The 42,641-nt window shown below is 43.6% G+C and carries 33 protein-coding genes and 2 pseudogenes; 21 read left to right on the top strand and 14 right to left on the bottom strand.

Going from position 1 to position 42,641, the window contains the following annotated elements:
• A partial coding sequence (locus MED222_RS22835; protein ID WP_009847101.1) for a transposase occupies positions 1 to 537 on the top strand: 537 nt, incomplete at its 5' end.
• Positions 538 to 820: 283 nt separating this feature from the next.
• The gene (locus MED222_RS21675) at positions 821 to 1,930 is read left to right on the top strand and encodes a toll/interleukin-1 receptor domain-containing protein (protein WP_009847100.1); all 1,110 of its coding nucleotides are present in this window, start codon (positions 821 to 823) and stop codon (positions 1,928 to 1,930) included.
• Positions 1,931 to 2,266: 336 nt separating this feature from the next.
• On the opposite strand, the gene MED222_RS10765 is transcribed toward MED222_RS21675, so the two are convergent.
• A complete protein-coding gene (locus MED222_RS10765; RefSeq protein ID WP_009847099.1) occupies positions 2,267 to 3,289 on the bottom strand; it encodes an IS110 family transposase in 1,023 nt (340 codons plus the stop codon).
• 593 nt (positions 3,290 to 3,882) lie between these two features.
• Between MED222_RS10765 and MED222_RS10770 the strand changes: the two genes are divergently transcribed.
• The gene (locus MED222_RS10770) at positions 3,883 to 4,593 is read left to right on the top strand and encodes a hypothetical protein (protein WP_009847098.1); all 711 of its coding nucleotides are present in this window, start codon (positions 3,883 to 3,885) and stop codon (positions 4,591 to 4,593) included.
• Between the two features lie 265 nt (positions 4,594 to 4,858).
• Here MED222_RS10770 and MED222_RS22665 read toward each other — a convergent pair.
• From MED222_RS22665 to MED222_RS10780, 4 genes and pseudogenes are all read right to left on the bottom strand, one after another.
• Positions 4,859 to 5,089 (bottom strand): annotated as a pseudogene (locus MED222_RS22665) (transposase); the annotation flags it as partial.
• Between the two features lie 248 nt (positions 5,090 to 5,337).
• Positions 5,338 to 5,433: pseudogene (locus tag MED222_RS22660) on the bottom strand (integrase); the annotation flags it as partial.
• Positions 5,434 to 5,536: 103 nt separating this feature from the next.
• Complete coding sequence (locus tag MED222_RS10775; RefSeq protein ID WP_009847097.1) at positions 5,537 to 5,827, bottom strand: type II toxin-antitoxin system RelE/ParE family toxin; 291 nt, start codon at positions 5,825 to 5,827, stop codon at positions 5,537 to 5,539.
• On the bottom strand, positions 5,820 to 6,041 hold the full coding sequence (locus MED222_RS10780; RefSeq protein ID WP_009847096.1) for a TA system antitoxin ParD family protein: 222 nt from the start codon (positions 6,039 to 6,041) through the stop codon (positions 5,820 to 5,822). The genes MED222_RS10775 and MED222_RS10780 overlap by 8 nt, the downstream gene beginning before the upstream one ends.
• Before the next feature lie 186 nt (positions 6,042 to 6,227).
• On the opposite strand from MED222_RS10780, the gene MED222_RS10785 reads away from it, so the two are divergent.
• Both MED222_RS10785 and MED222_RS10790 read left to right on the top strand, forming a co-directional pair.
• Positions 6,228 to 6,548 (top strand): hypothetical protein, encoded by a 321-nt coding sequence (locus MED222_RS10785; RefSeq protein ID WP_032555221.1) that lies wholly within the window; start codon positions 6,228 to 6,230, stop codon positions 6,546 to 6,548.
• 273 nt (positions 6,549 to 6,821) lie between these two features.
• A complete protein-coding gene (locus MED222_RS10790; protein WP_009847094.1) occupies positions 6,822 to 7,148 on the top strand; it encodes a hypothetical protein in 327 nt (108 codons plus the stop codon).
• Positions 7,149 to 7,611: 463 nt separating this feature from the next.
• Here the strand turns inward: MED222_RS10790 and rplY are convergent, their stop codons facing one another.
• Positions 7,612 to 7,890 (bottom strand): 50S ribosomal protein L25, encoded by a 279-nt coding sequence (gene rplY / locus MED222_RS10795; RefSeq protein WP_009847093.1) that lies wholly within the window; start codon positions 7,888 to 7,890, stop codon positions 7,612 to 7,614.
• 369 nt (positions 7,891 to 8,259) lie between these two features.
• On the opposite strand from rplY, the gene MED222_RS10800 reads away from it, so the two are divergent.
• From MED222_RS10800 to MED222_RS10810, 3 genes are all read left to right on the top strand, one after another.
• Positions 8,260 to 8,988, top strand: coding sequence for a glycosyltransferase family 2 protein (locus MED222_RS10800; protein WP_009847092.1), 729 nt, complete (start codon positions 8,260 to 8,262; stop codon positions 8,986 to 8,988).
• A 14-nt stretch (positions 8,989 to 9,002) separates the two neighbouring features.
• On the top strand, positions 9,003 to 10,322 hold the full coding sequence (locus MED222_RS10805; protein ID WP_009847091.1) for an LssY C-terminal domain-containing protein: 1,320 nt from the start codon (positions 9,003 to 9,005) through the stop codon (positions 10,320 to 10,322).
• Between the two features lie 173 nt (positions 10,323 to 10,495).
• Positions 10,496 to 10,876, top strand: a complete 381-nt coding sequence (locus MED222_RS10810; RefSeq protein WP_029224509.1) for a VOC family protein — start codon at positions 10,496 to 10,498, stop codon at positions 10,874 to 10,876.
• Between the two features lie 115 nt (positions 10,877 to 10,991).
• On the opposite strand, the gene MED222_RS10815 is transcribed toward MED222_RS10810, so the two are convergent.
• The 3 genes from MED222_RS10815 to MED222_RS10825 form a co-directional block, all read right to left on the bottom strand.
• Entirely contained in the window at positions 10,992 to 12,338 is a 1,347-nt protein-coding gene (locus MED222_RS10815) for an ATP-binding protein (RefSeq protein WP_009847089.1), read from the bottom strand.
• 102 nt (positions 12,339 to 12,440) lie between these two features.
• Positions 12,441 to 13,100, bottom strand: a complete 660-nt coding sequence (locus tag MED222_RS10820; protein ID WP_004734666.1) for a response regulator transcription factor — start codon at positions 13,098 to 13,100, stop codon at positions 12,441 to 12,443.
• Between the two features lie 25 nt (positions 13,101 to 13,125).
• Positions 13,126 to 13,524, bottom strand: a complete 399-nt coding sequence (locus MED222_RS10825; RefSeq protein WP_009847088.1) for a PepSY domain-containing protein — start codon at positions 13,522 to 13,524, stop codon at positions 13,126 to 13,128.
• A gap of 287 nt (positions 13,525 to 13,811) precedes the next feature.
• Here MED222_RS10825 and MED222_RS10830 point away from each other — a divergent pair, with 287 nt between their 5' ends.
• A complete protein-coding gene (locus MED222_RS10830) occupies positions 13,812 to 16,193 on the top strand; it encodes a bifunctional diguanylate cyclase/phosphodiesterase (RefSeq protein ID WP_009847087.1) in 2,382 nt (793 codons plus the stop codon).
• Between the two features lie 76 nt (positions 16,194 to 16,269).
• Here the strand turns inward: MED222_RS10830 and MED222_RS10835 are convergent, their stop codons facing one another.
• Positions 16,270 to 18,009 carry a DEAD/DEAH box helicase gene (locus MED222_RS10835; RefSeq protein ID WP_009847086.1) on the bottom strand — a complete coding sequence of 580 codons (1,740 nt, stop codon included), beginning with the start codon at positions 18,007 to 18,009 and terminating at the stop codon, positions 16,270 to 16,272.
• Positions 18,010 to 18,106: 97 nt separating this feature from the next.
• On the opposite strand from MED222_RS10835, the gene rsuA reads away from it, so the two are divergent.
• From rsuA to MED222_RS10850, 3 genes are all read left to right on the top strand, one after another.
• Entirely contained in the window at positions 18,107 to 18,802 is a 696-nt protein-coding gene (gene rsuA, locus MED222_RS10840; RefSeq protein ID WP_009847085.1) for a 16S rRNA pseudouridine(516) synthase RsuA, read from the top strand.
• 214 nt (positions 18,803 to 19,016) lie between these two features.
• The gene (locus MED222_RS10845; RefSeq protein ID WP_009847084.1) at positions 19,017 to 20,234 is read left to right on the top strand and encodes a Bcr/CflA family multidrug efflux MFS transporter; all 1,218 of its coding nucleotides are present in this window, start codon (positions 19,017 to 19,019) and stop codon (positions 20,232 to 20,234) included.
• A complete protein-coding gene (locus MED222_RS10850) occupies positions 20,234 to 20,893 on the top strand; it encodes a DUF2913 family protein (protein WP_009847083.1) in 660 nt (219 codons plus the stop codon). Before MED222_RS10845 ends, MED222_RS10850 begins: the two co-directional genes overlap by 1 nt.
• Before the next feature lie 126 nt (positions 20,894 to 21,019).
• On the opposite strand, the gene MED222_RS10855 is transcribed toward MED222_RS10850, so the two are convergent.
• Entirely contained in the window at positions 21,020 to 22,456 is a 1,437-nt protein-coding gene (locus MED222_RS10855) for a DUF2867 domain-containing protein (protein ID WP_009847082.1), read from the bottom strand.
• A 96-nt stretch (positions 22,457 to 22,552) separates the two neighbouring features.
• On the opposite strand from MED222_RS10855, the gene MED222_RS10860 reads away from it, so the two are divergent.
• The 5 genes from MED222_RS10860 to nhaA all read left to right on the top strand — a co-directional run bounded on the left by MED222_RS10860 (position 22,553) and on the right by nhaA (position 29,731).
• Complete coding sequence (locus MED222_RS10860; RefSeq protein WP_009847081.1) at positions 22,553 to 23,926, top strand: MATE family efflux transporter; 1,374 nt, start codon at positions 22,553 to 22,555, stop codon at positions 23,924 to 23,926.
• 122 nt (positions 23,927 to 24,048) lie between these two features.
• Positions 24,049 to 24,720, top strand: coding sequence for an ABC transporter ATP-binding protein (locus MED222_RS10865; protein WP_009847080.1), 672 nt, complete (start codon positions 24,049 to 24,051; stop codon positions 24,718 to 24,720).
• Positions 24,701 to 27,154, top strand: a complete 2,454-nt coding sequence (locus tag MED222_RS10870) for an ABC transporter permease (RefSeq protein ID WP_009847079.1) — start codon at positions 24,701 to 24,703, stop codon at positions 27,152 to 27,154. Before MED222_RS10865 ends, MED222_RS10870 begins: the two co-directional genes overlap by 20 nt.
• Positions 27,144 to 28,292, top strand: a complete 1,149-nt coding sequence (locus tag MED222_RS10875; RefSeq protein ID WP_012604245.1) for a lipocalin-like domain-containing protein — start codon at positions 27,144 to 27,146, stop codon at positions 28,290 to 28,292. The genes MED222_RS10870 and MED222_RS10875 overlap by 11 nt, the downstream gene beginning before the upstream one ends.
• A 275-nt stretch (positions 28,293 to 28,567) precedes the next feature.
• The gene (nhaA, locus tag MED222_RS10880) at positions 28,568 to 29,731 is read left to right on the top strand and encodes a Na+/H+ antiporter NhaA (RefSeq protein WP_009847077.1); all 1,164 of its coding nucleotides are present in this window, start codon (positions 28,568 to 28,570) and stop codon (positions 29,729 to 29,731) included.
• Between the two features lie 274 nt (positions 29,732 to 30,005).
• On the opposite strand, the gene MED222_RS10885 is transcribed toward nhaA, so the two are convergent.
• Both MED222_RS10885 and MED222_RS10890 read right to left on the bottom strand, forming a co-directional pair.
• On the bottom strand, positions 30,006 to 30,617 hold the full coding sequence (locus MED222_RS10885) for an OmpA family protein (RefSeq protein WP_009847076.1): 612 nt from the start codon (positions 30,615 to 30,617) through the stop codon (positions 30,006 to 30,008).
• The gene (locus tag MED222_RS10890) at positions 30,617 to 31,924 is read right to left on the bottom strand and encodes a TolC family outer membrane protein (RefSeq protein WP_017096715.1); all 1,308 of its coding nucleotides are present in this window, start codon (positions 31,922 to 31,924) and stop codon (positions 30,617 to 30,619) included. The genes MED222_RS10885 and MED222_RS10890 overlap by 1 nt, the downstream gene beginning before the upstream one ends.
• Before the next feature lie 301 nt (positions 31,925 to 32,225).
• Here MED222_RS10890 and MED222_RS10895 point away from each other — a divergent pair, with 301 nt between their 5' ends.
• From MED222_RS10895 to fabV, 4 genes are all read left to right on the top strand, one after another.
• Positions 32,226 to 36,035: a VCBS domain-containing protein gene (locus MED222_RS10895; protein WP_009847074.1), complete on the top strand. Its 3,810-nt coding sequence runs from the start codon at positions 32,226 to 32,228 to the stop codon at positions 36,033 to 36,035.
• 440 nt (positions 36,036 to 36,475) lie between these two features.
• A complete protein-coding gene (locus tag MED222_RS10900; RefSeq protein ID WP_009847073.1) occupies positions 36,476 to 37,105 on the top strand; it encodes a TetR/AcrR family transcriptional regulator in 630 nt (209 codons plus the stop codon).
• Between the two features lie 63 nt (positions 37,106 to 37,168).
• On the top strand, positions 37,169 to 39,451 hold the full coding sequence (locus MED222_RS10905; RefSeq protein WP_009847072.1) for an acyl-CoA dehydrogenase: 2,283 nt from the start codon (positions 37,169 to 37,171) through the stop codon (positions 39,449 to 39,451).
• Positions 39,452 to 39,660: 209 nt separating this feature from the next.
• Entirely contained in the window at positions 39,661 to 40,863 is a 1,203-nt protein-coding gene (gene fabV, locus MED222_RS10910) for an enoyl-ACP reductase FabV (RefSeq protein WP_009847071.1), read from the top strand.
• Positions 40,864 to 41,047: 184 nt separating this feature from the next.
• On the opposite strand, the gene MED222_RS10915 is transcribed toward fabV, so the two are convergent.
• Positions 41,048 to 42,641: aspartate:alanine antiporter (locus MED222_RS10915; RefSeq protein ID WP_009847070.1), on the bottom strand; the 1,594-nt coding region annotated here is incomplete at its 5' end.

Here is a 42,641-nt window from a genome sequence, read left to right as displayed (position 1 = left end):
AAAGCCCTATCCGTTCGCTTTAAGAAAGAGATGTTATGCCGAGTAAGCGAGTTGATAGCAACGCACAGTAATTTATTAGAGGAAGCCGCTAGTAAGAGGTGGGTTGTGTACAGTAAACCTGTACTCCACGAGCCTACAGCGGTAGTGGGTTATCTATCTCGGTATTGCAATCGTATCGGGTTAAATCCCAACCAATTAAGTTATAACGTGGATGGCCGTATCACGATGAGTTACAAAGACTATCGAACCAATGGGACGCAAAGAATGTGTTGTAATGCGGGCGAGTTACTTCGACGCTTACTTTTACATGTGTTGCCTAAAGGGCTAATGCGAATACGCTATTATGGCTTTTTAGCTAATGCGGTACGGGTAAAAGCGATAGCGGAAATTAGGCAAAGCTTACGAAAGCGACCCGCAGAGAAGTCGGAAGTGTCGAAAGAGAAACCGTGTTGTCCGAACTGCCATAGCAACAGCATGGTACTCGTGTGCATCAATATTAGACCTAGGATAGTCGTTTCAGAGCATCGACTGACCTAGTTGTCTGATTGTAATGAATAAAATTATCGTTGTGTTATGGCGAGAGAGGGGCATTGTTCGCTTTTAAAAAGATTATGCAACGGGTATGGTCGCAGTAGATAAATTGGTGGCTAGAAGTGGAAAATGGACGGCTGATGGGGTACCAGTCTTAATGATAAGAGTGGAACGTAAGTCAGTCCTAAAAAGCAAACTCCATAGATAGAAGCGGCCAAGTCCAACAGGTATTTATCCATTGTGCTACGACAACGGATAAATACTTAAGCGTTAAATTTTTTGGTGAAGTATGGCGATAAAAATCACAGAAGAAGAACTGAAATTAAAGTTTGGTGAACACCGAATTTGGCTACAAAGCCAAGGGAAGCAAGGTGTTCAGCTTGATCTAAAGAATAGGTTGCTTACTCAGATGACTTTCAATGGCTGCTCTTTTCGAGGTGCTATTCTTGAGAGGACAGTATTTAGTGGTTGTATGATATCAAATGCGGATTTTTGCTACAGCAAATTGGCTGGAGCCTATTTTATAGGCGCAGATATCTTATTTTCTGATTTCTCTTATGTTGAGGCTTGTTATTCAAATTTTGCTTATGCAAAGGTGAATGGTAGTAAGTTTTATAAATCAAACCTTATGAATGTTAATTTCCAAGTGGCAACATTTGAGAGGTGTGGCTTCATCGAGGCAGATATTCGAAACTCCATCTTTACTCAAGCTAAGTTGATCAATGTTGATTTAAATAATGCTACTTTGGGAAGTACTGATTTCGCAGATACAGATTTGACGACTGCTATAAACCTAGAGTCGATGAATCATATGTCCACATCAATTTTTTCTATAAAGACTATCTCGGACTTTGGCGATAATATGCCGATTAAATTTTTAACAAAAGCAGGTGTAAGTGAAAGCCTGATCGAACGATTTTACGGATTAGAAATGACTAAAGAAGATTATTACTCATGTTTCATTAGCTATGCGACAGCGGATGAGGATAAAGTAAAATCAATATATGACGCACTTTGGTGTGCTGGCGTTAGTTGCTGGTTTGCTCCAGAGAATTTAAGAGCGGGCAAAAAAGTGCATGAACAACTATTTGAAGGAATAGAGGGACATGAGAAACTTGTTATTGTTTTATCCGAAAGTAGTATGAAGTCAGAGTGGGTCAAAACTGAACTGCGTAAAGCTTTCAAACTAGAACAGAAAACAGGTGAAAGAAAACTATTTCCTATTAGTTTAGTGTCTTTTGATACTCTCAGAGACTGGGAATGTTTTGATTCTGATTTTGGCAAAGATTTAGCCGTTGAATTGAGGGAATATTTTATTCCTAGTTTTCATGACGTCAAATCCAATGCTGATTTCTCAAAGGTGATTGAGCGTTTAGTCCTCGACCTAAAAAAAATTTAACAAAGCATTTAAGAGTGATTCCCAACGCATGGCATTTTTCATGTCATCGTTGGGTTTTGTGTTTACGGTGGTCAGGTTGAGTTTCGCGGTCGCGTTGCTCACATATATGGTCTCCCCCAGTTTTGCAAGTCAGCAGTATGATTAAAAGCGCAGGTTAACTTCCATATATACGGCCTGTTGAGCGGCTATTGCCTTGGCCAAGATGAGGAAGTCGAACACGAAGTCCTAATCACCTTATCGACTTTATAAGACAGTGTGAGTATAAGGTTTTCAACGTGTAGGATTTATCCTGTTATTCATCTTACTACGTACTTTGCAAAGGGTTGGTGATCATCATTAGCTTTGTTTTGGTTGATACTCTTCATTTTTAGTTATAACGGCCCACGCTATGCGCATGAGTTTGTTTGCTAAAGCGACAGCGGCTCTGTTTGGTCCTCGTCGCTCTTGGAGTTCAAGCATCCACTTACTGAGATTATCGGATTTAAATTTGGCGCGCCTCAACGCTGCTCTTGCTCCATGAACGAGAAGGGAGCGGATATACGTGTTGCCTCTTTTGGTTATTCCTAGAAGAATGACTTTGTCGCCGCTGGTATCTTGCTTTGGTACAAGCCCCATTGCGGCGGAGGCATCTCTACCGGTTTTGAACTGTTGTCCAGAGCCAAGCCATACTGCAACGGCTTGGCTAGTGAGTGGTCCAAAGCCTGGAATAGACATGAGTCGCTTTGCGTTTTCGAACTGCTTGATGGTTTGGTTAAGTTTCTCGTCGAACCATTTTACTTGTTCGTCGATGTATAAATATCGTTCGTACTGATGGGATAGCAGTTCTCTTAATATACAAGACAGTTGGTTTTCATCGTTCTCGAGTATTTCGGGTATGGCCTTTCTGAAAGCAGCGGCTCCTTTGGGCATAATGATGCCGTATTCAGAGATAAGGCCACGCACTTGATTAACGATACGAGTTCTTTCAGTGACGAGCAGACGTCTCATTCGAATAAGAGATTGGATGTCTTGTTGCTCGACGGATTTATGAGGCACAGGGTGAGGTCTTTTGTAGAGCGCGACTTCGGCAATGGCTTCGGCGTCGTTATAGTCGTTTTTCTGTTTACGCCTTTGAGTTTTCACATGCTGGGGTGCATAGAGTATGACTTCGTGACCGAACTGAGAGAATTCACGAGCCCAGTAGTGTGCGCCGGAACAAGCTTCCATGGCGATAGTACAGGGTGCTTTATTGGCGATGTAACTAAGTAGTTTACTTCGTTGAAGTTTTTTACGGCAAAGGTTCTTCCCTTTATGATTGATTTCAAAAAGAAAGAAGATATTTTTTGCTAAATCGATGCCGATGATTTTATGCTGAGTCATGGTCTTCTCCTTTTACTTCGGACCTGAACACTCCAAGCATGGCTTACAGTCATGTGAAGTAGTAGGGGGAGACCATCTCATCACCTTAACAGGGCGTTAGGTACCAAATTGTAGATTTCTTCAACACTATTGATATTCAACAATACACTGAGGCTTTTGATGCTTATACTCTCTAGCGATGGGTATATGCTGTCTATATGTAATCTAAAAGCCTAAGGAGAATCCAATGGTAAAAACTTGGTCAAGTGAGTCCTCTTCAGATAAGTCTTGTAGCAAATGCGGTTCTATTTACTCTGTAACTATGCATCGCTTTCCAACTCGTGATAATGACACATTCAACTGTCAAGTTTGTGGCAACTTAATGGATTCATGGAATAGTACTACCTGCCCAATGTACGAGTTAAAACTAAGAAAAGAACTTACAGAATAACGCACATCTAGCTAAGTATTTTTGATGGGTTCAAACGCCTTGTATTAGTCGTTTGAATCCACTTTTGCGGTTACGGTGATCACTCTGAATTAAGGTAGGCGTTTTGTCCTCCCCTTACCACGCTGCATGGTTAGTTGATATAAATAGAAAATGTAGGCTTAGAATGAGATTAGATAATAGGGAACTTCACGAGTTACTCACTGAAAAAGGAGTTACTCATTTTCATCACGCAAATACAGTGGCTACCTCAATTACGTTTATTGAGAATGATGGTTTGTTGTCTCGGGGAGATGTTGCGAGTAATGGACTTTTCCAAACTCCTCAAGCTTCTGACGAAGAAGATATCAGATTTGACGTTTGGGGTGATGTGTTCATTGATACTGTGGATCTCCATGGTTTATTTCCAAGACAAAACCTATATGGTCCAGTTTTGTTTAAATTTAACCTTGAGTTTTTGTTAAATGAAGATTTGCATATTTGGGTTACCAAGAATAACCCAATGTTTTGGAATGATAACTTAACGCAAGAGGATAAATATTTTCAAAGTGTGGATGAACTCAGAGAACGATGGGATGAGTTTGATACCCAGAGAAAAATGGTCACAATTAGAAAGCCTCAAAGACCAGTTTTGTTTCAATGTTTAGACGAGATTGTAATTGACAACCCTCAAGTTACAATAAGTGACGATATCAGCCTTAGAAGAGAGTCACAGAATGCGTTGTATCTTGCTACAGAGCAGCACCCTCAGCTAAGAAATTTAATTCGAGTGCGAGAATGCGGGCATTGTTTTTGTACTCAAAATTACCTGAAAGACATACCTGTACCTGAGTTGGCTAGGCTGTTCTTACCTAGAAATCATTCGTACTTTGGCTAAAAGCACCTAACTAATAAGGATTAAGGTGTTGCGTAGCCAACACTAAATCCCAAGTGTTGAACAAGCCCGAAGCCACTTTATTAAGTAAATTGTACGATTGAACTTGAAGGGCACATCGCTTTGAGGCTTTTCTCAAGGCGAGCGAAGTCAAGATAAGGTTGCGATAGCAATCTTATCAACCAGTTAGCTGTTTTTCGTTTCTTTTGTCGTCACATCTCCTCTGATTTCGTCAATGCCATTCTCCTTATTATCCAATGCCTTTCGGCTAGGTGGGTCGGCTTACTCCAACACATGCCATTTCATGTGCACAGCAAGGGCATATTCGTATCGCTTTGCTCCCTATCGGTGCTGTCACTGGCGGCATCATATAGAGTAGGTTCAACAGCAACAGCTGAATACGAACTCTTAAGGCGTGTGCTTGACCACGTAAAAATCCGTAGTCTCTTACTCGCTGTAACCCTTTGGGGAGCACGTGCTGCAAAATGAGCAGCAAGAACTAAGGATTAAGGTGTTGCGCAGCCAACACTAAATCCCAAGTGTTGAATAAGCCCGAAGCCACTTTATTAAGTAAATTGTGTAATTTAGTTTGAAGGGCACATCGCTTTGAGGTTTTTCTCAAGGCGAGCGAGGCCAAGATAAGGTTGCGATAGCAATCTTATTAGCCAGTTAGCTATTTTTCGTTTCTTTCGTCGTCACACCTCCTCTATTTTGGTTGATGCCATTCTCCTTATTATCAAATGCCTTTCGACGAACCGCACGAGAATAGGCATCAATAGTTGGAGGTCGTTTACCTTGCAGTTTAAGGTTAGTAAGGTGTTATTCATAAGGAGAGTTATAGCGTTACAAGAGTATGGATGGTAGCTGTTTTACTCTGCCGCGTAGCGGCTTCGTTCAACAAACGAGTATGGCTCAGACGGGCAAGGATATTTTCGATTACATTGAATCAATATATTTTCTTCATATCTCGATAAAAATTTTCGTGCGAGCCGAGAGCTATTAGTTCGAGAGTTACAGTACCATCTTCATAGCTATAACCGAGCAATGTTAATTGCTTAACCATCTTAAATTTATGCACTCTCAAGAAAAACAGGTCACCTTTCTTCTGCTCACCAAGATGCGGATCTTCCATAAGGGCTCGAATAGCATTATCTAAATCCGTTTTTTGGTTCTTGTGTAATTTCTTGACCGCCTTCTTAAAAGTAGGTGTCTGAAGAATGTTGGTAATCTTAGTCAAAAGAGTAAGCCTCTAATTTACCTGCTTCCTTCTCAGCTTTTGCTATGACTGCTTGCTTTACGAACTCATAAGGTAGATCAGGGTTGTCTTCCATCATTTTCCCGATTTTAGCCCAGTGCTCAATTTGTTTTGGTGTAGTGCGGTTTAGTGCTTTAGCCATTATCGCTGCCTTATCAAAAAGATCTTGGTCAATACGTACACTTGCAGTAGCCATAATATGTCTCCTAATTTAGTTTGTATTTATATTGTAGTAAATCGCCACAGGTGTTGCAAGTTGCGCCATGACAAGCATTTAAGCAGACTGTTACGCTTGTAATTTTATACTTGGATTAGTTTCAGTGATTTCGGTCGTAGGTTTGAGTGTATAGGTAGTGTTGTCAGCGACTCAATTAGGCATTATGTGCTTCAGGCAAATTATCTTATGGAGGCAATAGTGAAAGATCCTGATATCGAGTTTTCAAAATGGAAGCTAGAGAGGAAAAAAGGAAGTCTCAAATTTACTGCTCGTACATCATTTCCAGCAATCTTAGGCGTGATGGTCGGTCGAAGTATTGAGCCGTTGTTTATGTCAGAAACAGCTTGGGGGTGGATACAAACTACCGATGTATTAATGAGTGGTTTCTGGAGCTCGATTGGTGCTATCCCCTTAAGTTATGCAATATGGTTTTGGCGTGAGAAGAAGTATAAGCATCATGTCGCTAATCTTCAGCAACGCAGATAACAAGCATTTAAGGCGGATTCTTATATGTACCTCTGGCCAAATTTTATGCCTGTATTTCTTAGCATCAAGTGAAATCGAAATTACCAGAACAAGGGTATTGGAAGTCGGCTACTAGTTACAGCTATTGAACACTCAGAGCTAACCTTTGCACTCAAATGAAAGAATAGATTTCGTGTTAACAGCGCTCTATTTACTATTGGGTAATCGTGTCGCTTACGTCGTTTATAAGCAGTAATGTTCTACCCTAAGAAGTAACACTTTGTGGAGGTCTGTATGAATATCAAAGAGTCTGATTGGAAAATCTTTTGCGAGATAAAGAGTGAAGCTGCGCAACTGTTTTGTACTCGTCAGCTAGATGAAGCCATCAAAGCGATTACTGATGAATCAGAATCTGTAGGGGAAAGGTTTCACTTTATGTGCGAGTACTCCAAAGAATCTCAAAAGCAAATGAAGCTTATTTTTGATGGCCATTCTCGAAGCCGAGCATTTATCCAACTCATGCAAATGTGCGAGGAAGGTTTGATTGTACCAAAACAATTCGAACGCCTTTCAGAGGAACTCAAAAAAGACATTACGAACGCTCTAGAAAGAAGAGCCTAAGGAAAGTCGGGCAATCAGGCCGCTTGACCCTGTAAATGTACGATAACCTTCCAAGGTAAACTGCTACAACCATCCTAATATTACTCCTCTTTATTCGCTAATTCGGTATCCGAATCCATAATTTTTGGCCAGGGAGGCTGAGTGTTATGTTTTGAAAAGTGAGTGTGTGGAGGCTAGCGAAAAAGCGGTCTAGTCTTTGTGTTAGAAAAACTACTGTATAAGTCCACCTTTCGTCCACCCTTAATTCACCCAAGCAAGACCGGGATAAAGTGGGGAAGAGGAAAGTTGATTATTTTCAGTGTATTGCGCGAGATTTACGATGTTTTTGAGGGCTCAAAAACGGTGAAACCCCGATGTTGGTAGCATCGGGGTTTCGAATTTCTAGATTTCTCGACTGGTAAGATCGATTATCTTTTCTATGCAGAAGGCTTGGAATTATCCAATCTTATTCCTTGGTAGGGAATTAGATACGGATGAAGTCCATGTGCTCAACTTTAGGCTTGAACGCGTGACGTTGAACGTCTTGCGGCTTAACCTTAACTTCTGCGCCGTCAATCACTAGAGTGATTGTTTCGTAGAATTCAGGCTTATCCATTTGGTTGATCACGTCAGCGTGAACAAGTTCGATAGCTACAGCTGCTGCTTCGCCACCGTAGATTACAGCTGGGAATTTACCAGCGTGACGTAGGCGGCGGCTCGCACCTTTACCTAGTTCAGTACGTACTACTGCTTCAAATTTCATAGTTTTACTCTCAAATTAGTAAAAATTAACTTCACACCTCAATGCGACCTTGAGTATGTGGTAAAGCTTAGGCATAAACGAGTTCATGCTTAAGCGAGCGCGGATACTAACATCACATTCAAATCTGAGCAAGTCAGAAGCCCATCTCAAAGTGAATTTCCTTCGATAAATGATTCGTTTGGAGATAAAACGTTCACTAGTGCTTATTTACCCCATTTTATCGTCTTTTACATTGCCTATCTTATCTATTGATAGCGTTGCTAAATCATCAAGTTAATGAACGGAAAATGAATGTTTGCCTAAGACTTGGTTAAGGCTTGGTTGGTTAATCTTAGTGGTAATTAAACAGCAGAATGAATAGGTGAAAATATGGAACCGGTAAGCATTGTCGTAATTACGCTAAACGAAGAGAAACGCATCAGCCGCTTAATGGAAGAGTTGAGTGTGCAAACCCATCAAGAATTTGAGGTGATTGTTGTCGACTCGAACAGTGAAGACAATACAAGAGGGGTGGCACAAGCTTATGAAAGCGCGTTGCCAAAGTTAACGGTTCATCATATGGAAAATCGCGGTGTGAGCCTTGGCAGAAACACAGGCGCTTCATTAGCGCAGTACAACCGAATCCTTTTCTTAGATGCCGACGTGAGTTTGCCCCGAAACTTCCTTGCGAAAGCGCTTTATGAACTAGAGGAGAAGAAGCTTGAAGTGGCGGGTGTGTACATGAGTTCCAAAGGTCTGCCGCTTGTACACAAGTTTGGTTACGGGCTATTTAACGCAGGCTTATTTACTACCCAGTTCTTTTTCCCGACGGCGATTGGCGCCTGTATTTTCTCGACTAAACGAGCGCATGATGAAATCGGCGGTTTCGATGAAGAGATCGTACTGTGTGAAGACTGTGACTATGTAAAACGTGCGAGCAAAACATGGCGATTTAGATTCCTTAATATGACCTTTGGTTTTGACCCACGTCGTTTAGACCAAGATGGTGTTGTAAAGACAGGATCTACTTACCTTAAAGCCAATGTAAGACGCTTTTTTAAAGGCGAAATGCGTAACAACGAGATGAACTACAAGTTCGGTCATTATAAAGAACAGTAAGCACTGAGGTTGTTATGTTTGATGGACTAGGGCTGTTTCTGGGGGCGTTGGGTGATGCTCTCATTGGCCCAAACCTATTTGTACCGGGAGAGCCCTTCTTTATCGCAGCGGGCTTTCAACTGTATTCAGGAGCATGGATGGCGTTGGTTTTGGTGATGCTAGGCGGTTTGCTTGGTGACCAACTCAGTTATTTTATTGGCTATAAATACGGTGCGAAAGCGCAGCGAAGGCTCATTAAGTTTCGTCCTAAAACCAAACGATTAATTGCGCGCTGCCGTTACCTAATTGCTCGCAAAGGCACATACATCATTCTTTTTGCTCGCTTATTAGGGCCTATCGCTTGGGTTGTGCCATTTATAGCGGGCTCACATCGTGTACCGTGGCGTAATTTTAGTGTGTTGGCGTTTATCGGCTTGGCTCTTGGTGGTGGACAGTTCATTGCTTGGGGCATGTTACTGGCGCACGGCGTTGAAAACTTCCCGTGGCTTAATAGCCTTAAGATATTTATCTCTGAGCATAATAGTTTGATCGCCGGTGTGTTCACGGTATTGGTTTTCACCATTATTGGTTATCGAATGAAGTGGCGACGCTTAGTACTTAAGTCGAGTGCGCTGTTGTTGGCGTGGGTATTGTTTGCGAACTACGCCCACTTTTTTTGGAAAGCCGATGACTTTCAGAATCAACCAGAGACGGCTCAAATTGACAAAGTCGACTGGAATTCGGTTACCTATAAAGCGTTTCCTGGCAAATCTTCGTTCTACTCGGCACAAGCGATCAACGTAATTTATGTTGGATCAACCCCAAGAGATTTAATGAAGCAATTAGGCTGGATAGAGAATCAAACGTTCTCTCGAAATGAGATTGAATGGGCTGGTTATCTCGCATTGCTCAGAGACAAAACGCCGCCAGTGTCCGATTTATATTGGAGAGGCAAGCCGCAAGATATGGCGTTTCAATTGCCGGGTAACTTGATGAAGCGTAGCCATATTCGCTGGTGGCGTGCTGGTGTTGATATTAAAACTAACCAGCCTCAGTGGTTAGGCGCAATTAGTTATGATGATGGCCTTAAAGTCACGCCTTACTCAGGCATTGTGACCGTACTTCATAACATTGACCCTAATGTTGATGAAGAGCGAGATAGGCTCGCTAATCAGATACGAACGTCACTGCCAGATATTGATCTAGACAAGTATCCATTGGCTACGGTGGAAGTGATCGATGACGATCATGATTATTATACTGATGGCAGGATCTTGATGATCGGAGTAGCAACTTATCGCGATGATTCACAAGCTTTGGATGTTGCTGTGAACGATATACAGAGTGATATATAAGAGCGACCAACTCGAGCCTTGTTTGAACCCTCCGTCAAACAAGGCTTTGCAATTTCTACTGGACTATATCTATACAAACATAACCCCTCTCATGTAATTCCTCGGCTATAAATTTTTCAACTTTGACTATGCTGATTAAGGGCGAACAAGCAGCGAAAACTGAGGATAACGTTATGCAAATGAATCCGATTGGTTGGTTTGAAATATATGTTGATGACATGTCGAGAGCAAAAACTTTTTATGAATCAGTGTTTAAAGTGACGCTGGATAAGTTAGACAATGAAACCGGAATCGAAGTTGAGATGTGGGTATTTCCTTGCGATATGGGGAACTATGGCGCCACAGGAGCTTTATGTAAGATGTCCGGTGTAAAAGCGGGAGGCAACAGCACCATGGTTTACTTCTCTTGTGAGGATTGTGCCACAGAAGCCAGTTTGGCAGCGGCCAATGGTGGCGCGCTACAAGTACCCAAAATGGACATTGGTGAGCATGGTTTTATCAGTGTAGTGAGTGACACGGAAGGCAATATGATTGGGCTTCACTCGATGAGCTAATCATATTGAAGCGAGAAAAGCTTTGTTAAACCAGAATAAAGTTAAGCCCTAGCGTTGCGCTAGGGCTTATCGTGTTTACCTAGTTTACTTAGTTTATTTAGCGCGTTTAGCTTACTTAACCTTTGCTTAGTTTTAGCACCAGAGAGGCTTTCAATCCGCCCATAGAGCTCTTGCTGAGCGTTAGGCTGCCTCGGTAGCTGTGCGCCATTTCATTCACGATGTTAAGCCCCAAGCCTGTTCCTGGTGTGGTTTCATCAAGTCGAACACCTCGTTTGGTCACTTGCTCAAGCTTCTCTTCAGGAATGCCTTGGCCATCATCTTCAATCACCAATTCAATGTTGCCATCATCGAGTTCATTCGAATGGACTCGGATAATGCTGCTCGCCCATTTGTAACTGTTCTCGAGTAGGTTGCCGACCATTTCATCAAGGTCGGTTTTTTCTACCGCCACTTCAATCTCAGAGTCTAGCTCGTTAATCATGGTGACTTCGTTGGCGGAGTAGACTTTATCAAACGCCATTGAGATAGCTTCAACACGCTCACAAGGTGAAGACTTCACCGAAAGAATGTTCATTGCACCGGCCATGCGTGCTCGGCCAAGGTGATAATCGATTTGGCTTTGAATCTGATTAATGGGTTGTTGCAGCAGTGCCTTGTCATCCTCTGGAAGTCGCTCTATCTCATTTTTCAGAACCGACAGCGGAGTTTTCAACGCATGAGATAAGTTACCCGCGTGGTTACGCGCTCGCTCCAATAACTCTTGATAGTGGAAGAGTAGGGCATTGAGATCAGAAACTAATGGAGAAACCTCTTTCGGGTAGTTGTCGCTTAACCCTTGTTGCTCGCCGTTTCTCAACATCACCAGTTCACGTTGCATCTTACTGAGTGGCAATAGCGACCAACTGACTTGAATACCAATCAACATCAGCACGCCCACAAACAGTAGCATCAGAATCAACCAGACCTGACCTGTAAGTTCGGTCAGTGTGGATTCTAATGGATCTTCATCAATACCTATGGTGATCGTGACAGGATCGTTCAGTTCAGGCAGATAGATATCCTGCTCGATGTAAATAAGCTTTTCTTTCTCAGGCCCTTTGATTGAAGTATGAATCGGCGAACGCTTGATAGTGAGGTCTTTGTCCCATAGCGAGCGAGATCGAATAATCTGGTCTTGAGTAGCGGCTCGCCAATAAATACCACTGTAGGGTTGGTTAAACCTAGGGTCAGACAGACGCTCTGCCATGATGAGGTTACCACTGTCGTTGGTTTCTATGTTGGCGGTTAACTCGTCCATGGTTAGGCTGAGCTGTTGCTTGACGTCATCGACCAAGTAATCGTTAACCAACTTAGGTATTCCGACGCCTGCCGCTAATATCATCGCACCTAGCCAAAAAGCCGCGGCGAGGAGCAAGCGGCTTTTTAGACTGACGTTTTTAAGTGTTCGTTTTTTTAGATTCATACGTTACCAGCCTGTTTTTGCTCATCTTGCTATGAGAACAACAACGATCAGCACAGGCTGTCCACTAATTGGAGATTGCTCTTAGCTTAATTAAATACAGCGTTATTCAGCATTCAGTTGGTAGCCAAGGCCACGAACGGTTTTGATGATCTTTGGTGCGATTTTCTTACGAATACGACCAATGAACACTTCAACCGTGTTTGAATCGCGGTCAAAATCTTGCTTGTAGATGTGTTCAACCAACTCAGTGCGCGAGATAACTTTGTTTTGGTTATGCATGAAATAAGCGACCACTTTATATTCAAGCGCTGTGAGGCTAACCGCTTGGCCTTGCCACAACACTTTAGAGCTGCGTGTGTCTAGGCTTAGATCACCAATTTGAAGTATAGGAGCAGCACTGCCTGACGCTCGGCGCAGTTGAGCACGAATGCGGGCTATCAGCTCGACCATTTCGAATGGTTTAGTTAGGTAGTCATCAGCACCTGCATTCAAGCCTTCTACACGCTGAGTAAGCGTGTCGCGCGCACTTAGGATAATCACTGGCGTGTTAATGTTTTCGTCTCGAATACCTTTTAATACGGTTAGGCCATCCAGCTTAGGTAGACCTAAATCGAGAACGATGGCATCCCACTCTTCCGATGTTGCACGGTAGAGTGCGTCGATACCGTCTTGAGAAAGCTCTGGAACCCAGTCGGCTCCCTCAAGGGTTTCTAGAATTTGTTGGCCCAAGCGAGGTTCGTCTTCAACGACTAAAATTTTCATGTATCACTCTTTTTATTGTTATTTATTATTCGTGGGAGTTTTTGATCGCTTCTTTAAAGTTGCGACCTTTAATCATCAGCATTTCTAACGTTTCAGCGTTGTATTCCACTTTAATGATATTGTTTTGGAAATTTATTTTTAGCTCATACACCCAAATATCATCGTCTTCTTCTAGTTCTACTTTAATGATTCGGCCATGAAGGTCGTTTTCAACCGCAGCATACATTTCTGAGAAAGGGCGAATGTAGCCCTCTTGCACCGCTTCATAGACTTCGTCTTGATCTTCTTCAAATTCGATACGGGTTCCCGCTTTATGAACATCTTGTACAAGATCATGACCGTTATGGTGATCATCTTGTGCAAAGCTTGATGTCGAGCCTATAGCTACAGCGATACAGATGAGTATAGCGCTTGGTTTTTGCATGCAGTGGCCTTAGTAAAAGAAGCAAGTAACGACAGTTTAATACAATAAAAATGAATGGAGTATGAATGTGAATACGAGAGACGCTTTATCATTTTAGCAATGTAAAGTGTTGTATCAACGTGCAATTAACCAACCTGATATTCATGTTGACTCATTTGCTCAATAGTAATGCGTTGACGTTATTACATTCCCTTACAAATTACAAATAATTAACATGGTAAACTCGCAAGTATATGGACTTATGGGGCTCTTTGCCGCGCGATATTTGATTTAATAAGGATTTTAGAGTGCCATTTACAGTGCTAGTTATGTTGTTTTTTTCAGTGCTGATAACGTTCACTAGCCATGCTAATGAGTTAGATTTCAAGCAAATCAGTGATTTCGAATATGGCATGGTAGTTAGTGATTCTTCGGTTGATGCCATCCTATATAAGGAAGAAGGGTGGAGCTCAATTGTTACTTGTATTCCTGAACCTAATCAGTCGTGTTGGCTTAAACTTGCACTACCTTCAGACAACCAATCATATGAACATCTAGTTTGGAAATCTCTTTCATCCCGGACAGGAGAGCTGTTTTTTGTTGATCAAGACGGCAAAGTTGTTGGCAAATTTTTGTTTGAGTATTATCGCTCGCTACGGCTGAACAAAAATTTTGAATACAGTCATGTTTTAGTGAAATTTCCTAGAGGTAAGACTGTAAATGCCAGTGCGTTATTTTCGAAAGAGCATCAATTAAAGCAATCACTTGTCATGAAATATGGCGTGATTCTCTCGCTATTTATATTGGCGAGCGCAATATCGTTAGTTTATGTTTATTATGTTTGGCCGATAAAGCGATCTAAAACACTATTTATGACGTGCTATATAGTGCTGTTTTCTATGTTTTATATTTACAAGTTTGGGTTTTTATGGGATGGGTATGATGATAAAGGAACCTACGTTATAAATTTTTTTAGAAGCGACTACTGGTTCGTTTCTTATTCTTTATCTTTAGTTTGTGTGTATTTAATGCTTGTTTTTTCAAGTTGCGATAGAATAAATACAAAGCACTTACTGATTTGTTCTTCATTTGTGTTTCTACAGTTCTTTTCAGTTTATATAAACTTTGACGTCATTGTTGGGTTTTTAATTAGCACTATCCTTGCAGCCGTTGTTATAGCATTTTGTTTGATATCAAAAGAAGTTAATAATAAAGTTCAAATAATAATTAGCTATCTTTCGTGTTTTATTATGTCTGTGGTGGTTCTTGAATCATCAATGACTATTTCATTCATACCTGAGTATTATTATTTAATACAGGCGCTATTCTACTTGTCTCATGCTTCTTTTGTATTAGCATGTGTTTATGATCTTGGGGAATTAAGAGTTATTAATTTGGGCGATTATAAGAAATTGTTGTCTAATTCTGATAAAGATTTCATGACAGGGTTGTATAATCGAAAATCCATAGAATATAAAAAGGTCATTGAGAGTTCTCGGTGTTATTATTACATTGATGCAAATCAATTGAAGTTTCTCAATGATAGTCAAGGTCACCATGTAGGTGATCGAATGATAATAAATTTAGCTATGCGCTTCAAAAAAATAGCCGCACAAGGCATAGGGAAGGCGTATAGAGTCGGTGGCGATGAATTTGTATTAATTTGCCAAACGTCGGTTTCCAAGGAGTTACTTGAATATTTGTTGGAACAGAACCTCACCCAAGAAACAGAAAACGCTCTAAGCTTTAGTTTTGGCCGTTATCGAAGTGGTCCTAATGAATCTGTCGAAGATTGTATTTACAAAGCTGAATACTGTTGCCGTAAAGCAAAGTCCAACAATGAATCTTACCAAGACTGGCAGCAACAAGACGGGGTCATGCTCTATAGCTTACCGAACCTTAGAGTAGAAGCAGTTGAATTACTTAACTCGGATAGGTTGCTTTGCTTTGCTCAAAAAATTCATTCTTTAAAGGGTGTTGCTTCGAGCTATGAGTTACTGTGTCGTTTAAAAATGGAGGACGAAGAGGGACGTGAAAAAATCGTTTCTGCTGGTGAATTGCTCGATGTTGTAGCCTCTCATGGGCTTGAGAAGGAGCTCGATTCTCGTATGCTTACTTACGCAATTAGCTTACTTGAGCACTATTCAACTATTCAATTGTCATTAAATTTCTCAGTTAAAACCATTTTCGATATGAGTGTTATCGATCGTTTATGTCATCTACCCCCTTATATCCGTTCCCGTTTATGTGTTGAAGTGACTGAGCTTGTTTTTTATCGTGCAGATGAGAAGTTTCGAAAAATAGTAGAACGACTACAACACCACCAGATCATAGTTGCCTTAGATGATTTTGGTTCAGGTTATTCATCGTATTCAATTTTATCTGAAGGTTGTTTTGATACGATCAAGCTTGATGGTTCGCTCGTTGAAAATATTAACGGTTCTGATTTTAAGAAAAAAATGGTGCACTCATTAGTTGAGTTGGCAGAAATGAGCCAAACTAAAGTGGTTGCGGAACGTGTTGAAACAATTGAAGAATTAAGAATGTTAGAAGCGTTAGGCATTGACTTCATTCAAGGCTTTTATATTCATAAGCCAACTTTAGCCATTGAGATTTTTGATAATATGGCTAAAGAGGCGCGGGAATCAGAAAAAGCTGAGCGCAATCTAATTTGTGGTTTAACAAGTTAACTCATGTATGGTCATTAGAATGTTAATAAAAGGAGTATAAATACTCTTTTTATTAATTCTGTTGATTATTGGGAGCCTATTGCTTGAGTTCATCTTCGAATATCTTGTCTCTCATTTTCCAAAAGCGCCCAACTTTACGTGCAATCACGAATTGAGGTGGGCGGAATCTATGTTGGTGAGCGACCACCTTCGTCGGTGAAGCTTCCTCAAACGGTCTGTGTCTGTCGGCAAGGTGAGGGCGAACAAACTGATCCTTAAAGTTCTGCTTCTGTTTCTTAGTGGTTAATGACCAAAACTCATGCACTTGTGCTTGGTTTTCACCTCGGTAGGTAACCTTAAGTTGTGATTTGCCTTTGTCGTCCTTGAGAACGTTAAGGTCCATTTCTAAACACTCAAACACCAACGCATCTTTGAGGTTTAACGCCTCCTTAAGCTTTTTATCTGGGTCGACCAAGGTGGCATCACACTCATGACAAATGCGCGCGGCAATGTCGTTGTCAGCGCCGCATTCACCACAATACTTAGCACGAAAACGATAGTTACAGTGCTCGCGTTCGCCCGTGTCTTCATCGGTAAAGTAGCCTTGGCATTTACGACCAAAGTGTTCGAGTAAGAAGCCGTTGCTGTCTAGCTTGCCCCAGAAGTTATTATTGAAGCCGCAAGCAGGGCAGGGAATAGTGATGATTTCACTGTCTGAGTCAGGCTTTGGGTCTCCGACCTCTGGTTGGTAAAGGTCGTAACTGTTGCCCGCATAGTCGAGCACTAAACACTCTTTTTTACCCGGAGATAGGCGTAAGCCACGGCCAACGATTTGTTGGTACAAGCTAATAGATTCTGTTGGGCGCAAAATCGCGATTAAATCCACATGGGGCGCATCAAAACCTGTGGTTAATACTGACACGTTAACCAAGAACTTGATTTTACGTTCCTTGAAATCATTGATGATTTGATCGCGCTCTAACGTAGGCGTGTCACCAATCACGATGGATGATTGACCTTCGGGTAGTAAGCTCAGGATCTCTTGTGCGTGTCGAACGGTGGCTGCAAATACCATGATGCCAAGCTTGTCTTTGGCCAGTTCAATGATTTGATCGACAATTTGTGGGGTAGCACGCTTCGATTGCTCAATCACCATATCGAGTTCTGATTCTTTATAGCGCCCCGTACTTGCCGGCCTTAGTTGCGAAAAGTCATAGCTCAAAACGGGCGCATCGATCATGCGTGCTGGTGTTAGAAAGCCTTCGTCCAACAAGTAACGAATCGGCAGTTCGAAAATACAGTCTCTGAAAAATCTCTGCTCTTCAGAACGCACTTGGCCACGGGTGTGATATTGGTAAAGCCACCCCATACCAAGACGATAAGGCGTCGCGGTCAATCCAAGCACTTTTATACCCGCATTATTTTCACGTAAGTGAGTGATCACTTTTTGATAGCTGCTGGTCTTTTCATCTGGTACGCGGTGGCATTCGTCGATAACCAATAATGAGAACTGATTGGAGAATGAGTCAAGGTTTCGAACTACAGATTGAACCGATGCGAACACCACTTGTTGGTCTGTCTCTTTACGCCCTAAACCGGCAGAGAAAATTGAACCTTTTAGCCCATAACCTTCATACTTTTCATGGTTTTGCTCAACGAGCTCTTTTACGTGCGCGAGCACTAGAACACGACCTTTAGCGAGCCTTGCTAGCTCTGCAATCACCAGGCTTTTTCCTGCGCCTGTAGGCAATACAAGAACAGCCGGTGTTTGGTGTTTTCTGAAGTAATGAATCACTGATTTTACTGAGTCAGCTTGGTACGGGCGGAGTGTATACATATCGTGTCTTGTAAAATGAAAAACAAATAGTGTGAAATAGCTCAACTAATTGAGCAAAGGTGACTATAATACCCGACTTAGATTAGTTGAGGTATTCATGCGTTTAGATAAATTTCTGTGCGATGCGTTAGGCGTCACTCGAAGAGAAGCAACACACTTATTAAAATCAAAAGCAGTGACAGTAAATGATGTCATTCAAAAAAGCGGCTCACTTAAGGTAACTGAAGAGTGCGTTGTGGAATGGCAAGGCAATGAGCTGAATGTTCACGGCCCGCGTTACATCATGCTTTACAAGCCAGAAGGTTTTGTTTGTTCGCATGAAGATGGCTCAAATCGCACTGCGTTTGAATTACTCGATGAAATCAAAATGGACAAGCTGCACTTTGCAGGTCGTTTAGATGTTGATACAACGGGTCTTGTCTTAATGACAGACGACGGTAAGTGGTCTCACCGCATCACATCGCCAAAGCACAAGTGCGAGAAGATGTACCGAGTGTGGTTGGTTGAACCTGTTGAAGACGATTACGTTGAAAAGTTCAAAGAGGGCATCCAGCTTAAGAGCGAAGACGGCCTAACACTTCCAGCACACCTTGAAGTACGTGCAGAGCGTGAAGTGTTGCTAACGATTCACGAAGGAAAATACCACCAAGTAAAACGCATGTTTGCAGCACTTGGTAACAAGGTCGAAGCACTGCACCGTGAACGTATTGGTGAAATCGAGATGGACGAGTCTTTAGAGTTGGGTGAATACCGTTACCTAACACAAGAAGAAGTAGACTCTATCTGGAAGTAATCTTTTCTACCGTAGATGTGGCCGACCAAGGATAGCGTCGGCTGATTATTTTGACTGGTACTAGGACAGTTTCAGCCATTATTACTATATGTTCATGTATGTGTGCACATATTCGTGTATCACTGTGCGTATTCGTGTATTGCTATGTGTATATTCGTATATTGCTGCGTGCATGCTCGTGCTTACATAGAACCTAGTACTTAGTCGGAGAGTTATGCAAACGTCTACCCAACAGACCCCAAGCTCACAACCACAAACTCCTCAGTTAGGTTGGATGCTATTTTTGGTTCTGGGCGCGATTGGTGCACTGACACCACTCGCCATCGATATGTACCTGCCTGCAATGCCAACGATCGCCAAAGATCTTGGTGTGACAGCAGGGGAAGTGCAAATCACACTTACCGCGTACACCGCAGGTTTCGCTTTAGGTCAGTTGTTACATGGTCCGTTAGCCGACAGTTATGGTCGCAAGCCAGTTCTACTGATTGGTGTGCTCTTCTTTGCGATAGCGTCTGTCGTGAGTGCAACCACTCATGGCATTGAAGCGTTAACGTTAGTTCGTACCGCTCAAGGTTTTGCAGGTGCGGCGGCGGCGGTCATTATCCAAGCGGTTGTGCGTGATATGTTCGACCGTGAAGATTTTGCAAGAACCATGTCGTTCGTTACCTTAGTGATGACGGTTGCGCCATTAATTGCCCCTATGATTGGTGGTTATTTGGCATTGTGGTTCGGCTGGCGTTCAATCTTTTGGGTGTTGGCTATTTTTGCGGTTATCGTGATTCTTGCGGTTATCATTAAGATCCCTGAAACACTGCCTGTTGAAAATCGTCAGCCATTGCGCTTTAAAACGACGATTCGCAATTACGCTCGTTTATGTAAAAACTCGACCGCTATGGGCCTAATTTTCTCGGGTGCGTTCTCGTTCTCTGGGATGTTTGCATTCTTAACCGCAGGCTCTTTTGTCTACATTGATGTCTATGGAGTACGTCCTGACCTGTTTGGTTACCTGTTTGGTCTGAACATCGTTGCGATGATTCTGATGACGACAATTAATGGTCGAATTGTTAAGAAGGTTGGCTCTCATACCATGCTGAGAGCCGCGCTGGTCATTCAATTATTAGCTGGCGTCGGTTTACTGGTTGGTTGGTTATTGGATCTCGGGCTTTGGGGTATTGTGCCGTTTGTGATGCTATTTATTGGCACCATTTCTACTATCGGCAGTAACTCTATGGGTCTATTGCTCAGTGGTTATCCAAACATGGCCGGTACGGCTTCATCGCTTGCGGGAACATTAAGATTTGGTACTGGTTCTGTCGTTGGAGCTATCGTTGCGATGCTGCCAAGTGACAGTGCTGGGTCTATGGCTATGGTAATGGCTGCGTGTGCAGTAATGTCAGCGTTACTATATTGGACATTAGGAAAGAAGGCATAATGTCAAAATACTATATTGAAATTCAGAAGTTAGTGAATGATGCATTAGGCGAGCTTTACGCTCTGCACAAAGCAGGCAAAGCGATTGATGCGCCTATTGCGAACAACCTTTATTTAGTTCGTTGGGTAACGAAGGCGATTAAGGCTCAGTCTTATGATCGTGTGATTGTGCCTGACTTGGTTCGCTGGCAGAAACAGGGCCGTTCAAAGGGCAATAACTCTGATTTAACTTTTACCTTTAAACGTATTTCTGCGTTTTACGGACGTTTTTTCCCTGAAGGCGAAGAGCCTAAAGCGCTAAAAGACAGTGATGTTGAAGCGTTCATGGACAAAATGTACGAGATGGGTTGGAGTGTATCAAGTGAAGACGAGCTAACGACTGGCGGCAAAATTCAGTTCTTCACTGATGGTGAGCACTCTTTTGCACTTTGTGGCAAACAGTGTGACGACTCGTTCGACGGTGAGCTAATGGTAAAACCAATGAACTGGTTTGTTCGTGGTAACCACGCTGAGTTTATTCAAGCAGCGATGGAAGCAGGTTTCATGCTTCACAAAGTCACTGACTACAAGTCAGCGGTGAAGTATCACGGTGAATACATCGTGTATCCAGCTAACCAAGGCAACCAACTGGCTGAGATCCCAATTAGCGTTATTGGCTAATCTAGTGACAGTTAAAAATATAAAGACCGCCTAAATGGCGGTCTTTTTCTAGCAAGAAGGTGTGGATGCAGTCTCATCCATAGCTCTTAATTTCTTCGTATCTCGTTGCCGGATCTCGAATCTGCTTTAATCCTTCATTTGCTCTTTAGCTTGCTTCTCAATCGCCTTCACCATGCCTTTAAAGATAAACAGGTGAGCAGGCATCATTGCGAACCAATAAAGTAAGCCTAAAAAGCCTTTTGGATGCCACCAAGCTGAAATGTTCAGTTCACGAGAATCACCGAGGTCAGATACGGTAATTTCGAGTCGCCCTAAACCGGGGCCTTTCATACCGAAAAGCAGAGATAGAAACTGATTCTCTTCACAGCGAATAACCTTCCAAGAGTCAATCTTGTCACCGACTTTTAGGTTAGGACCTTCTGGCATTTGTCGAACAGGTACACCACCGCCAAAGAGAAGGTCTAACCATTCGCGTGTGCGCCATAAAGCGTTAGCGAAGAAGTAACCTTGTTTCGGGCTTCCTATTTGCTGAGCAACGTGCCAGAGGGAATCTAAGGATGCGCTTGAGGTGATACTTGCCCCTGTTTTCTTCGGGTAATAGCCATACCCAGCTTGCCAGCGCTTGAAGGCGGTTTTGTCAAAGCCCCAAACATTACTTTTCACGAAGTTTCCTTCAGCGTGAATCGCTTGCTCAACCATATTTTCGAACGAGATAAGCTTCTGAGGGTACTTTTCTCTAATGATGGTCGAACTGGCAATAAAGTCATGCTTTAAGCCCGCGAGAAGCGCTCTGCCTATGTTGGACGGAACAGAAGTCACCACGCCCAACCAATATGACGCAATTGAGGGCGTGAGGAGTGACGTCGCCCAAAGCCTGAGTGGGCGATCGGCAGTTTTTGCAATGTGAGCAAATTGATTTCGATAAGAGACAATGTCTGGCCCGCCAACTTCGAAGGTTTGGCTTTCGCTAGGCGTGTCTTGTGCGAGTTTGAGCAAGTAGTGGTTCAGGTTCTGCAAGGCAATAGGGTTGGCTTTAGAGTCGACCCATTTTGGCGCAATCATAATAGGCAAGTTGTAGACGAAGTCTCGCATGATCTCGAACGCTGCAGAGCCAGGGCCAATGATGACGCCTGCTTGAAGCTCGGTTACCGGTACTGGTCCTTTACGAAGCAGTTGTCCGGTTTGTTTTCTCGCTTGAAGATGCTCTGAATCACCCGTTTGCGGTTGAAGCGAACTGAGGTAGATGACGTGTTGGTTTTTTGGCCCAAGAGCCGAAACAAAGTTACGAGCCAAGTTGAGTTCGTAATCAATGAAATCATGGCCTTCAGCCATTCCATGTACAAGAAAGAAAATAAGGTCAAAGTCAGGGACGAGCGCTTGTGTCGCAGCTTGATCTGCGAGATCAAGGTATTCAAGTGACAAGTTGTCGTGAGGCTCGGTTCGTGCTTTTAAATAGTCGATATGCCTTGCTGCAGCTGTGACTTGATAGCCTTGCTCAAGCAAGAGAGGGAGGAGCTGCGAGCCAACGTATCCAGAAGCGCCTAATACCAGTACTTTCTTCATTGTTATTCCATTTATATCTGTGGTTAAAAACCGAACATTGATATAATAGCGTGATATTTATCTTTATTCATCAATACGTTCCGTTTAGGTGTCTCTATGTTGCTCTCTTCAATTATTCATCACACTCGAGGTGATTTTGTTCGTAGGCTTATTGCGATTGCTTTGCCTATTACTCTGCAGAGCATTATGTTTTCAAGCAGAGGCTTAGTGGATGTGTTGATGTTAGGTCAGCTTGGAGAAGCAGACATTGCGGCTGTGGGGGTTGCTAGCCGTGCTATGTTTGTAACGACCATTATGCTGGTGGGTGTCACCACGGGGGGCGCTCTGCTAACGGCTCAATATTGGGGAGCAGGTAACAAACAAGGTGTCAGAGAAAGTACCGCATTGACATGGTTAGTATCGACACTATTTGCGTTACTTACCATTGTTTTCTTCGTTTCATTTCCCGCGCAAATCATGGGTGTGACGACTGACTCCCAAGAAGTGATCAACCTTGGTGTTGAATACATTGTTATCACCTCGTTCAGCATGTTAGCGGTGTCGTGTGTCAGCAGTATGGCAGTAGGCCTAAGAGCGATGCACAAGCCGGGTTTAAGCACTTTCTTTAGTGGTATTGGCATTTTATCGAATGTGTTTTTAAACTGGGTTTTGATTTTTGGTAATTTGGGCTTTCCCGCCTTAGGAATAAAAGGCGCAGCGATTGCGACAGTGTTGAGTGGTGCAATCGAAGTGGCGACCTTGTTTGGTTATCTTTATTGTTCAAAGCATCTCTTGGCTTTCAAGTTATGCGATATAAAAGCAGCCGCTTCGATTGAAAAAGTGGTTCGCTTCTTAAAGTTATCGCTTCCTACGACGTTTAATTTCTTGGCGTGGGCCGGTGGCTTGTTTACTTACCACGCGATTATGGGGCAATCGGGCGTTCAGGGACTGGCAGCACTTTCAGTGATGACGCCGGTTGAATCTATTTCATTGAGTTTATTGATTGGGATGTCGAATGCGGCAGCGGTTCTGGTGGGTAACCAACTTGGCGCGAAGAACAATGAAGCGGTTTATTATCAAGCGTTAGGCTTAACGATTTTGTGTTTCTTGACCAGTATTGTTGTGGCCGTTTTTCTTTACTTTGTACAAACGCCAATACTGAATGCTTTTAGTGCACTGACGGAAGAAACCAGAGCTCTTTCTGAGAAATTCATTCTGATTTTAAGCGTGGGTATTGTAATCCGCTCGGTACCGATGACTGTGATCGTTGGTGTGTTGAGAGCGGGCGGTGATGTGAAGTTCTGCCTTTATCAAGATCTGATTGCCCAGTGGGTGATTGGTATTCCGTTAGCTGCAATCGCCGCTATCTATCTTAAGTTTCCACCTGAGTGGATATATCTACTTTTCCTCACTGAAGAGGTGCTTAAGTGGGGTGGGTCGCTCTATCGCATGAAAACAAGAAAATGGATTAAAAACTTGATAGGAAATTGAAGTAGAGCGCATCAACCCCATCACTTTATCGTTGGTGTGTGATCTATCTTTCAAAATACTTCCTCCTAACAGGGAATTAGTGTAGATTCTCATTCCAAATTCTAACTAATGTGAGCTGTTTAATGTTAAAGCTGTCAGACCTATGTAAAGGCTATGTCGATGGGGGGGAGTTTCACCCTGTTTTGCAAGGTGCTGAATTAACATTAAACCAAGGTGATCAGCTGGCATTAATGGGAGAAAGTGGCTCTGGTAAGAGTACTTTGCTGAATCTTATCGCGGGTTTAGACCTCGCCGATTCAGGTGAAATCGCTTTCCCTCACTTCGATATGCACGACTCGACCGAGCGTGACCGCACCGCTTATCGTAGAAACAACATCGGTCATATCTTCCAGCAATTCAACTTGCTACCAACGCTTAACATTGCCGACAACATCCGTTTTTGCCGCCAGTTAAAAGGTTTACCTGAAGATAAGGGGCTCTGGAGACAGATTCTTTCTGCTTTAGACCTGATGCCTTTGCTTGGTCGTTACCCTGAAGAAGCGTCTGGTGGCCAGCAACAACGTGCTGCGATTGCTCGTGCCTTGTATATGGAACCGAAAATTTTGTTGGCCGATGAACCAACGGGAAGCCTTGATGAGCGCAATGCGGAAGCTGTGATGCGTTTGCTGACCTCTTTGGCCCGCCAATTAGAATGTACCTTATTGCTGGTGACACACAGTGAGAAAGTTGCATTGCATATGGATGGCAGAATTCGCCTACAAGGAGGGCAACTGCATGTTATGGCCCGTAGTTAAAGCGCTACTTGGTCACTATCGACGTTACCCACTTCAGATTATCTTGGTATGGCTTGGTTTAACCCTTGGCGTATCACTTTTGGTTGGTGTTACCGCTATCAACCAACACGCCAAGCAAAGTTATACGCATGGCGAAAAACTCTTTTCGAATCCTCTTCCTTACCGTATTCGACCAAAGCATAACGCGAATAAAATCCCGCAAGGTTTTTACATTCAGCTTCGTCGTGAAGGCTTTCAGCAGTGTTCTCCTTTTGACCACCATAGTATCACTGATGAAAATGGTGCAAACTTTATGCTTATTGGCATAGACCCGGTTTCTATGCTTCAGCTTCAGCCTGGTGCTGCCCTAAAAGAACTCACCACGTTAGATCTCATGAAACCACCATATCCGATCCTAGTGAGTGATGATCTTGCTGAACATATGGAATGGAAGGATGGGGACTACATTCCACTGATGGATGGTTCAGAGCTAGGTCCAGTGGTAGTGGACCAAAATAACCTGATTAATGGTACAAGGTTGATTGCGGATATCTCTTTGCTCCGAATGCTTAAACGCAGTGCAGGGCTTTCCGTGATTGCGTGTTCAGACATGTCTCCCGAGAAGTTTGAACGTCTTAAAAACATGTTGCCCAATGGTTTGACAATCTCTCGCAGCTCTAAAGCTGAGCTTGAGTCATTGACTAGCGCTTTCCACTTAAATCTAAAAGCGATGGGCATGCTGTCGTTTGTCGTTGGCTTGTTTATTTTCTACCAAGCGATGTCGCTGTCTTTCATTCAGCGCCAACCACTCGTCGGAATCTTGAGACAAACAGGTGTGTCTGGTTGGCAACTGACTAAAGCGCTTTGCTTAGAGTTATTGTTATTGGTTCTACTGAGCTGGATCTGCGGCAATGTATTCGGTGTCATGTTGGCAAACCAACTGTTACCTGCCGTTTCTTCGAGTTTAGGTGATCTTTACGATGCGAATGTGGGCTTAACCCTTAGCTGGAGTTGGCGTTGGAGTGGCTATAGCTTATTAATGGCGTTGCTTGGTGCATTCCTAGCGTGTGCATGGCCATTGGTTCGTTTGCTGAGGTCGCAACCGATTCGTTTGTCATCTCGTTTATCTTTGATGCGTTTTGCTGGCACTGAGTTTACTTGGCAAGCATTGATTGGTTGTGGTTTCTTGGTTGCAGCTGTCGCTGTGTATCAAGCCCCACAAACGCAAGAATCTGGTTTTGCGATTATTGCCCTGATGCTCGTCAGTGTGGCTTTGTTTACGCCTTTCTTGATGTGGAAGCTGTTCAACAGTTTGTCTTATTCACTGCGTTGGGTTCGTGCTCGCTGGTTCTTTGCGGATGCCGCTTCAAGCATGAGTTATCGTGGTGTGGCGACAATGGCGTTCATGCTAGCGTTAACAGCGAATATTGGTGTAGAAACCATGGTGGGTAGCTTTAGGGATACCACCGATAAATGGCTAACACAGCGTTTGGCTGCAGACCTGTACATTTACCCAACCAACAACGCCGCTGCACGTATGAGTAATTGGCTGTCAGAACAGCCTGAAGTCGATTCAGTTTGGTGGCGTTGGGAGAAAGATGTCGCTTCCCCTGTCGGAAGTACCCAGGTGGTCAGTACTGGTCCTTCTGAAGGCGAATTAGAAGCGCTGACGATCAAGTTAGGTATTCCGAATTACTGGTACCACCTGCATCATTCGAAAGGTGTGTTGATCAGTGAATCGATGTCTCTCAAGTTAGGGATTCGCCCAGGCGACTATATAGACCTTTATGACAGTCTTGGCTCTGGTTGGCAGGTTGTCGGTGTTTATTACGATTATGGCAACCCTTACCATCAAGTCATGATGTCACATCGAAACTGGCTATCTGGGTTTGCTGGACGCGGAAATGTCGGTTTAGGCGTCATACTCAAAGATGATGTCAATTCCGTAGGACTTCGAAGTCGATTGGAAAGCGTATTCAGGCTTGGATCTGAGCGTATTTTTGATAATAACAATATTCACAGTCAGGCGATGAGAGTGTTTGATAGAACATTCGCGATAGCTGATACATTGGGTAACATCACTTTGGTCATCGCGGTCTTCGGCATCTTTTTCGCGACGGTTGCGGGTGAAGTGTCTCGACAAAGGCATATTTCATTGCAACGTTGCTTAGGGGTCTCGGCAAAAGAGCTGATTTTTACAGGCAGCTTGCAGTTGTTTGTGTTCGGACTTATTTCTTCCTTGATTGCTATCCCGCTCGGATTGGCGTTAGCCAGCTTGATCGTCGATATTGTCATTAAGCAGTCTTTTGGGTGGTCACTCGAATTACAAGTGATTCCTTGGGACTATTTGCAGACATTTGCGTGGGCCATGGCAGCATTAATGTTAGCTGGTGCATTGCCAGTGATGAGAATGATTCGGAACACACCGATGAAATCACTGAGGGATGCGCTTTAATATGCTTCAACGAAATGGCTCAAAAAAACTCAGACACCGATTTGTTTCTGCTCTATTACTGATTGGTTTCTTTGGCACTATTTTAGGTGTCTGGGCTTACTATTCCTATTTTGTCGATGTTGGCGATAAGGGCGAGAATGAGGTTAATTCAGTACTTGTCAGTGAGCACTTCAATGTGTTTGAACCTGTATTGCCAGACCGAGGCGTTTCGTTGCCTCGTGATTTCCAGTTCCACCCAGAATTCCAGCATGAGTGGTGGCATTATTTTGCGTCTCTAAAAGGGGATGATGGGAAAAAGTACTCGGTACAGTGGAGCTTCTTTCGTATAGCAACTGACGAGAGAGAAACCTGGGGGTGGCAAAGCCCGCAGGTTTATATTTCAAATGTGGTAATTTCGTCTGAATCTAAGGTTTGGAAAGAGCAGCGTTTGGCGCGTGGTGGCATTGGACAGGCGGGAATGACCAGTCATCCGTTTAGAATTTGGATTGATAACTGGAACTGGCGTGCCTTGGGTAACACACCGTTTCCAGGTCGCCTTCAAGTACAAACCGATACGTTTGGCCTTGAACTCGACACTATTGCGAAAGGGCCATACGTGCTCAACGGCGATAACGGCTATCAGAAAAAGCACGACTTATTGCCTGTCGCGTCTTATAACTTCAGCGCTCCGTTTTTATCTTTGAGTGGGGTTTTGAATCTCGACGGTGTAACGAAAGAAGTCGAAGGTACTGCGTGGGTGCATAAAGAGTGGGGCAGTGGTTTACTCGGAGTCGGTCAGCAAGGCTGGGATTGGTTCGTGTTTAATCTCGATGACGGTACTGCACTGAGCATTAACCGTTATCGCCATAATCAACAATTGCCTTATGTTTTTGGAACATTGGCAACTCGTTCTGGCAAAGTGTATCAGCTAACGGACTCCGACATTTCTATCAAGCCATTACAGAATACGACGCTAATGAATGGTAGAAGAATGCCGCTCCAATGGATTATTAACGTGCCACAACACGATATCAATCTCACTACGCGTATCAAACGTAGGGATATGTGGCTGCCTTTTGTCATACCCTATTGGGAAGGGCCAATTATGGCGAGCGGAAGCCATGAAGCAACAGGCTTTATGCAGTTAACTGGCTACTAAAAAACACCTAAGGCTATCATTTGATAGCCTTTTTTTATGTTTGATATTCCGACAACCCTCGAATTATTTGTGCATACAGCCTTGGTGAACTCATCTATACTTAATTCATGGTGCATAACAACATTATGGAATATACGACGTATTGTTTAGTATTTGTAGGAAAAACCGAAGTTAAACATCCGAAGAAGTGATTATCTATCGATAGAGCTTGGATATAAACTCGTGGTTATTCTTTGTTATTCGTTTATTTAAATAATAAATATAAGGGCGAAATCATGACCGACGTCATCCGTGACTTCTTTAAATTGGAATCTGCTGGCGGCATCATACTAGTCATCGCTGCGGCGATCGCAATGTTTGTAGCAAACTCACCATTGAACGAAATGTACCAAGGGGTACTGCACAGCTATGTTCTTGGTATGTCTGTATCACACTGGATTAACGATGGCTTAATGGCTGTCTTCTTCCTTCTAATTGGCTTAGAAGTTAAGCGCGAACTGTTAGAAGGCGCATTAAAGTCTAAAGAGACAGCAATCTTCCCAGCTATCGCTGCGGTGGGTGGTATGCTAGCTCCTGCACTTATTTACGTGCTATTCAATTCAAGTAACCCTGAAGCGCTTCAAGGTTGGGCTATCCCAGCGGCAACTGATATCGCTTTCGCATTGGGCATCATGGCTCTTCTTGGTAACCGTGTACCGGTAAGCTTGAAGGTATTCCTACTAGCGTTGGCAATTATCGATGATCTAGGGGTTGTTGTTATCATTGCACTGTTCTACTCAGGTGATCTATCGACGCTTGCACTAACGGTTGGCTTCATTGCAACTGGTGTGCTGTTCATGCTAAACAACAAGCATGTAACTAAGCTGAGTGTTTACCTTATTGTTGGTGCAATTCTGTGGTTCGCAGTGTTGAAGTCAGGTGTTCACGCAACATTGGCTGGTGTAGTCATTGGTTTTGCTATCCCACTGAAAGGCAATAAAGGAGAGCGTTCTCCGCTGAAACATCTAGAACATGCTCTGCACCCATACGTCGCTTTTGCAATTTTGCCAATCTTCGCATTTGCAAATGCAGGTATCTCACTAGAAGGCATCTCAATTTCAAACCTTACAGGCATGCTACCTCTTGGTATTGCTATGGGTCTATTGGTTGGTAAGCCTCTGGGTATCTTCCTATTCAGCTGGGGTGCTGTGAAAACGGGCATCGCTAAGCTTCCTGAAGGTGTGAACTTCATGAACATCTTCGCGGTATCTGTGTTGTGTGGTATTGGCTTTACGATGTCTATCTTTATTTCATCGCTGGCATTTGGTCCAACGAACGCAGATTTTGATACGCTTGCTCGATTAGGTATCCTGATGGGCTCAACGACCGCAGCTATCTTAGGTTACTTCCTGCTAAGTATTTCTTTACCGAAGACTAAGCAACAAGAAGTAAAACTATAATTGGTAGGTAAAAGCAAAATTGATAGGTAAAAGCATAATCGGTAAGTAAAACTATATTCGGTAGTAGGTTCGCTTGATAGCGAGCCTACTCACTGAGTAACAAACCATACCTAAGTAGCAAGAAGAGTCACAGAATCACCTTTACGATTCATGTGACGACAAAGAACAAAAAGCCGTGATTGGTAATCCTATCACGGCTTTATTGATCTTGAAGCTAAGCTGTATTTGTAAGCGACTTTACCTTGCATCTTGCGCTTTCAGTGATGATGTCACGTTACTTTTCTAGTGTGCTAAAAATGGTCCACTCCTCAACGATCTGTTCACTTAACCCAACTACAGTCGCGGTTACCTTACGGTTCAGTGCATGTGAAGTAGGATCGTCACCATCGTTTTCTAAGCGTTCTTCACCATAGCCAACAATTCTCACGCGCTCCGGTTCTATACCATTCGAAAGTAACTCGTCTTGTACATTGTTTGCTCGTTTCTTTGACAAGTCTAAGTTGTATTCGTTGGAGCCCACTTTACTGGCGTAACCTTGGATCTCAATTGAAGCGCTTTTGTAGTTTTCAAGAAACTCTGCCATGGTGCTAATTTGGCTAGAAAATATTGGGTTTACTTCAAATGAGTCATGAGCAAAGAGTATTTTTAGCTGTCGGACTTCTTCCGCTCGAATTGTTTCACCACAGCCATCATTGTCGACTTGTGATGTTTCTGGTGTGCTAGGACAGGTGTCTCGCGCGTTTACTACACCATCTTTATCATCGTCTTGCAGGTCTGCAATTTGTTCAGCTTCGGGCGTTTCGATGTAGGCTTCTCGCTGCTGATTGGAGCAGGCAAATAAAGTCATCGTTAATACGGGAAGTAATAAGTAAGTTATTTTCATCATTAATACTCCACGGCCGTTGTCCACTCTTCCGGTATATCAACCAGCAGAGCATTCAATAAAGAACCTGTAGCGTTCATCACTCGGTATTTAGCGTACTGCTCCGAATAATGGGCATCCAGATAATCTTTGCGTGCTTCAAACAGTTCGTTCTCAGTATTGAGCAGGTCAAGCAGAGTACGTTTACCTATTCGGTATTGTTTTTCATAGGCGATAACGGTTTCTGAAGCTGAATCAACATGGTCGGACAAAAAGTTTTTCTGTTGCAGTGTGAGATCTAAGGCGCTCCATGAGAGGCGAAGTCCTTCTTCGACTTGGCGATAAGCACGATCTCTAAGATCTTTCGCCTTATTGAGTTGGTAAGCAGAAGCTTCTGAATTGGCGCTGTCTGTACCACCATTGTACAAGTTATACCGCATTCTCAGCATTGCGAGCGTTTCTTGACTTGAACCTTCATCGCCTCCTGCATCATCACGCCATGACTGAGACGCTTCGATAGAGAATGTAGGATAGTTTACGCCTTTGGACTGTTTATATTGAAAATGTGCTGCGTCGACATCTGCCGCCGCTATTTTAATTACAGGGTGTTTATCTAAAGCGTCAACTAGGGCATCTGACAATGACAGTGGAATCCAAGATATGTCGGCCCTTGGGTAAATCAGACCTAGCGGTTCTTGTCCTACAACTCTTCTAAATTGGGTATGTGTGTCGATCAAATTATTCTGGGCGGCTAATAAGTTACCATGAGCTTTTGCAATCCTAGCTTCTACTTGCGAAACGTCTGCGGTAGAACCTATGCCTGAACTCGCTCGTTTTTTTATGTCTTTATAGATTTTCTTGTGTATCGCAAGGTTACTTTCTGACAGCGCCAGTACCTCAGTCGCTTTTACTGCGTCGAGATATATTTGTGTTACCTCCAGTGCTTTGTCTTCGGCATCTGCTATCAATTGCAAACGAACTGATTCGGCTTCTGCAGCGGTACGGTCAATATCGTTCAGAGTCGAAGAACCATCCCACAGCAATTGAGTGAGGGAAATCGTTGCTTCCTTTCTTGTTAGATCCGTGTCTGGACCGTTATTTGGTGCAGGGTTTATACCTTCATAACCAATACCGGCATCAAGGTCGATACTCGGCCTGTATGCCCCACCAGAGGCGTCATTACGCTTTTTCACGCTCACATATTCGTTAAAGATGCTTTTTATCTCTGGATTCGTTGCCAGGGTAATAGCCACAGACTGTTCCAGAGTTTGAGCGGCGAGTGGTGCTGCAGCAACTAAGCAACACATTATGGATAATTTAAACAATTTCAAAGTAGCTCTCCTTCTACTTTCAATGCCTCATCCGTTTCCCAACCTACGTTTACCGTTGAATTGAGTGAATGGTATTAAACGAAGCTTAGGACATTTGCAAAAAAATGCGAAGTTTGTTGGTTTTTTTTTGAATGTAAGTCGCTATTGCTATTGACTAATTTAAAAAGCATCGCATTTCCATGCCTTTAGTGAGTTGATTATCAATAATGCCACTACTAAATTTATTGTAGGAAATAGCCACAGCGCAGAGTGGGATTGGATCCGCGTTTGGTGTGTTCTGGGCAGAAGTGGGAATATGGATATGGGAAATATCAACCTAAGTATACTAGGTCTTGCGAACGGCGTTATAGTGCTCGACGCTCAAGGCCAAGTTAGACGTTTGCCTCCGGGCGAGCAACCAGCTACTAGCGACGTCATTGTCACTGTCGAAACAACTGAAGAGAGCGTGCCAAACGTTTCTGCGCGGTTTGTCGATGACCAAGGTCAGCAAAACGTGATAGACACTGATGATGCGATCGCTCAAGTTCAACGTGCTATTGAAGAAGGGTTTGATCCAACAGAATTGGGTGAAGAGTTTGATGCCGCAGCAGGTGAGCAAGGCTCAAGTCTAACCAACAGCGGTAGGATTGAACGTACAGGGGCTGAAACTCTGGCTTCAACAAACTTTGAAACTGACGGACTTGAATCTCAAGGGCTGTCCGAAACTCAAAGTATTGCTCTTTTCGATATCATTGCTCTTGCGCTTGTTTCAGGTGAAACCAACGTTATTGAGTTTGAACAGGATGAGCCTATTGAAACCGGGGGCGTTTTAACCATTGACGATCCGGACGTTACCTTTATCGCCAAAGATGCGGAAGGCGAAAATGGGGTCGGGTCTTTTGTCGTTAATGAGGATGGCTCGTGGACATTCGTGGCCAACAGTCCATTTGATGAACTTGCTGATGGCGAGCAAATTCAAGATACGACGACAGTGCAAACCTCCGACGGTGGCGAACAAGTCATCACCGTCACCATCATTGGTACTGATGATGCGGCAGTCGCTACCGATGACTCGGGCAGTGTGACTGAGGACATTGATGTAGATGAGATCACCAATCAATTAGTGACGTCTGGTCAGATCGTAATTACAGATGTAGACAGCGACACTCCTACCTATTCAGCTGACGGTGAGTTTAACCTCGTAGGTTCAACAAACGAATCACAGCTAGGCGTATTGAGCATCGACCCTGATGGTGCTTGGACTTACGTAGTTAACAACGACGATGTTCAGTACTTGGATGACGATGAATTCGTTACTGAGGTTTATACCGTGACAGCCAGTGACGGTACCACTAGCGAAGTGACTATCACTATTAACGGTGCCGATGATCCATCTGACATAGCCGTTGGTGAAGGTGATTCAGACACAGGAGAAGTGACTGAGGATGTGGATGTTGATCAAGAGAGCAACAACTTAGCGACGTCAGGGACGCTAACCATCACCGATGTCGACGATAACGACGTCGCTGCTTTCGAACCAAACGGTGTGTTTAACCCAGAAGGTTCGACCAATGATACCGCTCTGGGTTTTTTGACCATTACCGATGGTGGTGAATGGACTTACGTCGTCAACAACGATGATGTGCAATACCTTGACGACGATGAGTTTGTCACCGAGGTTTACACGGTTACTGCAATAGACGGAACCACGAGCGAAGTGACCATTACTATTAACGGTGCCGATGATCCGTCCGAGATTACCGTAGGAGAAGGTGACTCAGACATGGGTGAGGTGACGGAAGATGTCGATGTTGACCCGGAGAGTAACGACTTGATGGCGACGGGAACACTGACGATTACCGATGTTGATGCTAATGATGTGGCGGCTTTTCAACCTAACGGAACGTTTAATCCTGAAGGTTCGACCAATGATACTGCGTTGGGTATGTTGACCATTACCGACGATGGCGAATGGACTTACGTCGTAGACAACGACGATGTGCAATATCTCGATGACGATGAATTTGTCACCGAGGTTTACACGGTGACTGCGATTGACGGAACCACAAGTGAAGTAACTATCACCATCAATGGTGCTGATGATCCATCCGAAATTACTGTCGGAGAAGGTGACTCAGACATGGGTGAGGTGACGGAAGATGTCGATGTTGACCCGGAGAGTAACGACTTGATGGCGACGGGAACACTGACGATTACCGATGTTGATGCTAACGATGTCGCGGCTTTTCAACCTAACGGAACGTTTAATCCTGAAGGTTCGACCAATGATATTGCGTTGGGTATGTTGACCATTACCGACGATGGCGAATGGACTTACGTCGTCGACAACGATGATGTGCAATATCTCGATGACGATGAATTTATCACCGAGGTTTACACGGTTACTGCGATTGACGGAACCACAAGTGAAGTGACAATCATTATTAATGGTGCTGATGATCCATCTGAGATTACGATTGGGGAAGGTGACTCTGACGTGGGAGAAGTGACAGAGGACGTCGATGTCAATGAAGATACCAACGAACTCTCGGTGTCCGGTACTTTAACGATTACTGACGTCGACACGAGTGACATGCCTGCATTTAAACCTAATGGCGTGTTTACCCCTGTTGGATCTACTTATGCACTTGCACTAGGTATGTTAACGATTACTCCTGAAGGGGCATGGAGTTATGTCGTTGATAACGATGCGGTTCAATACTTGAACGATGACGACACGGTTATTGAGCGATATGTCGTCACCGCCATCGATGGTGTAGAGCATGTTATCGAGATAACCATCAATGGTGTCAATGACGCACCTGAAGCGACCAGTTTCACGGTCGTTAATGATGAGGACGCGATTATACCTATCCTCTTCGATTCTGAAGATGGCGGCATGCCAGATTACATCTCAGATATAGAAGATGATCATGACGACATTCCACTTAATATTCGGATAGAAAGTTTGCCAACCAACGGCAGCCTTTTGTATACCGATGAAAATGGCGTCACGAGAGAAATTGTGCAGTCTGACGTCGACAACGGTGTGTTGTTTGTCCCAAATAATATCAGCTTCGTTGCCGGGCCAGGAGAAATGTTTGAAATGGGCTTCAGTGGTGACCCTGACGATATGCCAGAGCTCGTTGATGGTTTCTATAATTGGGGCGTCGCGGTGTCACCAACCGAGAGACTTATTACCCTAGATAACGGCAATACGATTACGGTTACGATTGAAGACAACAATAATAAACCTTTGAAACAGTATCAAGGTGAACAGTCTCATGTCGGTTTTGGTATTGGTGATACCGATGGTAGAGGTATGAACAAACAGGAGACCTTAGTCCTCGATTTTACGAATAACCCATTAGGGGTCGTTGATTTTGGTTTAGATGGTTTGGGTGGTTCATTTAACACCAATAGTAATGTTTATGTTGAAGTACTCTATACCTTTGCTGATGGTACAACGCATACAGAGCAGTATCAGAAAGACCCCGGAGACACCGGAAATAGCCAACTTCTTTATGATTTTAGTTATTCATCACCAGATAATCCGATCGTTGGAATGGAGTTGTCATCGACAGGGGGCAGTTGGGAGTTACGCTATGTCCAAGGTAACGAGGCGGTAACTGAAGGCCCGCAGTTTGATTATGTCGCGGTCGACTCTAATGGCGCAGAAAGCACGGTAGAGACGGTCACCATAGATATCGAAGAACCGCAGCAATATAACGTTATTAGTGCAGCGAGTAATGAACCTTTGTATGCCGAGTCAGGCAACGATCTGCTGATTGGAGATAGCGGAGACAACATCTTCACTTGGCTAGACTCTACGCTCGACAATGGGACCGATATCATTAAAGACTTTGAGCTTTATACGGAGGGCGCCGGTGATCTGATTGACCTAAATGATCTACTTGAAGACCCACAAGATGAAACTCAAATGGCTGAGCTGCTTGGCATGATTGAAGTGTCTGTTGATGGAGACGATATCGCACTATCGATTCCAATCAATGGCGGCAGTGGTACTCAAACCATAGTGGTTGAAGGTATTGCAACGGAAATGGGAGCTTCGGTTGATCTCGGCAATGATCTTTCGGTGCTAGCCGAGTTAATCAAAAATGATGCTGCCTAGTCGGATCGTGAAATGCTTTGAACTTTAATGTAATGAAAGCCTTCGGTTTCGAGGGCTTTTTTGTGTCTACTATTAACCAAAAAAAAACACCGTGATCTTAGATAAAAAAAAGCCCAAACCAACGCGGTTTGGGCGGATACAAGTATAGGAGTTAATAAGGAAAATGCAGTAATTAAGAAAACAGTGAGAAACAAGTTTGACGGCCTGTTAAACATCTAAATACTCTGTTTTCTACTTAATTTATGACCCTCGATTATCATTTCAGTTCCCCAAAAAATTCATTAATTTTCTCTTTTTAATTAAACGCGCCTCTATTCAATCGCTTAGAACGTAATGCTTATAACTGGTACGACCAATTTGTGAAAATGTGATGTTGCTTGCTTGTTAAATAAATGTTCTAAGCGTATATTTCAAACAGTTGTTTAATACGAGTGATTGAAATGGCACCAAGAAGTACAACCAAAGACAAAATCTTAGATGTGGCTGAAGGCTTATTTGCTGAGCACGGTTTTAATGACACCTCTTTACGCACGATTACGAGTAAAGCCAATGTCAATCTTGCTTCAGTGAACTACCACTTTGGCGATAAGAAGACTCTGGTTCGTGCGGTACTCAATCGTTACTTAGAAGCATTTATGCCAGCATTGCAAGATGCACTAGTGAACTTAAATTTGAACGAAACGTATTCTATGAGTGACGTGTTTGAGTCTTTAAGGCAGCCACTAAGGGCACTCAATGATGTAAGGCCAAATGGTACGAGTCGATTTATGTTACTCATCGGTCGAGGCTATACAGATGTGCAAGGTCATTTGCGTTGGTTCATTACTACTCGTTATAGCGAAGTACTGACTTTGTTTACCAACTCAGTAATGAAAGCTAACCCAAACCTCACTCAAGAACAGTTATTTTGGCGATTGCACTTCACCCTAGGGACTTGTGTATTCACCATGGCATCTAGCCAAGCTCTAATAGAAATTGCAGAGAATGACTATGACAGAAAGATAGATGCGAAGGCAGTGGTCGATATTCTTATTCCTTATTTGGCCGCTGGCATGTCAGCAAAAGAATAAAAGAATAAAACAATAAAAAGCAAAATATTCACAAACAATATAGTGAACAAAAGGATCTGAACTATGAGCTCTCTAAGACAAAAATGGGTAAGTGACCCAGCTTTTAAACTCTTTAAAAAAGTACTACCACCCCTATCTAGCACCGAGAAAGAAGCGATGGAAGCGGGTAGCGTGTGGTGGGACGGAGAGCTGTTTTCTGGTAAACCAGATTTCACTAAGCTTCACCAGTACCCAAAACCTCAGCTGACACCAGAAGAGCAATCGTTCATGGACAATGAACTTGAAACTTTGCTCGCTATGCTCGATGACCACAAAATTGTGAAAGAAGACCGAGACCTTCCTGAGGAAGTATGGAACTTTTTACGCAAAGAGCGTTTCTTCTCGCTAATTATCGCGAAAGGGTACGGCGGCCGTGAATTTTCGGCGCACGCCAACTCTACAATCGTAACTAAGATTGCAACGCGTAGTATCAGTACCGCGGTTTCGGTAATGGTTCCAAACTCTCTTGGCCCTGGTGAGCTACTGTCTCACTACGGAACTCAAGATCAAAAAGACTACTGGCTTCCACGTCTAGCTGACGGTACAGATATCCCTTGTTTCGCACTAACAGGCCCTGAAGCAGGTTCTGATGCGGGTGGTATCCCTGATGTCGGCACTGTGTGTATGGGCATGCACGAAGGTAAAGAGACACTAGGCATCAAGCTTAACTGGAACAAGCGTTACATTACGCTAGCACCAGTGGCAACGGTACTTGGTTTGGCTTTCAAACTGCACGATCCAGAAAAGCTACTGGGTGACAAAGAAGACATTGGTATCACTTGTGCGCTTATCCCGGCAGACCACGAAGGTGTTGTGATCGGTGAGCGTCATGATCCACTTGGTCTTGCGTTTATGAATGGCCCAACACGCGGTCACGATGTATTTATTCCTATGGAATGGCTAATCGGTGGCGCAGATTACGCAGGTAAAGGCTGGCGTATGCTGGTGGAATGTCTGTCTGCAGGTCGTGGTATCTCATTACCCGCACTTGGTACGGCGATGGGCCACCTAACAGCGAAAACGACCGGCGCATACGCTTATGTTCGTAAGCAGTTCGGTATGTCGATTGGTAAATTTGAAGGTGTTGCAGAGAGCTTAGGCCGTATTGGTGGTTTAACGTATCTATTAGAAGCGACTCGTACACTGACAACCACTTCACTTGATATGAAAGAGAAGCCGGGTATCGTAACGGCTATCGCGAAGTATCACATGACAGAGATGGCTCGTACTATTCTGAATGACTCAATGGATATCCATTCAGGTCGTGCAATTCAAGATGGCCCAATGAACTACTTGGCTGCGCCTTACCTAGGTATTCCAGTTGCTATCACAGTAGAAGGTGCGAACATTCTAACTCGTAACCTGATGATCTTCGGTCAAGGTGCGACACGTTGTCACCCATACGTATTGAGCGAAATGGAAGCGGCAGCGAACCCAGATGAGAAGCAAGGTGCAAAAGACTTTGATAGCTTGTTGTTCAAGCACATCTCACACGCAACTAAAAACACGTTTGGTGCGTTTGGCGCAGCACTAACTGGCTCTAAGTTCATTAAAGCCGACATGAGCGGTCCAACGAAGCCTTACTACCAAGATTTGACTCGTTTGAGCCGCGCACTTGCAGTGAGTGCGGATTTCGCAATGCTGACGCTAGGTGGTGAACTGAAACGTAAAGAGCTTATCTCTGCACGTTTGGGTGATGGTCTAAGTTACCTATACATGGCGTCTGCTGCACTTAAAAAGTATGAAGACGAAGGTCGTCAACAAGCTGACCTAGACTACGTACACTACGCGGTTCAACACTGTTTCCACAATGCGGCTAAGTCGTTACAAGAAGCGTACCGTAACTTCCCGAACAAGATGGTTGGCAAAGTACTTAAAGGTCTAGTTTTCCCTGTAGGTAACCACTTCGAAAAACCAAGTGATAACCTAACAGTTCAACTAGCAGAAAGCTTGATGACTCCGGGCGCACACCGTGAACGTCTGACTCACCTTTGCTACATCGGCAAGGAAGAGGATGATAGTGTTGGCCTTATGGAGAACGCGTTCAATGCGATGTACAGCATCAAGCCTCTGGAGCGTAAGATCTTCAAAGCAGTGAAAGAGGGCAAAGTGGCTCGTAAAGGCTTGTTGGCAGACAAACTGGCTCAAGCACTTGCTGCCGATGTTCTGACACAAGAAGAAGTCGACCAAATTGTTGCTGCTGATAAACTGCGTTACACAGCGATTCAAGTTGACCACTTCAGTCATGACTTTAGTGAAACTTTGACGCGAAAAGAGTTAAAACCTAAGCTAAATAGCGTTGCTTAGATAACGAAATGATAAAAGGCACCTAATAAGGTGCCTTTTTTGTTTTTGTCGTAGAAGTCGCAATAGAAGCGTTAACAAATGGTGACTTAGTCGGCAAATATCAGTTGAGTGCTCCAACCACTTGCATTTTCACCACATTTTTACAGAAATTAGATGCCATTTGCGCACGAAACTCTTATCCTTAACCTGATTTTTTAAGGAAGTTGAATATGATCATCAAACCTCGAATTCGCGGATTCATCTGTACTACAACACATCCAGTCGGTTGTGAAGCTAATGTAAAAGAACAAATTGCTTACACAAAAGCTCAAGGCCCAATCGCAAATGCACCTAAACGTGTACTCGTTGTTGGCTCTTCAAGTGGCTACGGCTTGTCTTCACGTATTGCGGCTGCATTTGGTGGCGGCGCTTCAACTATCGGTGTTTTCTTCGAGAAAGCCGGTACTGAGAAAAAGCCGGGCACAGCTGGTTTTTACAACTCAGCAGCGTTCGATAAGCTAGCTAAAGAAGAAGGCCTGTATTCAAAAAGCCTTAACGGCGATGCTTTCTCTAACGAAGCTAAACAGAAAACAATTGACCTGATCAAAGAAGATCTAGGTCAAATCGATATGGTTGTGTACTCACTGGCATCTCCAGTGCGTAAAATGCCAGAGACTGGCGAAGTGATTCGTTCATCTCTTAAACCTATCGGTGAGACTTACACATCTACAGCGGTAGATACAAACAAAGATGCGATCATCGAAGCAAGCGTTGAGCCTGCTACTGAAGAAGAGATCAAAGACACTGTTACTGTAATGGGCGGTGAAGATTGGGAACTTTGGATCAACGCACTTTCTGAAGCGGGTGTTCTAGCTGACGGTTGTAAGACTGTTGCTTACAGCTACATCGGTACAGAGCTAACGTGGCCAATCTACTGGGATGGCGCGCTAGGTAAAGCTAAGATGGATCTAGACCGTGCAGCATCAGCGCTTAACGAAAAACTAGGCCAAACTGGCGGTACTGCAAACGTTGCTGTTCTGAAGTCTGTTGTGACTCAAGCAAGCTCTGCGATTCCTGTTATGCCTCTTTACATCGCGATGGTGTTCAAGAAGATGCGTGAAGAAGGTATTCACGAAGGTTGTATGGAACAGATCTTCCGCATGTTCAGCCAACGTCTATACAAAGCAGACGGCAGCGCAGCAGAAGTTGATGAAGTGAACCGTCTACGTCTAGATGACCTAGAACTGCGTGACGACATTCAAGAGCATTGTCGTAACCTATGGCCTCAAATCACAACTGAAAACTTAAAAGAACTGACTGACTACGTTGAGTACAAAGAAGAGTTCTTGAAGTTGTTCGGTTTCGGTGTTGATGGTGTTGATTACGAAGCTGATGTAGAGACAGCTGTTGAATTTGATGTAGCTGATATCTAATTCACAAATCAAAATAAAACGAAATAGGCGCTCATTGAGCGCCTATTTTTTTGTCTGTAGTTTGAGGAAAGTAGTATAGAGATTTGGGATGAGAAAAGAGATTAAGTAATAAAAAATGCACTAACTCAAAGATGAATTAGTGCATTTAAAATATCTAATCTAAAGCGCTATAACGCTGAATAAACTAGCTGATGATAATGATAAAGGTACCCGCTAAGGTCATCAATATATTGGCTATCGCGTACGTACCTGCGTACCCCAGTGCTGGGATAGTTGAACGAGCGTGGTCGTTTACTATGTCCATTGCCGGAGCACAGGTTCGTGCGCCAATGATGGCTCCAAAAAGAAGAGCTCGGTTCATTTTCAGTGCGTAAGCGCCGACTAGGTAAGCGAAGAATACCGGCAGTACACTCACGATAAGTGCTATCCCGATAACTTGCGGACCCACTTGGGTCAAATGCTCAAATATCTTACCACCGGCGCTCAAGCCGATACCGACCATAAAGAACATCAAACCGAGATCTTTGACCATATTCAACGCCCCTTGAGGAACGTAACCGAAGGTAGGGTGGTTCGCTCGTAAGAAGCCAAGCATGATGCCCGATAGAAGAAGACCAACTGCATTACCTAAACCAAATGAGACTTGGCCGAATGTCATGGTGATCAAACCAAACAAAATGCCCAGAATGAAGAAGCTACAGAAAGCCGTCAAATCGGCCATTTGGCTGTGAATCGAGATGAAACCAATTTTTTCTGCAAGGCCGTGAACACGGCTCTTTTCACCACTGACTTGTAGTACATCACCTTTAGAAAGTACGATGTTTAAATCCATCGGCATTTCAATTTGAGCTCTTACTACGCGGTTAAGGAAACAGCCGTATTCGGATAAGTTTAAGTCAGATAAACGCTTACCTGCGATGTTGTCACTTTTAACGACAATCTCTTCTTCAACGATTCGTAGATCGAGAAGGTTACGGTCAAAAACTTCTTTGCCGTTTCGGAAACTTGGATCAAGACGAGCGTGGCTGTCAGGGAAGCCAACTAATGCGATTTCATCGCCTTCTTGCAGAATGGCATCGCCATCAGGGTGGGCAAGAATACCATTACGTCGAATCCGCTCGATGTAGCAACCAGTTTGGCGATAGATGCCAAGCTCACGAAGGTTCTTGCCATCAGTCCAGGTAATTAGCTCTGGTCCCACACGATAAGCTCGGATAATGGGTAAGTAAACCTTACGCTGGCCAGAGGTGCCTAGGCCACGCTCTTGAGCTATTTGTTCTGCAGAGTCGTGTAGGTTTACTTTCTGAAGCTTTGGAATAAGGCGGGCAAACATAATCATACTGATTAAGCCGACTAAATAAGCCATCGCGTAACCTACAGAGAGGTTTTCTATAACCAGACCCAGGTCCATGTTTCTTGGCACTTCAGCTAAACCTGAATTGAGTGCATCTTGCGCACCAACTAATATTGGTGTTGCAGTTAGTGCTCCCGCCATCATGCCTGCGGAAAGTCCGAAACCAAGACCTAAATATTCGCTGCAAAAATAAGTAAGGGCAATGGCCGTAGAAAGTACAACGAGGCTAAGAATGAGGTAATGCTTACCATCTCTGAAGAATATACCGAAGAAGTTGGGCCCGGCTTCAATACCTACACAGTAAATGAAGAGCATGAAACCAATCGTGAGAGCGTCGGCGTTAAAGGAAAAGCCAAGATGTCCCATGATAAGAGAAGTAATCAGAACACCGATTGAATTTCCTAGTTGGAGACTACCGAAACGA

Source organism: Vibrio sp. MED222, from assembly GCF_000153005.1.
Classification (GTDB): Bacteria; Pseudomonadota; Gammaproteobacteria; order Enterobacterales; family Vibrionaceae; genus Vibrio; species Vibrio tasmaniensis_A.
The sequence above is the reverse complement of the archived record's forward strand: the minus strand, read 5'-3'. Positions and strand labels throughout refer to the sequence as shown.

Excerpts from the sequence above, each read along its gene's own strand:
- MED222_RS10780 (WP_009847096.1), bottom strand. The coding sequence starts at position 6,041 with ATGGCTACTGCAAGTGTACGTATTGACCAAGATCTTTTTGATAAGGCA.
- MED222_RS10860 (WP_009847081.1), top strand. The coding sequence starts at position 22,553 with ATGTTGCTCTCTTCAATTATTCATCACACTCGAGGTGATTTTGTTCGT.
- MED222_RS10870 (WP_009847079.1), top strand. The coding sequence starts at position 24,701 with ATGTTATGGCCCGTAGTTAAAGCGCTACTTGGTCACTATCGACGTTAC.
- MED222_RS10820 (WP_004734666.1), bottom strand. The coding sequence starts at position 13,100 with ATGAAAATTTTAGTCGTTGAAGACGAACCTCGCTTGGGCCAACAAATT.
- MED222_RS10835 (WP_009847086.1), bottom strand. The coding sequence starts at position 18,009 with ATGTATACACTCCGCCCGTACCAAGCTGACTCAGTAAAATCAGTGATT.
- MED222_RS10805 (WP_009847091.1), top strand. The coding sequence starts at position 9,003 with ATGTTTGATGGACTAGGGCTGTTTCTGGGGGCGTTGGGTGATGCTCTC.
- MED222_RS10765 (WP_009847099.1), bottom strand. The coding sequence starts at position 3,289 with ATGACTCAGCATAAAATCATCGGCATCGATTTAGCAAAAAATATCTTC.
- MED222_RS10845 (WP_009847084.1), top strand. The coding sequence starts at position 19,017 with ATGCAAACGTCTACCCAACAGACCCCAAGCTCACAACCACAAACTCCT.
- MED222_RS10825 (WP_009847088.1), bottom strand. The coding sequence starts at position 13,524 with ATGCAAAAACCAAGCGCTATACTCATCTGTATCGCTGTAGCTATAGGC.
- MED222_RS10770 (WP_009847098.1), top strand. The coding sequence starts at position 3,883 with ATGAGATTAGATAATAGGGAACTTCACGAGTTACTCACTGAAAAAGGA.
- MED222_RS10865 (WP_009847080.1), top strand. The coding sequence starts at position 24,049 with ATGTTAAAGCTGTCAGACCTATGTAAAGGCTATGTCGATGGGGGGGAG.
- MED222_RS10855 (WP_009847082.1), bottom strand. The coding sequence starts at position 22,456 with ATGAAGAAAGTACTGGTATTAGGCGCTTCTGGATACGTTGGCTCGCAG.
- MED222_RS10885 (WP_009847076.1), bottom strand. The coding sequence starts at position 30,617 with ATGATGAAAATAACTTACTTATTACTTCCCGTATTAACGATGACTTTA.
- MED222_RS21675 (WP_009847100.1), top strand. The coding sequence starts at position 821 with ATGGCGATAAAAATCACAGAAGAAGAACTGAAATTAAAGTTTGGTGAA.
- MED222_RS10895 (WP_009847074.1), top strand. The coding sequence starts at position 32,226 with ATGGGAAATATCAACCTAAGTATACTAGGTCTTGCGAACGGCGTTATA.
- MED222_RS10905 (WP_009847072.1), top strand. The coding sequence starts at position 37,169 with ATGAGCTCTCTAAGACAAAAATGGGTAAGTGACCCAGCTTTTAAACTC.
- MED222_RS10850 (WP_009847083.1), top strand. The coding sequence starts at position 20,234 with ATGTCAAAATACTATATTGAAATTCAGAAGTTAGTGAATGATGCATTA.
- nhaA (WP_009847077.1), top strand. The coding sequence starts at position 28,568 with ATGACCGACGTCATCCGTGACTTCTTTAAATTGGAATCTGCTGGCGGC.
- rsuA (WP_009847085.1), top strand. The coding sequence starts at position 18,107 with ATGCGTTTAGATAAATTTCTGTGCGATGCGTTAGGCGTCACTCGAAGA.
- MED222_RS10800 (WP_009847092.1), top strand. The coding sequence starts at position 8,260 with ATGGAACCGGTAAGCATTGTCGTAATTACGCTAAACGAAGAGAAACGC.
- MED222_RS10875 (WP_012604245.1), top strand. The coding sequence starts at position 27,144 with ATGCGCTTTAATATGCTTCAACGAAATGGCTCAAAAAAACTCAGACAC.
- fabV (WP_009847071.1), top strand. The coding sequence starts at position 39,661 with ATGATCATCAAACCTCGAATTCGCGGATTCATCTGTACTACAACACAT.
- MED222_RS10810 (WP_029224509.1), top strand. The coding sequence starts at position 10,496 with ATGCAAATGAATCCGATTGGTTGGTTTGAAATATATGTTGATGACATG.
- rplY (WP_009847093.1), bottom strand. The coding sequence starts at position 7,890 with ATGAAATTTGAAGCAGTAGTACGTACTGAACTAGGTAAAGGTGCGAGC.
- MED222_RS10900 (WP_009847073.1), top strand. The coding sequence starts at position 36,476 with ATGGCACCAAGAAGTACAACCAAAGACAAAATCTTAGATGTGGCTGAA.
- MED222_RS10815 (WP_009847089.1), bottom strand. The coding sequence starts at position 12,338 with ATGAATCTAAAAAAACGAACACTTAAAAACGTCAGTCTAAAAAGCCGC.
- MED222_RS10790 (WP_009847094.1), top strand. The coding sequence starts at position 6,822 with ATGAATATCAAAGAGTCTGATTGGAAAATCTTTTGCGAGATAAAGAGT.